General features: G+C 61.5%; 56 protein-coding genes (2 of these 56 only partly in view). 32 read left to right on the top strand and 24 right to left on the bottom strand.

The window, feature by feature from the left end; genetic code table 11:
- The 10 genes from FHT82_RS03880 to FHT82_RS03925 form a co-directional block, all read left to right on the top strand.
- A protein-coding gene (locus tag FHT82_RS03880) for an SDR family NAD(P)-dependent oxidoreductase (protein WP_183726462.1) crosses the window boundary here: on the top strand, positions 1-700 show its 3' portion. The gene continues 119 nt to the left of window position 1, outside the view; the window shows 700 of its 819 coding nt (coding positions 120-819); its start codon lies off the left edge, out of view; its stop codon occupies positions 698-700.
- Between the two features lie 80 nt (positions 701-780).
- Positions 781-2079 carry an ABC transporter substrate-binding protein gene (locus FHT82_RS03885; RefSeq protein ID WP_183726463.1) on the top strand — a complete coding sequence of 433 codons (1299 nt, stop codon included), beginning with the start codon at positions 781-783 and terminating at the stop codon, positions 2077-2079.
- 158 nt (positions 2080-2237) lie between these two features.
- Complete coding sequence (locus tag FHT82_RS03890) at positions 2238-2933, top strand: ABC transporter ATP-binding protein (protein WP_183727283.1); 696 nt, start codon at positions 2238-2240, stop codon at positions 2931-2933.
- On the top strand, positions 2930-3661 hold the full coding sequence (locus tag FHT82_RS03895; RefSeq protein ID WP_183726465.1) for an ABC transporter ATP-binding protein: 732 nt from the start codon (positions 2930-2932) through the stop codon (positions 3659-3661). Before FHT82_RS03890 ends, FHT82_RS03895 begins: the two co-directional genes overlap by 4 nt.
- A complete protein-coding gene (locus tag FHT82_RS03900) occupies positions 3648-4505 on the top strand; it encodes a branched-chain amino acid ABC transporter permease (protein ID WP_183726467.1) in 858 nt (285 codons plus the stop codon). Before FHT82_RS03895 ends, FHT82_RS03900 begins: the two co-directional genes overlap by 14 nt.
- A 4-nt stretch (positions 4506-4509) precedes the next feature.
- Positions 4510-5553: a branched-chain amino acid ABC transporter permease gene (locus FHT82_RS03905; protein WP_183726469.1), complete on the top strand. Its 1044-nt coding sequence runs from the start codon at positions 4510-4512 to the stop codon at positions 5551-5553.
- Positions 5550-6563, top strand: coding sequence for an alcohol dehydrogenase catalytic domain-containing protein (locus tag FHT82_RS03910; protein ID WP_183726471.1), 1014 nt, complete (start codon positions 5550-5552; stop codon positions 6561-6563). The genes FHT82_RS03905 and FHT82_RS03910 overlap by 4 nt, the downstream gene beginning before the upstream one ends.
- A gap of 23 nt (positions 6564-6586) precedes the next feature.
- Positions 6587-7366 (top strand): alpha/beta hydrolase, encoded by a 780-nt coding sequence (locus tag FHT82_RS03915; protein ID WP_183726473.1) that lies wholly within the window; start codon positions 6587-6589, stop codon positions 7364-7366.
- 60 nt (positions 7367-7426) lie between these two features.
- Positions 7427-8653: an acyl-CoA dehydrogenase family protein gene (locus FHT82_RS03920; RefSeq protein ID WP_183726475.1), complete on the top strand. Its 1227-nt coding sequence runs from the start codon at positions 7427-7429 to the stop codon at positions 8651-8653.
- Complete coding sequence (locus FHT82_RS03925; protein ID WP_246698046.1) at positions 8620-9264, top strand: flavin reductase family protein; 645 nt, start codon at positions 8620-8622, stop codon at positions 9262-9264. Before FHT82_RS03920 ends, FHT82_RS03925 begins: the two co-directional genes overlap by 34 nt.
- Before the next feature lie 34 nt (positions 9265-9298).
- On the opposite strand, the gene FHT82_RS03930 is transcribed toward FHT82_RS03925, so the two are convergent.
- Positions 9299-10249: a LysR family transcriptional regulator gene (locus tag FHT82_RS03930; RefSeq protein ID WP_183726477.1), complete on the bottom strand. Its 951-nt coding sequence runs from the start codon at positions 10247-10249 to the stop codon at positions 9299-9301.
- An 80-nt stretch (positions 10250-10329) separates the two neighbouring features.
- Here FHT82_RS03930 and FHT82_RS03935 point away from each other — a divergent pair, with 80 nt between their 5' ends.
- The 9 genes from FHT82_RS03935 (at position 10330) to FHT82_RS03975 (ending at position 19576) form a co-directional block, all read left to right on the top strand.
- Entirely contained in the window at positions 10330-11190 is an 861-nt protein-coding gene (locus FHT82_RS03935) for a dioxygenase (protein ID WP_183726479.1), read from the top strand.
- Positions 11187-12251 carry a maleylacetate reductase gene (locus tag FHT82_RS03940; RefSeq protein WP_183726481.1) on the top strand — a complete coding sequence of 355 codons (1065 nt, stop codon included), beginning with the start codon at positions 11187-11189 and terminating at the stop codon, positions 12249-12251. Before FHT82_RS03935 ends, FHT82_RS03940 begins: the two co-directional genes overlap by 4 nt.
- Before the next feature lie 24 nt (positions 12252-12275).
- Positions 12276-13553, top strand: coding sequence for an ABC transporter substrate-binding protein (locus FHT82_RS03945; RefSeq protein ID WP_183726482.1), 1278 nt, complete (start codon positions 12276-12278; stop codon positions 13551-13553).
- 3 nt (positions 13554-13556) lie between these two features.
- Entirely contained in the window at positions 13557-14276 is a 720-nt protein-coding gene (locus tag FHT82_RS03950; protein WP_183726484.1) for an ABC transporter ATP-binding protein, read from the top strand.
- Complete coding sequence (locus tag FHT82_RS03955; RefSeq protein ID WP_183726486.1) at positions 14276-14986, top strand: ABC transporter ATP-binding protein; 711 nt, start codon at positions 14276-14278, stop codon at positions 14984-14986. The genes FHT82_RS03950 and FHT82_RS03955 overlap by 1 nt, the downstream gene beginning before the upstream one ends.
- The gene (locus tag FHT82_RS03960) at positions 14983-15846 is read left to right on the top strand and encodes a branched-chain amino acid ABC transporter permease (protein ID WP_183726488.1); all 864 of its coding nucleotides are present in this window, start codon (positions 14983-14985) and stop codon (positions 15844-15846) included. Before FHT82_RS03955 ends, FHT82_RS03960 begins: the two co-directional genes overlap by 4 nt.
- A gap of 64 nt (positions 15847-15910) precedes the next feature.
- Positions 15911-16930 carry a branched-chain amino acid ABC transporter permease gene (locus FHT82_RS03965; RefSeq protein ID WP_183727287.1) on the top strand — a complete coding sequence of 340 codons (1020 nt, stop codon included), beginning with the start codon at positions 15911-15913 and terminating at the stop codon, positions 16928-16930.
- Positions 16930-18684, top strand: coding sequence for an FAD-dependent monooxygenase (locus FHT82_RS03970; RefSeq protein ID WP_183726490.1), 1755 nt, complete (start codon positions 16930-16932; stop codon positions 18682-18684). The genes FHT82_RS03965 and FHT82_RS03970 overlap by 1 nt, the downstream gene beginning before the upstream one ends.
- A 7-nt stretch (positions 18685-18691) precedes the next feature.
- The gene (locus FHT82_RS03975) at positions 18692-19576 is read left to right on the top strand and encodes an intradiol ring-cleavage dioxygenase (protein ID WP_183727289.1); all 885 of its coding nucleotides are present in this window, start codon (positions 18692-18694) and stop codon (positions 19574-19576) included.
- A gap of 71 nt (positions 19577-19647) precedes the next feature.
- Here FHT82_RS03975 and FHT82_RS03980 read toward each other — a convergent pair whose 3' ends face one another.
- Positions 19648-20640 carry a LysR family transcriptional regulator gene (locus tag FHT82_RS03980; protein WP_183726491.1) on the bottom strand — a complete coding sequence of 331 codons (993 nt, stop codon included), beginning with the start codon at positions 20638-20640 and terminating at the stop codon, positions 19648-19650.
- Positions 20641-20808: 168 nt separating this feature from the next.
- On the opposite strand from FHT82_RS03980, the gene FHT82_RS03985 reads away from it, so the two are divergent.
- Positions 20809-21765: a VOC family protein gene (locus FHT82_RS03985; RefSeq protein WP_183726493.1), complete on the top strand. Its 957-nt coding sequence runs from the start codon at positions 20809-20811 to the stop codon at positions 21763-21765.
- 10 nt (positions 21766-21775) lie between these two features.
- Complete coding sequence (locus FHT82_RS03990) at positions 21776-22420, top strand: dienelactone hydrolase family protein (protein ID WP_183726495.1); 645 nt, start codon at positions 21776-21778, stop codon at positions 22418-22420.
- A 540-nt stretch (positions 22421-22960) separates the two neighbouring features.
- On the opposite strand, the gene FHT82_RS03995 is transcribed toward FHT82_RS03990, so the two are convergent.
- Genes FHT82_RS03995 through FHT82_RS04040 form a run of 10 tightly spaced genes read right to left on the bottom strand, consistent with a single transcriptional unit; the run spans position 22961 to position 30323 of the window.
- On the bottom strand, positions 22961-23995 hold the full coding sequence (locus tag FHT82_RS03995; RefSeq protein WP_183726497.1) for a Gfo/Idh/MocA family oxidoreductase: 1035 nt from the start codon (positions 23993-23995) through the stop codon (positions 22961-22963).
- Positions 23996-24000: 5 nt separating this feature from the next.
- A complete protein-coding gene (gene aroQ / locus FHT82_RS04000; protein ID WP_183726499.1) occupies positions 24001-24450 on the bottom strand; it encodes a type II 3-dehydroquinate dehydratase in 450 nt (149 codons plus the stop codon).
- Positions 24450-24848, bottom strand: coding sequence for a 5-carboxymethyl-2-hydroxymuconate Delta-isomerase (locus FHT82_RS04005; protein WP_183726501.1), 399 nt, complete (start codon positions 24846-24848; stop codon positions 24450-24452). The genes aroQ and FHT82_RS04005 overlap by 1 nt, the downstream gene beginning before the upstream one ends.
- A 15-nt stretch (positions 24849-24863) precedes the next feature.
- Positions 24864-25724 carry a shikimate dehydrogenase gene (locus FHT82_RS04010; RefSeq protein ID WP_183726502.1) on the bottom strand — a complete coding sequence of 287 codons (861 nt, stop codon included), beginning with the start codon at positions 25722-25724 and terminating at the stop codon, positions 24864-24866.
- A 12-nt stretch (positions 25725-25736) separates the two neighbouring features.
- Positions 25737-26510: an amino acid ABC transporter ATP-binding protein gene (locus FHT82_RS04015; protein ID WP_183726504.1), complete on the bottom strand. Its 774-nt coding sequence runs from the start codon at positions 26508-26510 to the stop codon at positions 25737-25739.
- 7 nt (positions 26511-26517) lie between these two features.
- A complete protein-coding gene (locus FHT82_RS04020) occupies positions 26518-27342 on the bottom strand; it encodes a transporter substrate-binding domain-containing protein (RefSeq protein ID WP_183726506.1) in 825 nt (274 codons plus the stop codon).
- Between the two features lie 44 nt (positions 27343-27386).
- Positions 27387-28037, bottom strand: a complete 651-nt coding sequence (locus tag FHT82_RS04025; protein WP_183726508.1) for an amino acid ABC transporter permease — start codon at positions 28035-28037, stop codon at positions 27387-27389.
- A gap of 9 nt (positions 28038-28046) precedes the next feature.
- Positions 28047-28715: an amino acid ABC transporter permease gene (locus FHT82_RS04030; protein WP_183726511.1), complete on the bottom strand. Its 669-nt coding sequence runs from the start codon at positions 28713-28715 to the stop codon at positions 28047-28049.
- Between the two features lie 49 nt (positions 28716-28764).
- Positions 28765-29586 carry a sugar phosphate isomerase/epimerase gene (locus FHT82_RS04035; protein WP_183726513.1) on the bottom strand — a complete coding sequence of 274 codons (822 nt, stop codon included), beginning with the start codon at positions 29584-29586 and terminating at the stop codon, positions 28765-28767.
- On the bottom strand, positions 29586-30323 hold the full coding sequence (locus FHT82_RS04040; protein WP_183727291.1) for a GntR family transcriptional regulator: 738 nt from the start codon (positions 30321-30323) through the stop codon (positions 29586-29588). The genes FHT82_RS04035 and FHT82_RS04040 overlap by 1 nt, the downstream gene beginning before the upstream one ends.
- Positions 30324-30575: 252 nt before the next feature.
- On the opposite strand from FHT82_RS04040, the gene FHT82_RS04045 reads away from it, so the two are divergent.
- Genes FHT82_RS04045 through FHT82_RS04060 form a run of 4 tightly spaced genes read left to right on the top strand, consistent with a single transcriptional unit; the run spans position 30576 to position 33763 of the window.
- Positions 30576-31469 (top strand): dioxygenase, encoded by an 894-nt coding sequence (locus FHT82_RS04045; RefSeq protein WP_183726515.1) that lies wholly within the window; start codon positions 30576-30578, stop codon positions 31467-31469.
- A gap of 20 nt (positions 31470-31489) precedes the next feature.
- A complete protein-coding gene (gene hpaH, locus FHT82_RS04050; protein ID WP_183726516.1) occupies positions 31490-32272 on the top strand; it encodes a 2-oxo-hept-4-ene-1,7-dioate hydratase in 783 nt (260 codons plus the stop codon).
- Between the two features lie 7 nt (positions 32273-32279).
- Positions 32280-33044 carry a 4-hydroxy-2-oxoheptanedioate aldolase gene (gene hpaI / locus FHT82_RS04055; protein WP_183726518.1) on the top strand — a complete coding sequence of 255 codons (765 nt, stop codon included), beginning with the start codon at positions 32280-32282 and terminating at the stop codon, positions 33042-33044.
- Positions 33045-33055: 11 nt separating this feature from the next.
- Positions 33056-33763: a transporter substrate-binding domain-containing protein gene (locus FHT82_RS04060; protein ID WP_183726520.1), complete on the top strand. Its 708-nt coding sequence runs from the start codon at positions 33056-33058 to the stop codon at positions 33761-33763.
- Between the two features lie 198 nt (positions 33764-33961).
- Here FHT82_RS04060 and FHT82_RS04065 read toward each other — a convergent pair whose 3' ends face one another.
- The 7 genes from FHT82_RS04065 to FHT82_RS04095 all read right to left on the bottom strand — a co-directional run bounded on the left by FHT82_RS04065 (position 33962) and on the right by FHT82_RS04095 (position 41193).
- Positions 33962-34705 (bottom strand): glycerophosphodiester phosphodiesterase family protein, encoded by a 744-nt coding sequence (locus FHT82_RS04065; protein WP_183726522.1) that lies wholly within the window; start codon positions 34703-34705, stop codon positions 33962-33964.
- Between the two features lie 33 nt (positions 34706-34738).
- Positions 34739-35617 carry an ABC transporter permease gene (locus FHT82_RS04070; RefSeq protein ID WP_183726524.1) on the bottom strand — a complete coding sequence of 293 codons (879 nt, stop codon included), beginning with the start codon at positions 35615-35617 and terminating at the stop codon, positions 34739-34741.
- Positions 35618-35628: 11 nt separating this feature from the next.
- Positions 35629-36558, bottom strand: coding sequence for an ABC transporter permease (locus tag FHT82_RS04075; RefSeq protein ID WP_183726526.1), 930 nt, complete (start codon positions 36556-36558; stop codon positions 35629-35631).
- An 11-nt stretch (positions 36559-36569) separates the two neighbouring features.
- Positions 36570-37553 carry an ABC transporter ATP-binding protein gene (locus FHT82_RS04080; RefSeq protein WP_183726528.1) on the bottom strand — a complete coding sequence of 328 codons (984 nt, stop codon included), beginning with the start codon at positions 37551-37553 and terminating at the stop codon, positions 36570-36572.
- Positions 37550-38566, bottom strand: coding sequence for an ABC transporter ATP-binding protein (locus FHT82_RS04085; protein WP_183726530.1), 1017 nt, complete (start codon positions 38564-38566; stop codon positions 37550-37552). The genes FHT82_RS04080 and FHT82_RS04085 overlap by 4 nt, the downstream gene beginning before the upstream one ends.
- 82 nt (positions 38567-38648) lie before the next feature.
- The gene (locus tag FHT82_RS04090; RefSeq protein ID WP_183726532.1) at positions 38649-40283 is read right to left on the bottom strand and encodes an ABC transporter substrate-binding protein; all 1635 of its coding nucleotides are present in this window, start codon (positions 40281-40283) and stop codon (positions 38649-38651) included.
- Positions 40284-40452: 169 nt separating this feature from the next.
- The gene (locus tag FHT82_RS04095) at positions 40453-41193 is read right to left on the bottom strand and encodes an HAD-IA family hydrolase (protein ID WP_183726534.1); all 741 of its coding nucleotides are present in this window, start codon (positions 41191-41193) and stop codon (positions 40453-40455) included.
- Positions 41194-41266: 73 nt separating this feature from the next.
- Between FHT82_RS04095 and FHT82_RS04100 the strand changes: the two genes are divergently transcribed.
- The 7 genes from FHT82_RS04100 to FHT82_RS04130 all read left to right on the top strand — a co-directional run bounded on the left by FHT82_RS04100 (position 41267) and on the right by FHT82_RS04130 (position 49472).
- Positions 41267-42205 (top strand): sugar-binding transcriptional regulator, encoded by a 939-nt coding sequence (locus tag FHT82_RS04100; RefSeq protein WP_183726536.1) that lies wholly within the window; start codon positions 41267-41269, stop codon positions 42203-42205.
- Between the two features lie 534 nt (positions 42206-42739).
- A complete protein-coding gene (locus tag FHT82_RS04105) occupies positions 42740-44464 on the top strand; it encodes an EAL domain-containing protein (protein ID WP_183726539.1) in 1725 nt (574 codons plus the stop codon).
- A gap of 51 nt (positions 44465-44515) precedes the next feature.
- Complete coding sequence (locus FHT82_RS04110) at positions 44516-45034, top strand: ubiquinone biosynthesis methyltransferase UbiE (protein WP_183726541.1); 519 nt, start codon at positions 44516-44518, stop codon at positions 45032-45034.
- Complete coding sequence (locus FHT82_RS04115; RefSeq protein ID WP_183726543.1) at positions 45031-46197, top strand: class I SAM-dependent methyltransferase; 1167 nt, start codon at positions 45031-45033, stop codon at positions 46195-46197. The genes FHT82_RS04110 and FHT82_RS04115 overlap by 4 nt, the downstream gene beginning before the upstream one ends.
- On the top strand, positions 46194-48554 hold the full coding sequence (locus FHT82_RS04120) for a SpoIIE family protein phosphatase (RefSeq protein WP_183726545.1): 2361 nt from the start codon (positions 46194-46196) through the stop codon (positions 48552-48554). The genes FHT82_RS04115 and FHT82_RS04120 overlap by 4 nt, the downstream gene beginning before the upstream one ends.
- A gap of 4 nt (positions 48555-48558) precedes the next feature.
- Positions 48559-49119 (top strand): ATP-binding protein, encoded by a 561-nt coding sequence (locus FHT82_RS04125; RefSeq protein ID WP_183726547.1) that lies wholly within the window; start codon positions 48559-48561, stop codon positions 49117-49119.
- A 14-nt stretch (positions 49120-49133) separates the two neighbouring features.
- Positions 49134-49472 carry a hypothetical protein gene (locus FHT82_RS04130; protein ID WP_132657391.1) on the top strand — a complete coding sequence of 113 codons (339 nt, stop codon included), beginning with the start codon at positions 49134-49136 and terminating at the stop codon, positions 49470-49472.
- Positions 49473-49573: 101 nt separating this feature from the next.
- On the opposite strand, the gene FHT82_RS04135 is transcribed toward FHT82_RS04130, so the two are convergent.
- The 5 genes from FHT82_RS04135 to FHT82_RS04155 all read right to left on the bottom strand — a co-directional run.
- Entirely contained in the window at positions 49574-50749 is a 1176-nt protein-coding gene (locus FHT82_RS04135) for a helix-turn-helix domain-containing protein (protein ID WP_183726549.1), read from the bottom strand.
- A 699-nt stretch (positions 50750-51448) separates the two neighbouring features.
- Complete coding sequence (locus FHT82_RS04140) at positions 51449-51817, bottom strand: hypothetical protein (protein ID WP_183726551.1); 369 nt, start codon at positions 51815-51817, stop codon at positions 51449-51451.
- Positions 51818-51832: 15 nt separating this feature from the next.
- Positions 51833-52051, bottom strand: a complete 219-nt coding sequence (locus FHT82_RS04145; RefSeq protein ID WP_183727345.1) for a hypothetical protein — start codon at positions 52049-52051, stop codon at positions 51833-51835.
- Positions 52051-53859 carry a GMC family oxidoreductase gene (locus FHT82_RS04150; protein ID WP_183726553.1) on the bottom strand — a complete coding sequence of 603 codons (1809 nt, stop codon included), beginning with the start codon at positions 53857-53859 and terminating at the stop codon, positions 52051-52053. Before FHT82_RS04150 ends, FHT82_RS04145 begins: the two co-directional genes overlap by 1 nt.
- A 2-nt stretch (positions 53860-53861) precedes the next feature.
- On the bottom strand, positions 53862-56581 hold the 3' portion of the coding sequence (locus tag FHT82_RS04155; RefSeq protein WP_183726555.1) for a hypothetical protein. Its footprint extends 70 nt past the window's final position; 2720 of the gene's 2790 nt are visible here — the last part of the coding sequence; the start codon falls outside the window, past its right edge; the stop codon is at positions 53862-53864.

Genomic DNA, 56581 nt, shown 5'->3' on the forward strand with positions numbered 1-56581 from the left:
TATTTTCGATCTCAATCCAACGCAGCTCGACAGCGTCGTGGCAGAGCTCAAGGCCAATGGCGGCGATGTGTGGGGACAGGCGGTCGACGTGACCGACCGTCCGCGCATGAAGGAGGCATTCGATGCCGTGGCTGAGCGGCATGGCCGGATCGACGTGGTCTTCGCCAATGCCGGTATCGACGCCGGGCCGGGTTTCCTGTCGACGACCGGCGGACGCATCCCGGAGGGAGCGATCGACGTGCTCGACGACCACCACTGGGACCGGGTCATCGAGGTCAACCTCTCATCGGTCTACACCACCGTGAAGCATTCCGCGCGTCACATGAAGGAGACCGGCGGCGGCAGGATCATCGTCACGTCGTCCATCGCCGCTCAGATCAACGAGGCGATCGTCGGCACGCCCTATATGCCGGCCAAGGCGGGCGTCGATCATTTCGTCCGGCAGATGGCGATGGAACTGGGGATGTTCGGCATCCTCGTCAACTGTATCTCGCCCGGTCCGTTCATGACCAATATTGCCGGCGGCCGGCTGAAGATCCCCGCCGACCGGAAGGCCTTCGAGGAGCAGTCGCTGATCGGCAGGATCGGCGACACGGAGGATATCAAGGGGCTGGCCCTCTATCTGGCCTCACCCTGCTCGTCCTACGTCACCGGCAGCCAGATCGTGATCGATGGAGGTTCGATGAACCGCATTAAGTGAGGCGACCGCCGGGTCTGGGAGGACCGGCCGTCGACGAATGTGCGTGCAGACGACAAGAACACCAGAGGGAGGAGACCAAGGTGGACCTGAAGACGAAATTTGCGCAGCCATCCCGCCGGACCGTGCTCAAGGGCATGGGTGCCGGCCTTGCCACCGCGGCGCTCGGCGCGCCGATGATCGCCAGGGCGCAATCGGCCGGCACGATCAAGCTCGGCTTCGTGACGCCGACGACCGGCCCGCTCGCGCTGTTCGGCGAGACGGATGGCTGGGCGGCCGAAAAGGTCAGGGCCACGCTGAAGGACGGCCTTCAGACTGCGGCCGGCAAATTCGATGTCGAGATTCTGATCCGCGACAGCCAGTCCGACCCGAACCGTGCCGCTGAGGTCGCCGGTGACCTGATCCTGAACGATGGCGTGCATCTGCTGCTGCCGGCCTCTACGACCGACACCGTCAGTCCTTCGGCCGACCAGGCGGAGCTCAACGAATGCCCGTGCCTGTCGACCGGCGCGCCCTGGCAGGCGGTGATCTTTCCGCGCGGCGGCCAGAACAAGCCGTTCGACTGGACGTACCATTTCTTCTGGGGTCTCGACGAGGCCCTCAACACCTTTGTCGGCCTGTGGAACACGCTCGACACAAATCGGAAGGTGGGCATGCTGTTTCCGCAGAACGCCGATGGCGAGACCTGGGGCAACAACGACTACGGCCTGCCCGCGCCGACACAGAAGGCCGGCTTTGAAATCACTGTCCCCGGCTTCTTCCAGCCGCGCACCAATGATTATTCGGCGCAGATCGCCGCGTTCAAGAATGCCGGCTGCGAAATTGTCGGCGGCATCACCTATCCCGACGATCTCAAGACCTTCATCAACCAGTGCGCCCAGCAGGGCTATAGGCCAAAGGCCGTCACCGTCGCCGCAGCGCTGCTCTTCCCCGGTGGCGTGCAGGCGCTCGGGCCGCTCGGCGACGGCATGTCGTCCGAGGTCTGGTGGACGCCCGCCTTCCCGTTCAAGTCGGCGCTGACGGGCCAGGTGAGCCGGGAGATCGCGGACCAGTGGGAGAACGAGACCAAGAAGCAGTGGACGCAGCCGCTCGGCTACAGCCACGCGATCTGGGAAGTGGCCCTCGACATCCTCAAGCGCGCCTCCAACCCGCTCGACCGCACTTCGATCCGCGACGCCATGGTCAAGACCAACATCGAGACCCTGATCGGCAAGGTCGATTTCTCCAGTGGTCCGCACAAGAATGTCTCGACGACGCCGATTTTCGGCGGCCAGTGGGTCAAGGGCGGGACGTGGCCCTACGACCTGAAGATCGTCGACAATACCGTCAATAAGCTGTTCGAACCCGAGCAGAAGATGAAGGTGATCCCCTGGGCAGGTTGAGCCCGGGCGCCTTGAGGGTTACGGCCGGGCGGCAAGCCCGCCCGCAATCAGCAGATCTATCGCGAATGCTTGAAGACCAGGCGGGCGGCGCGTGGACGCGCCTGCCGCTGCCCGGAGCGGAGGATCGATTGAACGGCGTATTGCTAAAGGCGAGGGGATTGAGCAAATCCTTTGGCGCGCTCCGCGTCCTGCATGACATCAGCTTCGATGTCCGGCGCGGCGAGGTGCTGGGAATCCTCGGTCCGAACGGAGCGGGCAAGACCACGCTGTTCAACCTGATCAGTGGCGACTTGCGAAACGATGCCGGCGAACTCGTCTTTGCCGGCGAGCGACTTGTCGGCCAGCCGCCCTATTCGCGCTGCAAGATCGGTATCGGCCGCACCTACCAGATCCCCCGGCCGTATGTCGGCATGTCGACCTTCGAAAACCTGCTCGTGGCCGCTACCTTCGGCGGCGGGCGCACGGAGGCCCAGAGCTATGCGCTCTGCGCGCAGATTCTGCGCGATTGCGAACTGGCCGACAAGGCCAACCGTTCGGCCGGATCGCTCACGCTGCTCGACCGCAAGCGGCTGGAACTGGCTCGCGCGATGGCCTCGAGCCCGAGGCTGCTGCTGCTCGACGAAATTGCCGGCGGACTGACCGACGAGGAAGGCAAGGCGCTCGTGCAACTGATCCACCGCATCCGCGACCGCGGTGTCACCATCGTCTGGATCGAGCATGTCCTGCATGCCCTGCTGGCCGTGGCCGATCGGATCATGGTGCTGAACTTCGGCCAAAAGATCGCCGAGGGGCTGCCGGACGACGTCATCAAGAACCCGGAAGTCCGGCGCGTCTATATGGGGGTTGAGGCATGACGGGAAGGACGCTTCTTTCCACCCACGATCTCAAGGCCCGCTACGGCGACTTTCAGGCGCTTTACGGCATCGATCTCGAAATCGCGGAGGGCGAGGTCGTCGCCCTGATCGGCGCCAACGGTGCCGGCAAATCGACGCTGTTGAAGTCGATCATGGGCCTGATCAAGGTCGCGCCTGACATGGTGCGCCTTGACGGCCGGGCGGTCGGCGGCAGCAGGCCGCACGACATGGTGGCCGAGGGTGTGGCGATCGTACCCGAAGGCCGCCGGCTGTTTGCCGGCATGTCCGTGCTCGACAACCTGCGCGTGGCCGTCGATCATGCCGCGCCCGGCCGCGGCGATGCCTGGACGATCGAGCGAATCTTTGCGCTGTTTCCGATCCTCAAGGAAAAGCAGGCGGCACCGGTCCAGTCCCTCTCCGGCGGCCAGCAGCAGATGGTGGCGATCGGCCGGGCGCTGCTCAACCGGCCGCGCTTGCTGCTCTGCGACGAGATCAGCCTCGGTCTGGCACCGAAGGTGATCAAGGAAATCTACCAATCCATCCCGTCGATTTCAGGAAACGGCACGGCCATCGTGCTGGTCGAACAGGATGTCGGCCTCGCCAAGTCCGCCTCAGACCGGCTCTATTGCATGCTGGAGGGCCGCGTCACGCTGACCGGCCGCTCGGCGGACATGTCCCGCGAGGCGATCGGCGAAGCCTACTTCGGAGCATCCCATGCAGTGGCTTGACGGACTGGTCCAGGGCATTCTTCTCGGTGGCCTCTATGCACAATATGCGCTCGGCATGGCGCTGATGTTCGGAGTCATGCGTGTCGTCAACATCACCCACGGCGATCTGATGATCCTGCTGGCGCTGGTCGGCATCAGCCTCGCCTCGACCTTCGGCCTCGGCCCTTGGTCGGTGCTGGTGGTCCTCGTCGCGCTCGGCGGCATCATCGGTGTCATCCTCCAGCGGCTGATCCTCAACCGTGTCGTAGGCGCCGACCCGTTGCCGTCTCTGATCGCCACCTTCGGCCTATCGATCGCGCTGCAGAACGCGATGCTGCAGGTCTGGTCGGCAGATACGCGTTCGCTGCAGAGCGGCGGCCTTGCCCAGGCCTCCTTCCAGCTCGGACCGCTCTTCGTCGGGGTGCTGCCCGTGATCGTGCTCGTTACGGCCACCGCGCTGACGGCGGCTCTTGCGACCACGATGCAGTATACGCGCTTCGGGCGTTCGCTGCGGGCGGCCTCCGCCGATGTCGAGGCCGCGGCGATGACCGGTATCGATCCGAAAGCCGTCTATGCCGGCGCGACGGCACTCGCCGTCGGCATCCTGGGTTTCGCCGCCGTCTTTCAGTCGATGCGTTCGACGGTGTCGCCGACCGATGGTGCCTTTCAGCTCATCTATGCCTTCGAGGCCGTCATCATCGGCGGCATGGGGTCGATCTGGGGCGCCTTCATCGGCGCCATGGTGCTCGGCATCAGCCAGTCGATCGGGTTCCGTATCGATCCCGGCTTCGGCATTCTCGCTGGCCACCTCGTCTTCCTGCTCATTCTCGCACTGCGGCCGCAGGGCATTCTCGGAAAGGACTGAGACCGTGACCCACGCGCTCGCAACCGCACAAGGCCCGGCCGGCACCACGGATCTTCCGCCGGTCCGCGTTCAGCGCCAGACCGCTTCCGGCGTCATCGCCATGGGGCTGGGCATAATCGCGCTCTTCACCATCGCCTCGATGCCGCTCTGGGCAAGCCAGGGCCTGATCCGCGATGTGGTCGAGCTCTGCTGCTACATCGCCGTTGCCCAGATGTGGAACCTGCTTGCCGGCTATGCCGGACTGGTGTCGGTCGGCCAACAGGTCTTCGTCGGCGTGGCTGCCTACATGATGTTCGTGATGGCGCAGCTCTGGGGCATCAATCCCTTTGTCGCCGTCATGCTGGCGATGATCGCCCCGGCCCTGCTCGCCATTCCCACCTACGGTCTGCTGCATCGGCTCGACGGCCCCTATTTCGCGATCGGCACCTGGGTCGTTGCCGAAGTGCTGCGGCTTGCGACTTCGGTCTTCGGCTATGTCAACGGCGGGGCAGGAATGAGCCTGCGCGTCATGACCAGCTATTCGCCCATGGAACGCGCCGTCGGCGTTTCGCTCCTCTGTGCATTGATGCTGCTCGTTACCGTCGGCGGCCCCTACTGGCTCCTACGCTCGCGCTACGGTCTGGCGTTGATCGCCATGCGTGACAATCCGGTCGCGGCGGCAAGCCAGGGTGTGAATGTCGGGCGGCTGCGCTTCGCAATCTGGGTCGCAGCAGCTGTCGGTACGGGTCTTGCGGGCGCCATCTACTTCATGGCCCAGCTGCGCATCACTCCACCTTCCGCCTATGACCCGAACTGGGCCAGCATCGCCATCTTCATCGTCATGGTCGGCGGCCTTGGATCGCTGGAAGGCGTGCTGATCGGGGCGCTGGTCTACTTCTTCGCCGAACGCTGGTTCGGCCTGTATGGCGCGACCTATCTGGTAGTGCTCGGCCTGCTCACTCTTTGCATGGCGCTTTTCGCGCGCGGCGGCATCTGGGGCCTGATCTGCAAGGTCGTCGACGCCCCGTGGTTCCCGACACGACGAAGGCTGGTGGAGGATCTGACATGAAGGCCGTACTTTTCGACGGCGTCGGAATGCCGCTGAAAGTGGGCGAACGCCCCGTTCCGGAACCGGCTTCCGATGAAGTCATGCTCAGGATCGCCGCTTGTGGCATCTGCGGTTCCGACCTGCACATGACCGAGGACCCGAAGACTTTCGGCCTCAATCGTCACGACGTGCTCGGCCACGAATTTGCTGGCGAAGTGATCCGATGCGGCACCGCCGTCTCCGAGCTCAAGCCGGGTGACCGGGTGGCAGTGGCGCCGATGCGCGGATGCGGCACATGCGATAATTGCAGAAAAGGCGAGCCCGCCTGGTGCGCCGAAATGCGGCTGATCGGCGGCGGATATGCCGAATATACCACGGTCACCGCCCGCCAATGCCGTATCCTGCCCGATGACCTTCCCATCGAGGAAGGCGCGCTGGCCGAACCGGTTGCCGTGGCGCTGCATTGCGTGATGCGATCGGGATTGAAGCCAGGCGAGCGCGTGCTGATTCTCGGCGCTGGGCCGATCGGCCTGCTGGTCGCCTTCTGGGCGCGACGTCAAGGCGCCCGCGACGTCATCGTCGCCGACATCAACCGGCATCAGGAAGACGGTGCGGCCTCGGTCGGCGCGACCGGCTTTGCCATGTCCGGCCCGGGACTGGCGCAAGAATTCCGCGCCAAGACCGGCGGAGCGCCCGACATCGTCTTCGAATGCGTCGGCAAGCGTGGGCTGCTCGATTTCGCCTGCCAGCTCGTCCGCACCCATGGAACGGTGGTCGGCGTCGGTCTCTGCGTCGGCGGCGACGACTGGGATCCCTTCGCGGCCTTGTCCAAGGAAATCCAGCTCATCTTCGCCGTGTTCTTCAACATGGCCGAGTTTGAGACGGCGCTCTCTGCGCTCGGCCCCGGCCGCTACCGCCCCCAGGCGCTGATCACGGGCCGGATCGGCTTCAATGACGTGCCCGATGCCTTCGAGGGACTGAGGCACCGAACGACGCAATGCAAGGTGCTGATCGCCGCTGATGCGGCCTGACCGATTGTCGAGGAGGATAGTCTATGGAGTTCGAGACCCTGACGCAGGACATCGACGGTGTGCATACGGTCGTGAAGGCGATCGGCCGCGGCCCCGCCGTGCTTGCGCTGCATGGCGCGGCGACCATCGAGGGGTACGAGTGGGCGCGCGGTCTTGCCGAGCGCTTCCGTATCTACCTGCCCTTCCATCCCGGCTTCGGCGAGAGTGCCGAGGCGCCGCACATGTCCGGCATGCAGGACATGGTGGTCCACAATCTCCGGCTCATCAAGGCGCTCGGCCTCGAGCGTCCGCATCTGGTCGGCCATTCCATGGGCGGCTGGATGGCGGCCGAGATCGCCGTCGTCGCCGGCGAACGGTTCGGCAAGCTGGTGTTGAATGCGCCGGCCGGCCTCAATCATCCCGATCATCCCGGCGCCGATCTGAGCCAGATCCCGCCGGATCAGTTTCCCGCCTATCTCGCCCACAATGTCGAGGTCGCGGCCCGCTATTTCCCGGGCGGCTCGGAATGTCCCTCGACCGAGGATTTCGTGGCCGCCCGCGAGAAGGAAGGCCCGGCGTTGGGCAACATTCTCAATGTACACGGCATGGGCCATCCGAATCTCGGCCGCTGGCTAAGCCGGATTCCCAACGAAACCCTGATCGTCTGGGGCGACAGGGACCGCATGCTGCCCGCCTCGCAGGCGCCGCTCTGGCAGGCGACCATCCCCAATGCCCGGACGCTGATCATCGAGAATGTCGGCCATTTCGCCATGCAGGAAGATCCGCGCACCGTCACAGCCATTGGCAACTTCCTCGCCACGTGAAACCCGAGCGCAGCGCCCCAGGCGATCTGCGAAGACCAGGACTATCAAGGAGGAATTATCATGAACGCACCTATCAAGCATGCATCTGGCTACTGGGGCACGAAGACGGACTTCGCCTCCCTCATGGCTCATGTCGACAAGATCGGCCCGATCCTCGATAAAAATTCCGAGGCGAACGAGAAGCTCGGCCGCCTCAACGAGGAGACCTTCGAGGCGCTCAAGCCTATCCGCATGAGCCATATCTTCGCTGGCGAGGACATTGGCGGCGCACAGCTCTCGCCGACGCAGGGCCTGCAGCTCATCGAGGCCATCACCTATCACAGCGGCGCGGCCGGCTGGGTATCGATGGTACACGCCTGCATCGGCGCGATGTCGGCGGCCTTCCTGCCCGACACCGCGATCGGCCGCCTGTTCGGCGGCAAGTCCGACAACCGGTTCTCCGGCCAGGGTACGCCGACCGGTATGCTGAAGAAAGTCGATGGCGGCTATCGCCTGAACGGCAAATGGTCCTATGCCAGCGGTATCTACCACGCAACCTTTACCCACACCGCCGCCCTGCTCGACGACGGCAACGGCCAGCCGGCCAAAGACGAGAAGGGCGACGTGATCGTGCTCTGCGCGCATGCGCCGGTCGACGACCACGAACTGCTCGGCAACTGGAATGTCCTTGGCCTGCAAGCCACCGGCAGCATCGACTACGCCGCCAATGACGTCTTCATTCCCGATGACATGGTGTTTCCGATCCTGACTGCCGAGCCGCAGCGCATGCAGGAATTCTTCAGCCTCGGCGTGGTGGGCCTTGCCGCCATTGGCCATTCCGGCTGGGCGATCGGCGCATCGCGCCGCATGCTCGATGAGGCCGCGAAATACGCAAAGACCAAAACCGGCCGCGCCGGCCTGCTCGGCGAGAGCGACAAGTTCTGGTACGATTTCGGCCGGGCAGAGGCTCGTGTCCGGGCCGCCCGCGCCTTCCTGTTCGAGGTCTGGCGCGAAGTCGAAGCCTCGATCGAGGCCGGCAACCGCATGACAACGCGCCAGATCAGCCTGGTGCATCTCGCCAAATCCGAAGTGCATGAGGCGGGCGTCGATGCCTGCCATTTCGTCTATCGCTCGCTCGGTGGGGCTTCGTTGCGCTACGGCGTGATGCAGCGGATCTATCGCGAGATGCTGACAGCCTCGAACCATTTCACGATCAACCCGAACATCGTCGCCGCCGTCGGCCGCGACATTGCCGGCCTGTGGAGCGACCGCACTTGGCAGTTCTACGACCTGATCGAGAAGAAATGAGCGCGCCGGCAAAAGGCATGCCGGATAAAGTGGCGGCGCCCGAAACGGGCACCACCGCCGTCAGCTCCGGCCTCACCGAGGCGTTCCTGGCGGCCTTCCGGCACCATCCGTCCGGTGTCGCCATCATCACGGCGGAGGGCGCCGAAGGCCCGGTGGCGATGACCGTGAGTTCGCTGATCTCGATCAGTGCCGCACCACCCATGGTCGCCTTCTCGCTCTCGGCATCGTCCTCGAGTGGGAAGGTGGTCGAGCGCGCTGCATCCGTCGTCGTGCATTTCGTGCGCCGTGCCGACATGCAACTCGCCCGGCTCTGCGCGACACCAGGCAAGAATCGCTTCGGGCCGGACGTGCGCTGGTCACGGCTCGACAGCGGCGAGCCTTATTATCCGCAGGTCGAACTCTGGTTTCGCGCCGAGCTGCGCGACCGGCTGGAAACGTCGGGGGCCTGCCTAGTGACGGCGGAGCTGACCTCCGTATCATCCGGGGCGCTTGTGACACGACAGGCCGAGGCGCTGGTCTATTCCAACCGAGCCTGGCACGCGCTGGGTCCGGTGGTTGACACGGTCTCGGCGCCGATGCTGCTGTGGCCGGACGATTCCGCCACCTTCTGAAGCCATGCCGGCGGCACGGCCGCCGGTTACCCTATTACATTCCCCAGACCACGGACTGTTCGTGACGCTTGATGAGATGCCTCAGATTCTCGAAACTCTTGCGAAGATGCGCCGAAAACGCCTCGATGGCCGGTGCCCCGAGATCGCCCGAGCGCCTGAGCAGGCCCAGCGCCCGCTCCGGATGGGGGATATTGACCGGCAGCGCGGTGATCGCCTTGTCATTGCGATAGGCGAAGACGACGCTGTGCGGCAGAATCGTCAATGCGTCGCTTTCCTTCATGTAGTTGATCGCGCTGGTCAGCGATCCGCCGGCATAGCGGATCTTGGTCTCGGTGGCGCCGAGCGACAGGACCAGGCTGCGCAGATCGGCGAGCAGCGGACTGCCGGGCGGCGGTGCGATCCAGGGAAAGTCGAGCAGTTCAGGACCCATCAGCTTGCGCTTGAGCAACAGCGGATGCGTGACGCGGCAGGCCACGACATTGCGGCCAGGCAGCAGTTCCTGGAAATGCATGCCCGAACCTTCTTCGAGCATGTCGATCGGGCAGATGGCGAGATCGATGCGGTCAGCGACGATAGCCGCGCGCAACTCGGAAAGATAGCCGTAGCTTTGCTCGACGCGAACGTCTGGGGAGGAATTCTGGAAGCCGGCGATCATGCCGGCAATCAGAGCATCCATGAAGAAGGGCGTGCCGCCGACGCGCACCAGCCCGGTGCGGCCATGACGGAATCCCTCGACAAGGGTCGATGCCTTGCGGGCAGAGGTCAATATGGCCTGGCCGTGATCCGCCAGCGCCCGGCCGAGCGGTGTCGGTTGCAGCGGCCGTCGCCCCTTGAGGAAAAGCGGCTCGCCCAGACGCTTTTCCAACATCGCAAGCGTTCGCGAAACGGCCGGCTGGCTGAGCCCGAGCAGAGCCGCACCCTCGGTCACGCCCCCTGCCTGAACGACCGCAGCAAGCTGCGCGAGATGCCTTTCATCGATCTTCATAACAATAACGAATATAAATCGCCGGAAAAATTATCAAGCACTCTATTCCGGCCTGTTAGGTTCTCGTCATGGGAGGAGTCATGCCAGACATATCGTTCAGTGAGCGCAACTCTACGCAGCGTGTGACCGAGCGGCTCGACAAGCATGCCGAGGGCCCCTTGCATGCCTTCATGGTTCCTTTCATAGAGCATCTGCACAAGCTCATCCGGGAGACGCGTCCGTCGCAAGCGGATTGGCGGCGAGCGATGGAATTCCTGACCGATGTCGGCCATGCCAGCGACGGCCGCCGGCAGGAATGGGTGCTGCTTTCCGATCTGCTCGGCGTCACCGCACTCGTTGAGGAAATCAATACGAATCGGCCGAAGGGCGCGACACCCAATACCGTGCGCGGCCCCTTCTACCGGGCCGATGCGCCCCGGCTCGCGCTCAATGCCAATATCTCCCTCGACGGCGTCGGCCCGGCGCTTGCCGTCAACGGCCATGTGCAGGATCTCGACGGCAAGCCGATCGCCGGCGCCACGGTCGAGACCTGGCAGGCCAATAGCGAAGGCTTCTACGAGAACCAGCAGCCGGACCAGCAGCCGGAATTCAACCTCCGCGGTATTTTCACGACCGACGAGGAGGGTTGCTTCCGCTATAAGACCGTCCGCCCGAGCGGCTATGCCGTGCCGAGCGATGGCCCGGTTGGCCAGATGCTGGGCAGGCTGGGCTTTCCCATGCGCCGTCCCGCACACCTCCACTTCCTGATCAAGACCGATGGCTTCGAGACGATCAGCACGCATGTCTATGACGGCAGTGATCCGCATCTCGGCCGGGACGCCCTGTTCGGCGTGAAGGACGAGCTGATCGGGGAATTCAAGCCGACCGGCAAGGGGGATGCCTCGACGCTCGACTTCACCTTCACCATGGTCAGGGCGAAGAAGGGACGAGGCATGACATGACGCTATCCTTCACCTATCAGGGCAGTGCGGCGCGCATCGTGTTCGGCAATGGAACGAGTGCCGATGTCGGCAAATGGGTTGAGGCCCTGGACTGCCGCCGCGCGCTCGTGCTGTCGACGCCGCATCAGGCATCCGATGCGGAAGCCATGTCGAAACGGCTGGGAAGCCTGTCGGTCGGCACCTTTACCGAAGCGACCATGCATACCCCGGTCGACGTGACGGAGCGCGCCGTCGCACGCGCGGCCGAGTTCGGCGCGGATTGCGTCGTCTCCCTCGGCGGCGGCTCGACGACCGGGCTCGGAAAGGCCATGGCCTATCGCACCGATATCCAGCAGATCGTCGTGCCCACGACCTATGCCGGCTCGGAAGTCACGCCGATCCTCGGCCAGACGGAGAACGGCACCAAAACCACGCTGCGCAGCCCGAAGGTCACGCCCGAAGTCGTGATCTATGATCCGCAACTCACGATCGGCCTGCCGGTCGGCATGAGCGTCACAAGCGGCCTGAATGCGATTGCGCATGCTGCCGAAGGGCTCTATGCGCCCGATCGCAATCCCATCACGACGATGATGAGCTTCGATGGCATACGCGCGCTCAAAGACGCGTTGCCCATCCTTATCGGCAGTCCGCGCGACGGTGCCGCTCGCGGAAAGGCGCTCTACGGCGCATGGCTCTGCGGCACCGTGCTCGGCCAGATCTCGATGTCGCTGCATCACAAGATCTGCCATACTCTGGGGGGCAGCTTCGACACGCCGCATGCCGAGACCCATTCCATCATGCTGCCGCATACAATCGGTTTCAACGCGTCGGCCGTGCCGGACCTGATGACGCCGATCTCCGACATTTTCGGTGGCACGACGCCCGGGCAGGCCCTTTACGACTTCGCGAAATCGATCGGCGCGCCGATGGCGCTCAGGGATTTCGGCCTCACTGAGGCCGATCTCGACCGGGCAGCCGACATCGCGACCAAGAACCCCTATTCCAATCCGCGACCGATCGACCGCACATCGATCCGCGCCTTGTTGCAGGACGCCTGGAAGGGAACACGACCGCCATATTGAATTCTTTTGGGAGGAAGAAGGCATATGATTACGAGACGTGAATTGCTGAAGTCCGCAGCCGCCACGGGAGCCTTGGCGGCAACGTCCGGCCTCGCCATGCCGGCGATCGCCCAGGGCGCACCGATCAAATTCGGCTATGTCAGCCCCCAGACCGGTCCGCTGGCCGCGTTCGCCGAGGCCGACAAGTTCATCATCGACGGATTCATGGCCGCCACCAAGGCGGCCGGCCTGAATTACCACGTCGTGGTGAAGGACAGTCAGTCCAATCCGAACCGCGCCGCCGAAGTCGCCAAGGAACTGATCGTCAGCGACGAGGTCAATCTCGTCCTCGTGGCATCGACACCGGAGACGACCAATCCTGTGGCCACTGTCTGCGAGGCGGAGGAGGTGCCCTGCATCTCGACGGCCGCCCCCTGGCAGCCCTGGTTCATCGGCCAGCAAGCAAATCCTGGCGATCCCGCATCCTGGAAACCGTTCAACAGCACCTTCCATTTCTTCTGGGGACTGGAAGACGTCATCGCGGTCTATACCAATATGTGGGGCCAACTCGGGACCAACAAGAAGGTCGGCGGCCTGTTTCCCAATGACGGCGACGGCAATGCCTGGGGCGACAAGGCTCTAGGCTTTCCGCCGGTTCTGGAGAAGCTCGGTTATACGCTCAAGGATCCCGGCCGATATCAGAACCTGACCGACGATTTTTCCGCACAGATCAACGCCTTCAAGTCCGATGGCAGCGACCTCATCACCGGCGTGATGATCCCACCGGATTTCACCACTTTCTGGAATCAGGCGCAGCAACAGGGCTTCAAGCCCAAGGTCGCATCCATCGGCAAGGCGATCCTGTTCCCACAGGCGGTCGAGGCGCTCGGCAAGACCGGACACAACCTTTCCTGCGAAGTCTGGTGGTCGGCGAGCCATCCGTTCAAGTCGTCGCTGACCGGCCAGAGCGCCGGTGAACTCGCTGAAGGCTTCACTGCGGTTACCGGCCGGCCCTGGACCCAGCCCATCGGCTTCGTTCATGCGCTGTTTGAGGTCGGCGTCGACGTCATGAAACGTGCCGACCCGACCGACAGCCAAGCAGTCATCGCCGCCATCGCCGCCTCGAACGTCGAGACGATCGTCGGCAAGGTGGCCTGGGACGGTGCGAATGTGCCGCCCTTTGCCGCCAAGAACATCGCCAAGACGCCGCTGGTCGGCGGTCAGTGGCGTCTCAAGGACGGCGGCGGCTACGACCTCGTCATCGTCGACAACCAGACCGCGCCGAACATTCCGACCGGCGGCAGGATGGAAGCGATCGGCTGAGTCATGCCCATACTCGCCCTCGACCGTGTCTTTAAAAGCTTCGGCGCCCTGAAGGTCGCCGACCAGATTTCGTTTGCACTGGAAACGGGCGAGGCGCTCGGCGTAATCGGGCCGAACGGCGCCGGCAAGTCGACGCTATTCAACCTCATCACCGGCAATATCCGCGTCGATGCCGGGACCATCCAGTTCGACGGCAGGGACGTGACGCGACAGCCGCCGATGGCGCGCTGCCTCGCCGGTATCGGCCGGACGTTCCAGATCCCGCAGCCCTTCGAAAAGCTGACGGTGTTCGAGAACCTGCTGGTCGCCGGTGCCTTCGGGTCGCGCAAGAGCGAGCGAGAGGTCGGCGACCGCTGCGCCGATATTCTCGTCGAGACAGGGCTTTATCTCAAGGCGAACCAACTGGCGGGAAGCCTGGGGCTCCTGCAGCGCAAGCGCCTGGAGCTCGCCCGCGCGCTCGCGACCGATCCGAAGATCCTTCTGCTCGACGAAATTGCCGGTGGATTGACGGAGGGAGAATGCCGGGAACTGGTGGAAACGATCCGCGCCATCCATCGGCGCGGCGTTTCCATCATCTGGGTCGAGCACGTGCTGCATGCTCTCAATTCAGTCGTCAGCCGGCTCATCGTTCTGCATTTCGGCCGGGTAATCGGAGACGGTGATCCCGACACGATCATGGCCTCCAAGGAGGTGCGTGAAATCTATCTCGGGATCGATGTCTGATGGCGCTGCTCGAGACACATGGCCTGACGGCCTTCTATGGCGATTTCCAGGCGTTGTTCGGCGTCGATATCGCCTTGAATGAAGGTGAGACGATCGCCGTAATCGGCGCCAACGGCGCCGGCAAGTCGACCCTCCTGCGGTCGATCGCCGGCCTGATCCGCAATGTCCCCACACATATCCGGTTTAATGCACGGGACATCGGTGCCCTGGCCGCTCCGGATGTCCTGCAACTCGGCATCGCCATGGTGCCGGAAGGCCGTCGGCTCTTTCCTTCCCTTTCCGTCGAGGAGAACCTGCTGATCGGCAAATATGGCCGGGTCGGCAACGGTGCGTGGTCGCTCGACACCATCTACGATCTCTTTCCCGTGCTGAAGGAGCGGCGCCACCATCCCGGCACCACACTCTCGGGCGGACAGCAGCAGATGGTCGCGATCGGCCGCGGACTGATGTCCAATCCGCGCGTGCTGCTCTGCGACGAGGTGAGCCTCGGGCTCGCACCCGTGGTGGTCAGGGACATCTACGCGGCCTTTCCGAAAATCCGCGCGACGGGCGCTTCGATCGTCATCATCGAGCAGGATATCGGCCAGGCGCTGAAAGTGGCCGACCGGGTCTACTGCATGATGGAGGGACGGGTGACGCTGACGGGCACGCCGGAGACGCTGAGCCGCGAGAATATCCATGCTGCCTATTTTGGAGCGCATGCGCGATGAACTGGCTAGATACGATCATTCAGGGCATTTTGCTCGGCGGCCTTTACGCACTTTTCGCGGCGGGGCTCAGCCTCGTCTTCGGCATTATGCGGCTGGTCAATCTCGCCCATGGCGATCTGATCGTGCTCGCCGCCTTCCTGATCCTGCTGCTGGTTTCGGCACTCGGCCTCAATCCCTTCGTCGCTGCCGCGGTCGCGCTGCCCGTGATGTTCGCTCTCGGCTGGGCACTGCAATTCCTCGTGCTCAACCGGACACTCGGCAACGATATACTCCCTCCCCTGCTCGTGACCTTCGGCCTTTCGGTCGTGATCCAGAACGGTCTGCTCGAGGGCTTCTCGGCCGACAGCCGCAGGATTTCGGCGAGCGCCCTGGAAACGGCCTCGCTCAAGATCGGTCCCGTCAACATCGGCACCATGCCGCTCCTCACCTTCTTGTCCGCGGTGGGCGTCATCATCGCGCTCAACCTCGTCTTCTACCGCACCTCGCTCGGCCGGGCCTTCCGCGCCACATCGGACGACAGTGCGACGGCGGGCCTGATGGGCATCCGCGCCGAGCGCATATTCGCCACCGCCACCGGGCTTGCCATGATGGTGGTGACGATCGCGGCACTCTATCTCGGTACACGCGCCAATTTCGATCCGACCATGGGACCTGCACGGCTGATCTATGCCTTCGAGGCCGTGATCCTCGGCGGGCTCGGCTCCTTCTGGGGGACGCTGGCCGGCGGTATCATCATCGGCGTGGCGCAGACCGTGGGCGCCGCGATCAATCCGGAATGGCAGATTCTTGCGGGCCATATCGCTTTCCTGCTGGTGCTGGTCGTCAGGCCGCGTGGCCTTTTCCCACGGGCGGTGGATTGATATGAGCGATCACCTTTCCTCCTCCTGGACCGTCTCGGCCCACACGCGCGGTTCCTCAGCATCCATGCTGGTGATCCTCGCCCTTGTGGCGCTCGCCGTCGCTGCGCCGCTCTTCGTCTCGCGCTCGGTGGTCCAGGATCTGTTCTTCATCCTGACCATGCTGGTGCTGGCACAGTGCTGGAACCTGCTCGCCGGCTATGCGGGCCTGGTCTCCGTCGGCCAGCAGGCCTTTGTCGGTTTCGGCGCCTATGCGATGTTTGCAGGCGTCAGCCTGCTCGAAATGGATCCGATGGCAGCCATTATGCTCGGCGGGCTGGCGGCGCTGGCGCTGTCTGTGCCCACGGCCTTGTTCGTCTTCCGCCTGCAGGGTGCCTATTTCGCCATCGGCACCTGGGTCATCGCCGAGATCGTGCGACTGTCGCTCGCGCAGTGGAAGGCGCTGGGCGGCGGAACCGGCACCTCGCTGCCGCCAGGCGCGACCCGCGACATGTTCGGCGTGCGCTTCGTCGCGGACCTGCTCGGCATGCGCGGGCCGCAGGCCACCGATATCGTCTGCTACTGGCTGGCGCTGCTTTTGGCCGTCGTGACGATCGGTTCGATCTACAAGCTGCTGCGCTCGAAGCAGGGCCTGGGACTCGCCGCAGTGCGCGACAACCGCGAGGCTGCGCGCTCGGTCGGCGTCGATCCGCTCTGGACAAAATCCTTCGTCTATCTCGTCGCGGCGCTGGCGACAGGCCTCACCGGCGCGCTGATTTATGTGCAGAAGGCGCGCATCTCGCCGGATGCGGCCTTCTCCGTTCCGGACTGGACGGCCTATGTGATCTTCATCGCGGTCATCGGCGGTATCGGCACGATCGAGGGGCCGATTATCGGGGTGATCGTGTTCTACATCCTGCAGAGCCTGCTGGCCGACTACGGTTCCTGGTACCTGCTGATTCTCGGTCTGATCGGCATCCTGATCATGCTGTTTGCGCCGCGCGGCCTCTGGGGCCTGTTCGCCGACCGCACCGGAATCCAGCTCTTTCCCGTCCGCCGCATCCTGGCGGGCCAGCCCAAAACCAAAGACATCAAAGGGAGTGATTGATGGCCGATATCGAAACCGACGTCCTGATCGTTGGAACCGGCCCGGCGGGGTCGGCAACCGCAGCCCTGCTTGCCACATACGGCATCGAAAACATGGCGATCAACCGTTATCGTTGGCTCGCCAACACGCCGCGCGCCCACATCACCAACCAGCGCACGATGGAAGTACTGCGCGATCTGGGCCAGGAGGTCGAAGCGGAAGCCTATCTCCATTGCAGCCCGCAGGACATCATGGGCGAGAACGTGTTCTGCACCTCGCTCGCCGGTGAGGAACTCGGCCGTCTCAAGACCTGGGGCACCCACCCGAAGTCCAAGGCCGAGCATCTCATCTCCTCGCCCACCGAAATGAATGACCTGCCGCAAACCTTCATGGAGCCGCTGCTGTTCAAGACCGCCTGCGCACGCGGGACGCAGGCGCGGATGTCCACGGAATATGTCAGCCATGTGCAGGATGCCGAGGGCGTGACGACGATCTGCCGGGACCGCCTGACCGGCAAGGATTTCGCCATCCGCTCGAAATACCTGATCGGTGCCGATGGCGGCAATTCGCTGGTGGCGCAGCATCTCGGCTTGCCATTCGAGGGCAAGATGGGCGTGGCCGGTTCGATGAACATCCTGTTCAAGGCCGACCTCACCCGCTACGTCGCCCACCGCCCCTCGGTTCTCTACTGGGTGCTGCAGCCGGGCTCCAATGTCGGCGGCATCGGCATGGGCCTGGTGCGCATGATCCGGCCATGGAACGAGTGGCTGATCAATTGGGGCTATGACATCAGCCAGGGCGTGCCTGAGGTCGACAACGCTTTTGCCGAAGGCGTGGCCCGCGACCTGATCGGCGATCCCGATATCGACATCGAGGTCACCTCCGTCTCGACCTGGACGGTCAACAACTGCTACGCCACCCGCGCCCAAAAGGGCCGGGTCTTCTGCATGGGTGACGCGATCCACCGCCATCCGCCGTCGAACGGGCTCGGCTCCAACACCTCAATCCAGGACGGCTTCAACCTCGCCTGGAAGCTCGCCATGGTCATCAAGGGCCAGGCCGGCGCCGGCCTGCTCGAAACCTATACAGAGGAGCGCGCGCCGATCGCCAAGCAGATCGTCACCCGCGCCAACCAGTCGATCGAGGAATTCGGCCCAATCTTCGGAGCACTTGGCCTGCTCGATTCCATCGACCCGGTAAAGATGCAGGAAAACATGGATCGCCGCTGCGACGACAGTACGGCCGCCGAGATCCAGCGTGCGGCGCTGCGCGAGGCGATCGCCTTCAAGGTTTATGAATTCGACGCCCATGGCGTGGAGATGAACCACCGCTATAAATCCTCGGCAGTTGCTACCGATGCGCAGCCCGAGCCCGCATTCACCCAGAACCCGGAACTGCATTTCGAGCAGACGACTTGGCCTGGCGCACGCCTGCCGCATGCCTGGCTGTTCGGGAAAGGCAACCGGAAGACCTCCACGCTCGACCTCTGCGGTCACGGCAAGTTCACCCTCCTGACCGGTATCGGCGGGCGGGCTTGGGTCGATGCGGTCGAGACCTTGTCGGCGGAACTCGGCCTTCCGCTCGCAACCCATGTCATCGGGCCACGGCAGACATGGCAGGATCACTACGGCGACTGGGCGCGTGCCTGCGAAGTGGGCGATGCAGGGGCCATCCTGGTGCGGCCAGACCACCACGTTGCATGGCGCTCCGAGAGGCTGGCGGCTGACCCCGTAGCTGAATTGCGCCGCGTGTTGACAGCAATTCTGGATCGGTGAGGCGATGATGGAAGCACATGAGAAGGGCTATTTCACCGAGGAAAACTCGGTCGAGGTCGTGACCGGCCGCAATGCCGGCGCCAAGGACGAGCGGCTGAAGCAGGTGATGGAAGTCATCACCCGCAAGCTGCATGAGGCAGTGAAGGAACTGGAGCCGACGCAGGAGGAATGGATGCAGGCCATCCTCTTCCTCACCCGCACCGGCCAGATGTGCAACGAATGGCGTCAGGAGTTCATCCTGCTGTCCGACGTGCTCGGCGTGTCGATGCTGGTCGATGCGATCAATAACCGCAAGCCCTCGGGCGCATCCGAAAGCACGGTGCTCGGCCCCTTCCACGTCGCCGACGCCCCGGAGCTGCCGATGGGCAGCAATATCTGCCTCGACAGCAAGGGCGAGGACATGGTCATCGAGGGCCGCATCCTCGACACCGAGGGCAAGCCGATTGTCAATGCCGTCATCGACGTCTGGCAGGCCAATGACGAAGGCTTCTACGACGTGCAGCAGAAGGGCATCCAGCCCGACTTCAATCTGCGCGGCATCTTTAGGACCGGCCCGGATGGACATTATTGGTTCCGCGCCGTGAAACCGAAATATTACCCTATCCCGGACGATGGCCCCGTCGGGCAGTTGCTCGGCCATCTCGGTCGCCACCCCTACCGCCCGGCGCATCTGCACTACATCATTAGCGCCGACGGTTTCGAGACGCTGACGACGCATATTTTCGACCCCAACGATCCCTATATCCACTCTGACGCGGTTTTCGGTGTCAAGGAAAGCCTGCTGGCGAAGTTCAACCGGGTGAATGATCCGGTGCGCGCGAAAGCTTACGAATTCGACGGCGATTTCTGGGATGTGACGCACGACTTCGTGCTGGCGCGAAGCCGCGCCTGACATAGGCTCTATTGTGAACATAGAAGAGGATGCGGGCATGGCATCCTCTTCCGGGCGATTTCATCGCAGTATCAGTCGGCGGATGAGATACGCTCGCGTTCACCCATGAACGGTCCCTGCACCCACTGGATCGTCTTTTCGTGTTTCTCGACCGCGCGCCGGAGTTCCGCAAACTCCCGGCGCATATGGCCGAGAAACTTGCGGCCGGCCGGGTTCGAATAGGGCTTCTTGCGTGTCATGACGCCGAGCACGCGCTCGGGCTGGGGAATATCGAGCGGGATGATGCTGATCTTGTTCTCACCGCGGAAAGCATGAACGACGGAATGCGGCAGAATGGCCAGCGCATCGGTGCCCGCGAGGTAATTTACGACGCTCAACAGCGACCCGCCCGCATAGCGCAGCGACACTTCCGCCAGCCCCAGCGTCAGCAGAATATTGTGCAGGTCGAGCACCAGCGGAGAACCCGGCAGCGGCGCGATCCAGGGGTAATTGACGATGTCCTCGGTCACGAGATTGCGCTTGCGGACCAGCGGATGGCCGGCGCCACACGTGAGCACGTTGCGCGCCGTCAGAATCGGCTCGAAATGCAGATCGGCGCGCAGATCCACCGACCCGGTCGGGGTCACCGCGAGGTCGATCTGGCCGGAATCCAGTTCGGCGACGAGGTCGGGATAGTTGCCATAGGACTGGTGCACCATAATGCCCGGTTCGCCGCGCTGGAACGAGGCGATCATCGGCGACACCACCGCATCCATGAAGAAGGGCACCCCGCCGATCCGCACGCGTCCCGATGAACCAGACTTGAAGCTGCGGATGATCTCCATCGCCTTACGCGACGATGCCAAGATAACCTTGCCCTGCTGGCCGAGCTGTTCGCCGAGCGGCGTGGGCTGCATCGGCCGCCGGCCGGAGACGAAGAGTGGCTCGCCGATGCGCTTTTCCAGGATCGAGATGGTGCGCGACACCGCCGACTGGGTCATGCCCAGCATGGCGGCCGCTTCGGTAACACCACCGGTCTCGATCACGGCGGCGAGTTGGACAAGGTGAGCTTCCACGATCTTCATAGCAAATTGCTATAGCTTGCATGAACAATGTCAATCAACAGGGGAATAGATGGGCTATAGTCAGGACTATCACGGGATGTCTGCGACATGCAGACCGCGCCGTGGTTTCGGATGACAACGGCCGAGGAACCGTATCCGGAATTGGCAATGTCTTTGGAGGAGGACGACATGGCTCTTGTCAGCGGCTATCATCATCTGACGCTCTGCACCGATGGCGTGCAGGAGGACTACGACTTCTACACCAAGGTGCTCGGGCTCTATTCGGTCAAGCGCACGGTCCTGTTCGACGGCACGATCCCCGTCTATCATCTCTATTATGGCTCGCGAAACGGCGATGCCTCGACCATCATAACCACCTTCCCCTTCCGCAAGCCGGCCGTCTTCGGCAAACGCGGCACCAATCAATCGAAGATCATCCAGCAGGCCATTCCCGTCGGTTCGGCCGACTATTGGATCGACCGGCTGAACGGCAAGGGTGTCGAGGCCGCCAAGATTTCGCGCTTCGGCATCACCCGTGTCGCTTTCAAACACCCCTGCGGCATTCCGCATGAACTGGTCGAAAGCCCGGCCGACAATCGTCCGTCGATCGTCAACGAGGCGCAGGGCGTGAGTGCCGCGCACGGCATCAAGGGCATCTATGGCGCGGCCATCGCCGTCTTCGACCGTACCGCGATGGACGACTTCCTCAGCGTCGGCATGTCGATGAAAAAGGAAGCCGACAGCGACGACGGCCTGATGTTCTCCGTGCCGAATGCCGGCGGACCGAGCAGCATGGTCGAGGTACTGCACGAGCCGACCGGCCCGCAAGGCACCTGGACACTGGCCGGCGGCACGATCCATCACCTCGCCCTCAACACCGGCAACGAGGAAAACCAGCTCAAGCTCAAGGCACATATCGAGGGCCTCGGTTTCACCGACGTCTCGGATCAGAAGGACCGCAACTACTTCAAGTCCTGCTATGTCCGCTCGCCCGGCGGCGCCTTGTTCGAGATCGCCTGGTCGGTCGAAGGCGGCTGGGCGCTCGACGAACCGGCGGACCAGATCGGCACGACCCTGGTCTTCCCGCCGTGGTTCGAAGATCGCCGGCAGGAGCTGATCGCAGGTCTCGAACCCGCAACATTCTGAGCTCGGTATCATGTCGACCCACGACACGCCGCTCTTCCTCGGTGCGAACCCCGAGGAGGCGCTTGCCCACTGCATCTTCATCCACGGGCGTACCCAATCGCCCGAGGATATGCAGGAGCAGGTGATCTCGAAGCTCAAGGTGCCTGGCATCGCCTTCTTGCTGCCACGGGCGCGCGGCAACAGCTGGTATGACGCGCGCGCAACCGACGCGCTGACGGATCGCACCCGGCAACAGCTTGAGCAGGCGATCGCTCATGTCAGGCAATTGATCGGCGATCTTTCCGGCGCGAACAATCACCCAAAGCCGCTCGTCATCGGCGGCTTCAGCCAGGGCGCGTGCCTTGCAGTCGAATATGCGATGCGGCACGGCCCGTGGAACGGCGCTCTGGCAAGCCTGACCGGTTGCCGCGTAGGAACGCCCGATTGCGACCGCCCCTTCGCCGACCTCGACCGGTTGCCGGTCTATCTGACCGGCTCCGACAAGGACCCTTGGATCCCTGTCGATGCCTTCGCCCAGACTGCAGCAGCGCTGGCCCGAGCGCGGGCGCGGCTCCATTGTGACATTCTGCCGGACAGGTCACACATGGTTTCCTCGACCGAAATTGCGCAGCTTGAGAAGGTCCTGTTCGGGCTTTCGAACCGGAGCTGGTGGTAGCGCAAGCAAACCGGGATCGTGGACAACGCCGAAATCTCGATCTTGACCTCCGCGCCAAGCCGGGCGCGTATGCGGGTGGCGCCGCCGCCAGCGATGCGGCGGGCATCGAGCCTCGGAATGCCAGCGTTTGCGGCGGCGGTTATTCAGTCCAGTGCCTACACGCTTGCTGCAATCAACACCGGCGGCACTACGCGGACGCTACCGTTTTGGTTTCCTATTGCTGGCGATGACATCGAAGAATTGCATGGTGGCGCTCTGAACCTCCAGAATATCCCCGCGCTGCAAGAGATCTCCCTGACAGTTCCGTCGCACTACGGCCGCATCTGGACTACTACTGAGCGCCGTAGCGAGCGGCTGGCGACCGCCCTGCCCGACGGCAACATGCGTTGCGTACGATCTGCCCGAGCCGAGCAGTTGAACGGAATCGAACCCACCCCTCTTTCGCTCCGGGTAATGTTACAAAGATTTAGACGCCTGTTGCGGCCTAGGAGCTATTATGGAACAGCTATGCGTTTTCTTACTGCTTGCCTTGACTCCTGGTTAGAGGACGACGCGTCCTCCTATCGCGGCCGACCGCTTGACGGCCTCAATGACTTTCAATGTCTCCAAGCCTTCCCGAGCGCTAACTAGAGGAGCTTCCTCGCCCCGAATGACGCTGCAGAACTGACGGATCTGCGTGACAAGCGGGTCCTTGCTTTCGAATAGGGCTCTGTCGCGCTCAAATGCCTCGGTCCAGCTTCGCTTTTCGGCATTGCTCCATATTTCCAGCGACGGCACGGCCAGAGACCCGTGTGTTCCGCCGATCATGTAGCAAGTCTCTTCGGTTTTCGGGTAAGCGGGATTTTCTCCCGTGGTCATCTCCCAACTCCACGGCGCGACAACGGAATCGGACACGGAAGCAGTACCGAGAACACCACTTTTGAACTCGATGAGGATGACCGCGGTTTCCTCGACGGCGTTGCTTCGCACTGCGTTGGATTCACGGGCCTGTACGGCGTTTATATCGCCGCAAAGGAAACGGAGGTTGTCGATGTCGTGAATTAGATTGAGGAAGACCGGCCCCGCTCCAAGCTCTCGCCGCCAGGGGATGTCAAAGTACTCGTCCGGCTTGAACAGCCAGAACATCGCATTCACGATCAGGATCCGACCGAGCGTCCCGCTGTCGATGATCTCCTTCGCTTTCTGCATCATCGGATTATGCCGGCGGTGATGTCCCGTCAGCAGCGCCACGCCTTTGGCCTCAGCCATTTGCACAAGCTTCTCGCCGGCAGCGATGTCGTCCGCGATCGGTTTTTCGATCAGCGCTGGTACGCCCGCCTCCACGGCTTCCAACCCATTTTGGACATGCAACTGGTTAGGCGTCGCGATGATCACTCCATCGGGGCGCTCGGAAATCATCATGTCGGCAAGACTGGGGAACCATCTGACACCAGCCTCACTAGCGATCGCTTGGCCGACTGGCGTGGGATCCACAACTGCCGTCAGCTCTGCGGCCGGCTCTTCCATCACGTGCTTGATATGACGCTTGCCGATTAGCCCCGCCCCAAGGACCGCTAGCTTGACCCGGTTCGCCATCACTATCAGTCCTTCCTCTCAACCTTGAGCATGGTCGCAACTCTGCGGATGCCGAGTTGATAGCCTTCGGTGCCGAGACCTGCGATGACGCCGTCGGCCCGGTGGGACACGAAGGAGTGGTGGCGAAAACTCTCGCGCTTGTGGACGTTGGAGATATGGATCTCGATGACGGGGCCTTCAAAGGTATTCAGTGCGTCGAGGATAGCGAGCGACGTGTGAGTGAACGCAGCCGGGTTGATGACGATGCCAGCGCCGTCCTCGCGCGCTTCGTGGATCCAGTCGATGATCTCGTATTCGCGGTTGCTTTGATGGAAACGGATCTCGTGCCCCAGCTCCGACGCCAACTTGCGGCAGTCCGCCTCGACGTCAACCAATGTCTCGTGCCCATAGATATGTGGCTGGCGCTTGCCGAGGAGATTTAGGTTTGGTCCGTTGAGAACGTAGATGAGGCTCATTACATTTGTCCTTGTTCGGCGCTGCCGGGATCGGCGAACGCTATTTCCTGAAATGCGAAGTCTGGGTCGGATTCGTAGAGATCTGCGCGAAGCCCGAGCCGACCGGTTTCCAGTGCGGAAGCCGCGACGTCACGCGCAGCTTCGAGCACCGATTTCAGCAGCTCTCGTTTGACCTCCGGAGGACGGCCTGGGGCCATGCGTACAATTATCTGCACAAAGTGATTGTCGGGATGCTCGTCGCCGACGCAGGAGACGGTGGCTTCTCTAGCGAACGTGCGGACCACGGTTGGCTTAACCATCCCTCCGTCGCGGACTCGGCGATGAACCGCGCGGGTCAACTCGTCGATGGCGATGCGTTGCGCGGCGCCTCGGCTGTAGTCGATGATAATATGCGGCATGGCGTAGTCTCCTGATCAGGCTGCCACTCGGCACAGCTCGTCGAAATGGCGCGACATTCGTTCCGTATCAGGCGACCGGCCTGTGAAAAGCTCGAAGGCTGCGGCCGCTTGAAATACGGTCATTCCTCCGCCTGGGAGCGTTCGGCAGCCCTTCTGCTTTGCCAACGCAAGGAGCTCGGTCACCAAAGGCATATAGACGATATCCGCCACCCAATGATGATGCTGTATCCAATCGGGATCTATCGGAAGCCCCGGATGGCTTCGCATACCAGTCGGCGTGGCGTGGATCAGGCCATCTGCGGTGGCGAGCGCAGCACCGACGTCTCTGACCGGCCTCGCGACCTCTCCTGAAAATCTCTCGTTGAGCTGATCGGCGAGAGTGGAGGCGCGGCGCTCGTCCTGATCAAAGATCGAGAGCTTTTCTATGCCGACTTTCACGGCAGCGTGCGCGACGGCCACCCCAGCACCACCAGCGCCAAGCAGAACGGCATGAGCCTTCGCGACGCCGGGCAAGCCGCGCTGGAAATTCTTGTAGAAGCCATACCAATCGGTGTTGTGTCCGATCCGCTCGCCGTTCTGAAGCACGACCGTGTTTACGGCTCCAAGCATCTCAGCATCTTCGGACAGGCGCGTCAGGTGAGCTAACACGGTCTGTTTGCATGGGTGGGTGACGTTGGTTCCCGCAAAGCCGCGGCTTTCCAGTTCGTTCAGAAGATCTGGCAGCGCGGAAGGAGGCAATCCGCGCGCTGCCAGGTCCACCAGCTCGTACTCGTAATCAAGTCCCAGGTGGCGCCCTTCCGTTTCATGGAGCGCCGGCGACTTTGACATCTGGATGTCGGCGCCGATCAGGCCGACCAGGAATTTGTTGTTGTCCATGTCTCTGCCCGATCAGTGATGCGCAAGGATATCGCCGAGAAATGCCTTCGTCCGGTCATGCTTGGGGTTCTTGAAGAAGGTTTCGGGCTCCGCCTCCTCGACGATCTCTCCGGAAGCCATGAAGATGACCCTGTCGGCGACTTGCCGGGCGAAGCCCATCTCATGGGTCACGCAGATCATCGTCATGCCGTCTCTTGCGAGGCCGATCATGGTGTCGAGAACCTCTTTGACCATTTCGGGATCCAAGGCGGATGTGGGCTCGTCGAAAAGCATCGCTTTCGGCTCCATGCACAGGGCGCGCGCGATGGCGACGCGCTGCTGCTGTCCGCCACTGAGTTGTGCTGGATACTTTTCCGCCTGATCGAGGATGCGAACGCGCTCGAGATACTTTCGCGCCAACTTCTCTGCGTCGGCACGGCTTGCGCCCCGCACTCTCATGGGTGCAAGCGCGCAGTTTTGCAGGACGGTCATGTGCGGGAACAGATTGAAGTTCTGGAAAACCATTCCGACTTCACGCCTGATGGCGTCGACCGCCTTGTTGGTGCCGTCTAGCAGCTGACCTTCCACCACGATCTTGCCGTCCTGAATCAATTCAAGAGCGTTGATGCAACGAATCAAGGTAGACTTGCCGGAACCGGACGGTCCGCAAAGGACGATCTTTTCTCCTTTGCGAACCGATAGATTGATGTTCTTCAGGGCGTGGAAGGAACCGTACCATTTCTCCACTTTATCAAGGGATATCAAGGTCGAATGATCGTTGGGGGAATTGAGCACGGCGCCCTCCATTTATGCTTTACTTGACCGTAAACGGGATGTTGGGGATGGATTCAGGGAACGTGGGAAGATCGATTGCCATCCACTTCTTGGTGATGGCCGCGAGTTCGCCGTTGCCCTTGATCTTGTCGAGGAACGCGTTGACGGTCTCGTTCCAGTCCTTTTCGCCCAGTCGCGTTCCCACGCCGTTGTAAGTCGTCAGGAAGTCGATCTTTCGTTCATAGGTGCCGGCGCTGGCTGCATCCAGCCTCTGCCCGTAGAACTGATTGCCACCCACTGCCTTTGCCTGTCCGGAGATCAGGGCCTGGATAGTGGCCGCGTCATCGTCGAAGCGGCGAATGGTGGCCGTCGATCCGACCGCGTCGGTTACGGCCTTGTCCTGCGAACTGGACTTCGGCACGCCGATTTCCCAACCAGCCACGTCGGCCGGCGATTTCACGGCGTCGGCTTTGGCGGCATAAAGCGAAATCGTGTTGGCCGCATAAGGTTTGCTGTACTGGATCGACTTGGCGCGCTCTTCCGTCATCGCCATCGTGGCGAAGAGGATATCGACCTTGCCGGTCGTCAGCGCGGGAATACGGTTCGCTACCGCGAGCGGTTGGAACTGGATTTTCACGCCGAGTTCCTTGGCGAATAGCGTCGCCACGTCGGCGTCAAAGCCGTCTTGTTTGCCGCTCGAGTTCACAAAGCCCCAAGGCGCGTTGTCGCCTTGGATACCCACGACGAGCGTTCCTTTCGACTTGATCTCCTCGACAGATGCCGCGGTGGCTGCCGCAGCGCCAACGGTGGCGAAGGTAGCGGTCGCCAGGGCTAGACCGAGAAATTTCCTGCGATTGGTATTCATTGCACTTTCCTCCTCTTGTGCTGTTTGCTTCTCCCGAAGCAGGCTTAGCGGGCGGCTTTTGCCATCCGTTTCTCGAGGCCGCTCCCGACATGGGAGAGAGGCCAACAAATCATGAAGTAGATTATTCCGACGATCCCGAAGACGAGCAGCGGGCGGTAGGTCTGGTTCGATATGATCTGGCCAGCGCGGGTCAGCTCGATGAAGCCCACGATCGCCGCAAGCGACGTCCCCTTAATGAGCTGCACAAGAAAGCCGATGGTCGCAGGCATTGAGATCTTCAAAGCCTGTGGCAGAACCACGTCCCTCATTCGGGAGACGTAATGCAGGCCAAGAGCGTTCGCGGCTTCGGTCTGCCCTTTGGGAACGGCTTCAATCGAGCCTCGCCATATCTCGCCGAGGAAGGCGCTCGCATGGAGAGTGAAGGCGATCGCGACTGCGACCCAGGCGTTGACGTCGATGCCAAGCAAGGCAACGCCGTAGTAGACGACAAAGAGCTGCATCAGGAGCGGCGTGCCTTGGAAGAGCGCGATATAGCCAGATGATGCAAGCCGGGCGAACTGATGCTTCGACGTGCGCACAAGCGCGATCAAAATGCCGAACACGCCTCCGCCAATGAAACCGATGATCGCCAGCAATACGGTCCATTTCAGACCCTGCAGGAGGAAGAACAGCTCGTTTTCGCCGATGGGACCCATGAGCGCCTCCTATCGAGTCGGATAGTTGAAGTAGGAACGGGATATCAGAGCGAAGATTCCCATCATTAAGCTTGAGATGACCAGGTAGATTGCGGTCACCGTGAAGTAGACTTCGAAGCTTCGGAACGTATCTGACTCGATGCGTTGCGCCGCGGATGTCAGCTCATATGCGGCGATCGACGTGCACACCGACGTGGTCAAGGTCAGCATCACGAATTGGCTCGTCAAAGACGGGTAGATCGCTCGCAGTGCCGGCTTGAGAACGATGAGGCGGAAGACGTCAGCCTTGTGCAGCCCGAGCGCAAACCCAGCTTCGATCTGTCCCCTGCTGATGCTCTCAACGCCCCCGCGGATGATCTCGATGGCGTAGGCGCCTCCGTTGATCCCCAGCGCGATGATTGCGGTGATCGTCGGGTTCAGGCGGATGCCCATAAGCGGAAGGGCGAAGTAGATAAAGAAGATCTGCACCAGGAACGGCGTGTTGCGGACGACTTCGACGAACGCGATGACCGGAGCGCGAACCCACGCAATCTTCGACGTTCTCACTGCAACGCCCAGGATTCCAATCACGAGAGCGAGCAGCATCCCAGCGAAGGCGAGACCCAACGTTCCAAGCGAACCCCAAAACAATTCCGGGGCGCGGTCGAAGACCGCACCAAAATCAAACGTGTAACCCATGTGTTGGCTTCCTCCACTCGGCGCGGCTTTCGCCTCGCCGGCGCCGGGATCATTGATCCGGCTTAAATATTCGTACGGCCCCTTCGAACAGGCGCTTCAAATGCTCCTCCGCGTCTGCCGAGCCTGAAAGAGGTACTTCGACTGAGACCGATGCGGCCCCGTCGGCGATGGCGACCAAATCGCCTAAGGGCAATTCCCCCTCGCCGGGAGCAAGACGTTTGCCTCGGGCCTCCGCAATCATGGCCTCGGCCGTGCTCGGAGCTGGGCCGGCGACGTCACACAACTGAACGTGCTTGACCCTGCCGATCTCGCCGCGCAGCGACGTCAACGTTCCGCCGTTCCTGAAGAAATGCACTCCGTCGACGAGTGCGCCGGCATTGGGCGCACCGCTCGATTTCACGAGATTGACGCTGTCAGCGAACGTTCTGACCGTCCGCCAACCCATGTTCTCGATATCGACCGCCAGTCCGTAGCCGCTTGCAAGGCCGCAGAATTCGGTGAAGTTCGACTGCAGCCTGTTCTGCTCCGGATCGTCGCCGCACACGCTTAGACGCTTGGCCCCGATGTTGGCGGCCGCAGCCATTATGGGTTCCAGAGACGAGGCGTTGAACGAGGGGTCAATGACAAAGAACTCGATATCGAAGACCTCGAGCGCTTCGCCGCTCAGTACGGCTTTCAATTCGTCCGCTGCGTGGCCGCCTACAGGCAGCTCGTAGTACGGCGCTCCAGGAAAAGCCGGATTCAGCCGCAGTCCAATTCTGGAAAAGCCTGCCCGCGCTGCGGCCTTCGCAAAATCGCTCGGCGTCAGGGAGATGGCGGAGAAGTGCGCTACGCCAATCTGTTGCTCTGATTTTGATCCAGGCGCCGCCATCACACGATCCCTTTCGTCGCGAGATGATTTCGAAGGTTCGTCCCAGTGCGGTGGATGTGCTGTCGCAGTTTCTCGCTGGCGTATTCGATATCCCGCGCAACCGCTCCTTGCGCAATCTCGCTGTGCTCCTGCCCGACGTTCCGGTCGCCGGAAGTCCTGATGAGGAAAACCCGGCGGTATCGATCATTCAGGTTCAGCAAGAGGCCGCAGAAATGCAACAGAAGCGGTTTGCCACAACCGGAAATGAGTGTGAGATGGAATTCCCGGTGAAGAGCCTCCCATTGCTCGAGCGTCTCAGGCCGTGAGGCATCTCGATCCGTGCGGTTCAGGCGATGGAGCGAGCGCATTATATTGCTCTCCCACTCGACATCACCGAGACGCATGGATTCCCGCAGCGCGAAGACTTCGAGCTCTTCGCGGAGCGTCGTGATTTCTTCCAGATTCGCCAGCGAGATCGGAGCCACGCGATAGCCGCGGTTGTCCTGAAACTCCACCAAGCCGTCGGAGATGAGGCGGGCAAGTCCCTCCCTCAGAGGGCTTAAGCTGACGTTGAACGTGCGGCGCGCCTTGTCGAGATTGATCTTGCTGCCCGCCTCCAGCTCGCCAGAGATGATCGCCTCGCGCAGACGCGACGCCAACTGGCTTCCGATGGTGTTCTTGCCATCATCGGAAAAGCCCGCGGACGCTGTCTCCTCGTCTGTCATTGGCGCAGAGGCGCTGTCGTCGGTCGAGCTCATCCCTACTCCCCTGGCGATTTTGATCAACTGTCGATGATCGATATGATAAACGATTATTTGTGTCAACGAAAAATGCAGATAAACCCGTTTTCGTTAGCTGTTCCCGTTGTTTCTCGTATTTAATCCAGTAAATTCAATATATTAATCTGATATTAGACTGATTTCCTCCGCGCTGACGGAAAAAGTCGTCGTAACATTCATTGACAGATAATCGATTATTTTTAATAGTCGGCATCATTGGGAGGTAGCCCTATGGCCATAAAAACCGAAGGCGAGCTGACGCCTGCTGTCCTCGCGGCGATGAACAAAACCGAGGATCCACGTCTGCGAGAGATCCTCGTCGCGATGGTGAAGCATCTCCATGCATTCGTGCGGGAGGTGAGATTATCCGAAGTCGAGTTCCGCGAAGCTACGGCGATACTAAACGAGATCGGACAACTGCAGACGGACAGCCACAACGAGTTTGTTCTCATGGCCGGATCTCTCGGCGTATCTTCGCTGGTTTGCCTTTTGAACAACGGCGACGGCGGCCAGACAGAGACGTCGCAGTCTCTTCTCGGCCCGTTCTGGCGCCTGAACTCTCCCTGTGTCGAAAACGGCGGCACGATCATCCGCTCCGACACGCCAGGCACGCCACTCTATGTCCGCGCCAAGGTGGTAGACCGGGACGGCAGGCCGATCGCGGGTGCCGAGGTCGACGTCTGGCATGCTTCTCCTGTTGGGCTCTATGAAAATCAGGATCCCGATCAGGCTGAGATGAACCTTCGGGGCAAGTTCACCACGGACGCCGACGGCGGCTTCTGGTTCAATACCGTGAAGATGGTCGGATACCCGATCCCGGTCGAGGGCGTCGCCGGCCGACTGCTAAAGGCGCAGGGACGTCACCCGTACCGACCAGCGCATCTTCACGCCCTGATCTTCAAGCAGGGATACAAGACGCTGATCTCCCAGGTCTTCGATCCAAGCGATCCGAACATCGATTCCGACGTCCAATTTGGAGTGACCGCAGCCCTGACCGGCGACTTCGTCCGCCATGACGAACCGCATCCGTCCGAGCCGGGCGTCGACGGCCCCTGGTTCTCGCTCGACTACACCTACGTCATGGAGCCCGGCGAAGCCGTGCTGCCGCGTCCACCAATTAAATAACCAACGACAGAGCCGAACCCATGATCACAGAACAGGAACGCCGAGAGGCGGCCAACGCCCTTCTGAAGGCAGAAACCGACCGCAAGCCAATCGTTCAACCGAGCAAGACCTACCCCGGTCTGGAGCTTGAAGATGCCTACAACATTCAAGCGCTGTGGGCGGAAGCTCGGACTGCGAAGGGTGCTCGGGTCGTAGGCCATAAGATCGGCCTTACGTCGCGCGCGATGCAGATGGCATCCAAGATGACCGAGCCCGACTATGGTGTCATCCTCGATGACGCCCTTTACAACGACGGAGCACAGATCAAGGCGAACCTTTTTATCAAGCCCCGCCTCGAAGTCGAGCTCGCCTTTGTGATGGGCGAGGATCTCGAGGGACCCGGTACGCGGATCTACGACGTGATGAGGGCAACTGAATTCGTCGTCCCGGCTCTGGAGATCATCGACTATCGCACCGAGGTTCCGAGGGCAATCACCGATACGATCGCTGATAATGCCGCTTTTGGGGCGATCGTTGTAGGGGGCCGCATCATTCGTCCAATGGACATCGACATCCGCTGGGTGGGCGCGACGCTCTCGAAGAACGGCATTATCGAGGAATCCGGTGTTTCTGCAGCGATCATGGGCCATCCTGCAGCCGGGATCGCGTGGTTGGTAAACAAGCTCCATAGGGTGGGCGGCGGTTTGAAAAAGGGGCAGATCGTGCTGGCCGGCTCTTTCACCCGCCCTGTGGACATCGCCCAGGGCGACGTGATCCAGGCCGACTACGGCCCCGTCGGCTCGATCGGCGTCTCATTCGTGTGAGGACCTAATGGAACTCCCCGTCAACAGGTTCAAGCGGAAACTCCGGGCCGGTCAAAGTCAGATTGGATTGTGGTGCGGCCTTCCGGGCAGCTACGCAGCGGAAATCGTCGCACCGTCCGGTTTCGACTGGCTGCTTTTCGATACCGAGCATTCTCCCAGCGACGTCCTCACTGTACTTCCACAGTTGCAGGCGGTCGCGCCGTACGACGTCGCCCCCGTGGTACGCCCGGCTTCCAACGACCCTGTGTTGATCAAGCGCTTTCTGGATATCGGCGTCCAGACGCTTCTCATTCCATATGTGCAGAATGAACAGGAGGCGAAGGCGGCCGTGGCCGCCGCGCGTTACGCACCGCGCGGTGTCCGCGGCGTATCCGCCCTCACCCGCGCCACCCGTTTCGGGCGCGTGCCGAACTACGCACAGACCGCCGAACAGGAAATCTGCCTCTTGCTGCAGATCGAGACACGAGAGGCGCTCGATCAGCTTGACGCCATCGCGGGGGTCGACGGAGTCGACGGGATCTTCATCGGTCCGGCGGACCTCGCAGCCAGCCTCGGTTATCCCGGCCAACCGGGACATCCCGAGGTAGTTTCGGCAATCGAGAATGCGATCGAGCGCTTGAAGGCGGTCGATAAGCCTTCCGGTATATTGACGGCTGACGAGAAATTTGCGGCTCGCTGCATCGCACAGGGAACACTATTCACGGCAGTTGGCGTCGACGTTGCCCTCCTTGCCAGAGGATCGGAAGCACTTGCGTCCAGATTTTCGCGCTAGGGAGACACAGCATGTTCACCTTGGATGAGGTCCGGTCGGAGATAGCGCCGGCTGGAACTATTAGGGCCGCCGTCAACATGTCGAACGCAGCGTTGATTCGCTGGGACGAAAACGCCGGCGCCTTGGTAGGCCCGAGCGCGGAAATTGCGGATAGGATCGCCCATGAACTTAATCGGGGGCTTTCCCTGATACGATACGGATCGGCCGCGGATATTCTTTCCGCTGCTGACGGCGGCGAGTGGGACATCGCCTTCATCGCGTCTGACCCATCAAGAACCGATCGCTTCAGCTTCTCGCCTCCCTACATCTCGGTCGAGGCCACCTACCTGGTTCCAGCGGCCTCACCCTACCGGACGGCGGATGAGTTGGATTCCAACGGAATTCGCATCGCTTCCGCGCGTAGCGCCGCCTATACGAAGCAGCTTGAGCGAACCCTCAAGCGAGCGACGGTGCTCCATGTCGACAGCCCTGCGGCGGCCCTCGACTTTCTCGCCGACCGAGAATGCGACGCGGCGGCTGGACTGACCGAATTCCTCTTCAACGCCTCGGAGCGGATGGAAGGCTTCCGGGTGGTGGATGGAGTGTTTTCGCGAATTCCTCAGACGATCGCGGTGCCCAAACGGGCCACGAACGCCTCGCTCTTCTTCGCGGACTTCGTGCGGCGGCTCGGTGGGGAGCAGAATCCGAAACCCGCGCATTCAGCATCTACTTGCAGTTGAAGGGATACGAACCGCCGACACCGTTATTTACTTCGTCAGCGCAAATCGATTTGTCTCGCTCCATAGCCCGACGATGGTGACCAAACCGCTCATTTGCCCAGCCTCGCAGCGGCAATAGCGTGCGGCATCAGGAACGTGGCAATCTCCGCGATGCCGTTCCGTTCGGTGATCCTGCCGGACGCTCGGCGAGGTGAAAGTTCAGGCGCCGATGGCGGCGCGCAGTTTCAGCGCCAGATCCGGGCTGTCCGAGGTCAGGCTGCCGATTCCGCGCTCCAGCCAGTGGCGGATACCGGGCTCGTCGTTGAGGGTCCAGACGCAGAGGCGCTCCAGCGGCAGCCGGGCGCGGATCAGGTCCCATTCGGCTTCCATCAGCTCGTGGTGGATGGCAACGATCTCCACCAGCTCGTCTACGTGATCGATGAAGACGGCAAGTCCGCCCTGCTTCTCTGCCCAGGCGGCATTGACGGAGACGAGACGCGACACCTCAGGCGCATGATGGCGGCAATCCTCCAACACCGACGTGTCGAAGGAGGTCAGATAGGAGCGTTCGCCGACACCGAAGCGAGCAAGCTCGGCTGCGACGCGCGCGGCGATCTCGGGATAAGGCGTGCCGGTTTCGTCGATCTTGATTTCGACATGCAGGTCGATACCCTCCATGGGGCTAAGGATTTCAAGCACCTCGCCGAGCGTCGGAATGGCCTCGTCGGTACCTTTCAGCAACGTGGCCTTGCGGGCCTCGACCGACAGGTCCTGCACCGGGCCGATGCCTTCGGCGGTGCGCTCCAGCGTGGCGTCGTGGATGACGACCAGTTCGCCCGAGCGCGTCAGGTGCACGTCGAATTCGATGGCGTCGACGCCGAGCGTGATCGCATTGTGGAAGCCGGTGAGCGAGTTTTCGGGCCAGAGGTTGCGGGCACCGCGATGACCGGTGATAAGCGTCATGAAATATCCTTCAACCTGTTGATTTCATAAGCATTAGCGGATGGTCGGGTCGAGCTTGTCGCGCAGCCAGTCGCCGACCAGCGAGATCGACAGCGTCGTCAGCATGATGACGACGGCAGGCGCCAGCATGATCCAGGGCGCGCGCGTCAGATATTCGCGTCCGAAGCCCACCATGTTGCCAAGGCTGGTTTCCGGCGGCTGCACGCCGAGGCCGAGGAAGGAGAGACCGCTTTCCATCAGGATGATCTCAGGAAACGTCAGCGTCATGGAGACGATCAGCGTCGAGGCGACGTTCGGCAGGATATGATGCAGGTAGACGCGCGCCGGCGTCGCGCCGAGCTGCACCACGGCCGCCGCATAACCCTGCGCGCCGGCGGAAATCGCAAGGCCGCGGGCGATGCGCGCATAACGTTCCCAGCCATAGAAACCCATGAGGCAGACGAGCAGCAGCATGGAGGAACCGAAGAAGGCCAGCACCGCGAGCGACATGATGAGGAAAGGAAGTGCGGCCTGAAAATCGGCGAGCATCAGCACCAGATGCTCCACGAAGCCGCGGAACCGCGCCGCCAGGAACCCGAGCAGCGTGCCGAAGACGGCCGAGAGGATCGTGGCACCAAAGGCGATGACGAGCGACACGCGGATCGACTGGATGAGGCGCGAAAGCACATCGCGGCCGAGTTCGTCCGTGCCGAGCAGATGCTTGAGCCCGCCCGGCGCCGAAAGCCGGCTACTGAGATCCATGGCCGTGATATTGAACGGGCGGATCGTGTCAGCGAAAACGGCGGTCAGGACCATGGCCGCAAGCCACAGCAGGCCGAAAGCCACCGACAGCGGCAGGTTACGGCGCAGGAACGAGACGAGCCGGTTGGGCTTTCCGGAAGCCGGCGTAGCGGCGAGATCGACAGGTGCCATCGGGTTTCTCCTCAATGTCCGGCAGCATGCGAGCGAAGGCGCGGATCGAGCCAGCCGTAGAGCAGATCGACGACGAGGTTCGATACGACCATGGCGACGGCGATGATCAGCAGGATGCATTGCACGACCGCGAGATCGCGATTGGTGACCGAGACCACCAGCAGGCCACCGATGCCGGGCCAGGAAAAGATCGATTCCACCACGACGGCGCCCGCAATCAGCGAGCCGACCATGAAGCCGACGATGGTGACGATCGGCACCGCCGCATTGGGCAATGCATGGTTCCAGACCACGTCGCGCCATGTCAGCCCCTTGGCCGAGGCCGTGCGGATATAGGGCTGGCCCATCACCTCGATCATCGCGCTGCGCGAAAAGCGGGCGAGAATGCCGATGCCGCCGATGCTCATGGTCAGCGTCGGCAATATGCCGTGCACCCAGGTATCCTGGCCGCCCGAGGGCAGCCAGCCGAGGATGACCGAGAAGACCAGCACGAGCAGCAGACCCATGACGAAGGAGGGAATGGTGAAGCCGAGGACGGCGAGCAGGATGACGCCGCGGTCGGAAAAGCTCTGCCGGTGCAGCGCCGCGTAGACGCCGGAGGGAATGCCGAAGACGAGCTTGAGGATGAGCGCCGGGATGGTCAATTGCAGCGTCGCCGGCACGCGTTCCAGCACCAGGTCGAGGGCGGACGCCTTGTCGCGCATCGAGACGCCGAAGTCGCCCGTGAAGATCGACTTGAGATAGGCGAGATATTGAATCCAGAGCGGCTGGTCGAGGCCCCATGCCCTACGGAAGGCGTCGACCGCCTCCTTCGGCACGTCAGGCCCGAGCATGACAGTCGCGGGATCGCCCGACATGCGCAACACGACGAAGGCGAAGGTGACGACCGCCATGATGGTCAGCATTGCACGGAACAGGCGCACGAGAACGAAACGGATCATGGAACCCTCCCCTATGCCGCGACCGGCGTGGTTTCGCCCGCCACGACATGGCAGGCGGCGGTACGGCCCTCGCCGATATCTTTGAGTTCCGGCACGACGGAACGGCAGATGTCCCGCGCCAGCGGACAGCGGGGGTGGAAGGCGCAGCCGGAGGGGCGGCTCGCCGGGTTCGGCGGCTCGCCCTGCAGGATGACGCGGCCTTCGAGCGGCTTGCCGGGAATGGGCACGCTGGAGACCAGCGCCTTTGTGTACGGGTGCTGCGGCGTGCGGAAAATGGCGTCGGAAGAAGCCTCCTCGACGATGCGGCCGAGATACATGACCGCGACACGGTCGGCGATGTTGCGCACCACCTTCAGGTCGTGGCTGATGAAGAGCATGGCGATGCCGCTTTTCTCCTGCAGGTCGCGCATCATGTTGACCACCTGCGCCTGGATGGAGACATCGAGCGCCGAGACCGGCTCGTCGCAGACGAGCAGTTTTGGCCGCGAAGCCAACGCCCGGGCGATCACCGCGCGCTGCCGCTGGCCGCCCGAAAGTTCGTGGGGATAGCGGTCGGCCTGGTCTTCACGTAGGCCGACGGCCCGCATCAGTTCCGTCACGCGCGGCGCCTGGTGCTCTTTCGGAATGAGCTTGTGGATCTCCAGTGGCTCGGCGATCTGGCTGGCAATCGTCACGCGGCGGTCGAGCGCGGCAAGCGGGTCCTGGAAGACGAACTGCATCTTTGCGCGGAGCGCCCGCCACTCCGCGGTATTGCGCGCCGGTATGGCCCGCCCCTGGAAGCGCACGCTGCCTTCCTGCGCGTCATCGATGCCGAGCAGCATGCGCCCGAGCGTCGATTTGCCGGAGCCGGATTCGCCGACGATCCCGAGTGTTTCGCCCGGCATGACCGAGAGCGAAACGCCGTCTACGGCGCGCACCGGCGTCGGGCGGCCGAAAAGGCCGCGGCGGATCTGATAGATGCGGACGAGATCACGGGCTTCGATAAGCGGCGTCATTGCAGCAGGCCTTCGGCGATACGTGACTTCAGGGTCTCGGCAGCAGCTGCGACCGGCACCGGCCGCGTGCAGGCGAGCTTGCGGCCGCCATCGAGGGAAAGGAGCGGCGGGCGCTCGCTGCGGCAGGCCTCGACGGCGCGCGAACAGCGCGGCGAGAAGGAACAGCCTTCCGGCAGATGTTTCGGATTGGGAACGGTGCCGGGAATGGGGATCAGCCGTTCGCGGCCGCCGTCGAGGCGCGGAATGGCGTCGAACAAGCCGCGCGTATAGGGGTGGCGCGGCTCGGAGAACAGCTGTTCGACACTGCCCTCCTCCACGATGCGCCCGGCATACATGACGCAGACGCGCTCGCAGACCTGGCTGACGGCGCCGAGATCGTGGCTGATGAAAACCGTCGCCATGCCGGTTTCGGCGCGAAGGCGGATCAGGAGATCGAGGATCTGCTCCTGGATCGTCGCATCGAGCGCGGTGGTCGGTTCGTCGGCGATCAGAAGATCGGGCTCACCGGCAAGCGCCATGGCGATCATCAGGCGCTGGCACTGGCCGCCGGAAAACTCATGCGGATAGAGATCGAAGCGGCGGCGCGCATCGGGAATGCCGACCATGTCGATCAGCCTGAGGGCCTCGGCCTTTGCTGCCTCACCGCGCAGCCCCCGATGAACCGAGAGCGCTTCCGATATCTGCCGGCCGATGCGCAGCACCGGATTGAGCGAGCTGGACGGATCCTGAAAGATCATGGCGATGCGGCTGCCGCGCACGCTTTCGAGCACCGTGCGCGATCCCCCGACGAGCTCGTTGCCCTCCAGCTGCACCGAGCCTAAAACACTGGCCTTGCCCGGCAGCAGGCCGAGCGCCGCAAGCCAGGTGACCGACTTGCCGCAGCCGGATTCGCCGACGAGGCCGAGCGCCTCGCCCCTGGCGACGTCGAGATCGATGCCGTGGAGAACCTGCACGCCGTCGAAGGCGACCGTCAGGTCACGCAGTTCCACGAGATTGGAGCCGGTCGTGCCCATCTTTCATCCCCGCTCTTTGCTTGCACCAAAAAGAGGATCTCCGGCGGCCCTTCAGCCGCCGGAGATCGGAGTGACGAGCCGATCAGATCGACCAGTTGGTGGCGCGGAAGTCCATGGCGAAGGCCGGAGCGGCCTTCCACTTCAGCGACGACTTCATGCCGGTGAAGACAGCATTCTGGTGCAGGACCTGATAGACCGGGTCTTCGCGCTCGGCGATTTCCAGCATGCGGGCGATCGCCTTCTTGCGCAGCGCGCGGTCGGTGGAGGTTTCCATGACGACGGCGAGCTTGTTCATCTCCGCGTTCGTCCAGTCCTTCTTCTGCTGCACTTCGCCGTTCGGGCCAAACTGCACGACCATCGGCGTGATCGGGTCGTTGATCGAGTTGCCGGCCGACCAGTCGCGCACGCCCTTGATGCCCTGGGGATCGTGGATCTGCGCCCAGTTTTCCTTCATCTCGATCTCGACGTTGAGGCCGACCTGTTTCCACATCTCGACCATGATCTGGCCGTTGGCCGTCTGGTTCGTGTAGTAGTTGTTGAGCAGGCGGTAGGGGATCGCATCGCCCTTGTAATTGGCCTGCTTCAAGAGGTCCCTGGCGAGCGCCGGATCGAATGCCGGGGGCGCCCAGCCATCGATGAACATGTCGCTGTTGCGGAAGGATTCGAATTGCAGGCCGGCCGGGATCACCGTCTTGCCGGCCCACAGCGCATCGACGATCGCCTGGCGGTCGATGGCATGCGTCATGGCGCGGCGCACGAGCGGGTTGGCAAGGATCGGGTTCTGCGTGTTGAAGACCGAAACGCGGTGGTTCCAGATCGTCGAGTTCTGGACCTCATAGCCGGGAGCGGCCTGCACGGCGGCGATCTGATCCGGCGGCAGGTCGCAGGCGAAGTCGTATTCGCCAGACAAAAGGCCGTTGACGCGCGAGGCGACTTCCGGGACTTCGACGAAGCGGATCTGCTCCAGCGGCGGGCGGCCTCCCCAATATTCGTCGAAGGCAACGAGGGTCAGCGACACGTCCGGCTTGTATTCGCCGACCATGTAGGGGCCGGTTGTGATCGGCTTGCGCGACCATTCGGTGAAGCTGGCAGCCTCATCCCAGGCGCGGCGGTTGGCGATCTGGCTACCGCCGGAATAGAGACGGCCTTCGAGCGTGACGTCAGGCGTCGTGTTGTGCAGGCGCACGGTGTACTTGTCGACGATCTCGATACCGGCGAGCGCCGGCCACAGACGACGACCGACGCCGGGCACGGTTGCCGGCAGTTCCTTGGCGGTGGCCGGCTTGTGGTCGGCTTCGAAAATGGTCTTGCCGCCGACCGGCTCCGTATTACCGAACACGCGCTCCTTGGAGAAGGAGAAGGCGACATCCTCGGCGGTCAGTTCGTCGCCGTTGTGGAACTTGACGCCCTGGCGCAGCTTCAGTTCCAGCGTCTTGTCGTCGATGCGCTTCCATTCGGTCGCAAGACCCGGAACCGGACCCTGATTGCCCATCCAGTCGCGCAGGATCAGACCTTCCCAGAGGTTGGGATAGAAGATGCGCTCGCCGACGTTGGACTGCTCGTGATAGACGTCGAGCGAATTGTTGTTGGTGATCTTCTGCACCGCAATGGTGATGGAAGGACGCTTGGCCTGGCTGAAGGCCATGCGCGGCAGAATGAGCGTGCCGGCGGTGGCGCCGAGAAGGCCGAGCGCGCCGCGTCGATTGATCGAAAGCATCGGAAACTCCTTGTGTCTTGACCGACGGGCTCCCCGGCTCGCGGCCCTGGTTCTTAGGATCGGCTCCATGTCGCCTGAACGACGGCTTCATGAAGTTTCGGTTACAGCCGCCCGTCGCGGATGCCGCGAAGAGCGATTCCAGCGCGCGAAAGCAGCCGCCCTCGCGAGATCAGCCAGCGGTCTCCACCGCCGGATTCCCTTCAGAAGAGGCCTGTTCTTTTTCAGAAGACGTCCGTTCCTCTTCAGAAGACGAAAGCGCCGCAAGAGCGAGCGCCAGTTCCCCCGCCCCCTCGACCGTTCGCAAGGCCCCCGCCGCCTTCAGCGCCTCGTGCCGTCCGCTGCGCGGATCGGCCGGATCGACAAAGCCGATCGCCGCCATGCCGGCCGCCACAGCACCCGTAATCCCGAGCGTGCTGTCGTCGATGACAAGGCAGCGGTGCGGTACCACGCCGAGATTTTCAGAGCAGAGAAGGAAAAGGTCAGGCGCAGGCTTGGGCTTCGCCACCATCTCAGCGCTGTAGATATGCGGCGCAAATTCCGTCCACAGATCCAGAAGACCGAGGCTGCGGCGCAGCCGCTCCATGTCGCTGTTGGACGCGACGCATTTGCGCTGCTTCACATCCCGCACCAGCTTTTCCATGCCGGCCATCGGCTGCAGCGAACGGGAAAATTCCTCGTAGAGCGCGCGACCGGCATCGGCAAAGACCTGGTCCGGATCGGCAAGGCCGAGCTCTTCCCTGCAGAGGCGGCGGGCCGCCTCGCCCGAAAGACCGGTGAAGCGGCGGTGAACCTCAGCGCTGCTCAAGGGAACGCCGGCGCGCTGCAGAGCCTGCGCCAGTGTGCCGCTTGCCACCGGCTCGCTGTCGATCAATACGCCGTCGCAATCGAAGATCAGAAGTTCTATCGTCATGCTAAGGGCATTACGTTACATTTGTTACACCTATGTGATATTTGTAACGACAGCGAATTCAGGATAAAGATTTATGGATTTTAGTGAGCTGAAAATCCGGGCGGCCTGGCTCTACCACGTGGAGGGATTGACCCAGGCGCAGATCGCCGAGCGGATGAACCTCACCCGTCGCAGGGTGAACGAGTTTCTGGCCGCAGCCCTCGAGGAAGGCATCGTCAGGGTGAGCTTCGCCTCGCCGCTTGCCGCCGGAATGGAGCTCGAATCGCGCCTACAGGAACGTTTCGGCCTGGAGGCAGCGATCGTCGTGCCCACCCCGGCCGATCCGCAGCTTTTGCACCAGGCGGTCGGCCGTGGTGCCGCCGCCTATCTCGACCGGCTGATCCAGGCCCGCAAGCCCCGCTCCATCGGCGTCGGCTGGGGGGCGACACTCAGGGAAACCGTCATTCACATGACGCCGGCAAACGAGCCCGAGATCGAGGTACGCTCGATGATGGGCGGGCTGACGCGCGGTTCGGAGATCAACACGTTCGAGATCGTGCGCGCCTTCGCGCAGGGCCTGAAGGCGCAATGCCATTATTTCGCAGCACCTATCTATGCAGAGAGCCCGCATTCGCGCGAGGCGATCATTTCGCAATCCGTCTTCCAGCGGATCTTCTGGCAGACCTGCGAGGTCGATATTTCGTTTCTAAGCGTCGGAGACATGACACGGCAATCCCTGCAGGTGCGCTACGGCCTGCCGCCCGGAACCGATGTCAGCGACCTCATCGCCGTCGGCGCCGTCGGCGACTTGCTCGGCCGCTATATCGACGCCGAGGGACGCCCCGTCGCCCATCCGCTGAACGCCCAGGTACTCGCCCCCGATCTTGCCGACTACCGCAAGATCCCCTGCCGCATCGTCGCCTCCGGCGGATCCCACAAACACGCCATTCTCACCGCCACCATGCACGCCGGACTCGCAACCGCGCTGATCACGGATGAGGAGAGCGCAAGGGCGTTGCTGGCGGGCGGATGAGGTGAGGTGCGTGCCTGCGTCTATGGGAGGCGACCGAGATTGATACGGCCTGCCTTGATATGGCGGATGATCTCATCGGTGGTGCCGCTTTCAATATGCAGGCGGATATCGGGATAGTTGCGGCCAATGCGCGCAAGGAACGCCGGTTAGGAGCTTGAGCTGCTGGAGATCCACGTTGAATGCTCCAACTTTTGATGTGCGATACGTAGAGGCCCGCAGGTCGATGCTGCTTCTCTCCGCCATACGTGACAATGCCGATAGAGACGACGCCGCAGCGCCCGAATGTATGTGAAAAGCGTCAAGAGGATCGACATGTGGACTTCAGGCAGTACATCCTGAGGTCTCCTCCACAAGACCGGCGCAATCTGAAAAACCACTATCTCGTCAGTGGAGTGGCATTGACCGCGACACGTTCTGCGATAATTATTCGGCAATCCCTAAATTAGAGATGCCATTTGAATCACATCAAAATCAAGCGGGTGCAGTTGGACTAGCAGTCGTCTCTCAGAGGACTTTACAGAAGGGGAGGAAAGGATGCCGGACGGCGACGCGACACAGTTTGCTTCTGTCGAAACCTATCTCCTTGCCAATACCGACGAGCTCGTCTCTCTTTATGACGAGAGCTTTCATCTTACCGAATGCTCAGCAAGGCATCGGCAAACGCATGCCGTCGATTCCCTGGTCGATGCCACCTTGTGGCATGTTTATCCGGAGCTTTTAGCCCCTTCGACGAAATCTGCGGTCGAACTCGTACTTTCGAGTGGATTGCCGCGAAACGTCGAGATCGCAAACGCAAAGACTGGAGATCAGCGTACACTCACAGTTTTCCGCAGCCCTCGCGGCTTGGGTGTTGTCGAGGCGGACGGCGATTCGAACTTGCGCGGGACTTATAGCCAGGCTGAAAATGACCGTGCGCTTCTTTTTCATCAGGCTACCCACGATGTTTTGACCGGACTGCCAAACCGACGGCAATTCAGCGATCAATTGCGGAGCGCTTTGCCGGTATCAAAGGGGGTAAAGTTCGCCCTCATGCAGATCGACCTCGATGATTTTAAACCGGTCAATGACACATTGGGCCACGGTGCGGGCGATACCGTCCTGAAGATGGCGGCCGAACGGATAAGGAACGTGCTTGGGGAGCAGGAATTCGCTTATCGGTTGGCCGGTGACGAGTTCGCGGTCATCCAGCGGAGAGCCAATCAGCCTCGGGAGGCGGAGCGCCTGGCAGAAGCGCTCGTCGGTGCGTTCAGGGAACCGTTCACGGTCGAGGGCATTAATGTCTTTGTCGGCGCAAGCGTCGGGATTGCCGTTGCCCCGGCGGATGGAAACGAATTCGAACAGCTCATGAAAGCGGCAGACATTGCGCTCTATGCGGCCAAAAAGGACGGCAGGCACAGGGCAAGGAAGTTTAACCGCTCCATGCTCATGGTTCTGGAACAGCGGGAAACGCTGCGTCGCAGTTTGCGGACCGCCCTTAAAGAGGGCCAGTTCTTCATCGAATATCAGCCACTCGTACAACCTCCTTTTTCGATCGTCGGCTTCGAAGCACTGCTACGATGGCATCATCCTGTCGTTGGCATCATCCCGCCCAGTATCTTCATCCCCATGGCTGAGACGGACGGTTTGATGAGCGAAATCGGTCAATGGGTCCTTGAACAGGCTTGTCGGGAAGCAATGTCGTGGCCAGCCCATTTCACAGTTGCTGTCAATCTTTCACCGGCGGAGTTTCTGCACGCAGGCCTTACCGATCGCATTGCTCAAACCTTGGACCTCGTTGGCATCCGCGCCGACCGGCTTGAACTCGAGATCACCGAGTCTGTGCTGTTGGAGCGTACAATCAACAATCTCGACACCCTCAATACGTTAAAAGTGCTGGGAGTGCAGATTTCGCTCGACGATTTCGGGACCTACTATTCGTCGCTCAGCTACCTGAAAAACTTCCCCTTCGATACGATCAAAATCGACCAGTATTTCATCAATGATCTTGAGGTCGACGACAAGAGCCAGACGATCGTCCAATCCATTATCGCACTCGCCCATGGACTTGGCATGAGCGTCACTGCCGAGGGTGTGGAAACAGCAGAGCAAGCCGCTTGGCTTAACAAAGCAGAATGTGATCGGCTGCAGGGGCATTTCCTGAACAAGCCGATGTCCGCCGAAGAAATCGGCGCGTTCCTCGGCAAGCTTATGCCACCCGCCTCCCTTGGGAGCTTCTCGATCTCCGGCCGAACGCCACCTTTGGATCCTAGGAGAATGTGAATATCATTTTTTTGAACTCCCTCGGAGCGGATATGGGGAGGAGGAAACGGTATGCATGCAGCCAGCGACAAGTCAGCGGAAGTGGCGTTCAAGCCACTCCTCCAGTTCGAGATGGACATGGCGGCCTTTCTTTCCGACTGGCAGCATTGCGATCAACTGTCGACCTTCATGGCACGGATGATCAGTCACAATCGCACCGATCCCATTCGGCATTCGAATTTCTTCTCGTTTGCCCTCAATGAACTGCTGGAAGTATCGTTCCGCGGTGGTTCTCCGCAGGGTTTGATAGACTGCACAGTCTATCGACGCGATGCGACGGAACGTGTGAGGCTCAGTTTCGCCTGCCCTGCCGGACAGCGAGAATTCTATCGCGAGGCAGTGTCGAAGACTCATCAGAAAGATGCAATCGCGCGTTATCTCAGTGCCATTTCAATGGATCAGACGCCAAACAAGGAAGTCATTCTTCTCGATCTGGCAATCAATTTCGATGCCCGCCTGCATCTGGAGGAACCCGCTCCGGCATCCATAACATTGGTGGTCGACCTGCCGCTTGAAGGAAGCATACGTTGAGCACAACACCCTTCCATGCAGAATTCGACTCCAACAGCCAGGAATTCGTCCTGTCTGGCGTGATCCGACCGCATTCCGTCGATGAGATCGCCGCCAGCATTTTCATGCTCAAGGAGGCTGTCGATGATGTTCGAGGGGTTCTCTACATCAATGTAAGGCGCCTCGTTCAGATGAATAACACAGCCTTTCAGGCCTTTACTCGCGTTGTGCTGGACACCTGCCGAACAAGATCCGATCTTCGTGTCGTGGTCGTGACGTCAAGCGTCGTCGGCTGGACCGAACGCATGTTCAAGCACTTGAGCAGCATCGAGCCGCGGGTAACGGTGGAGGTCTATGATTCCGGATTTTACCCCGGCCAGAGCTTCGTTGAGGATACGAGCTTCATTCCGATATTGCGCACGCAAACCAAGATGACCTGGCGCCACGAGCGCACGATCCTCCCCCGTCACGGCATGCGGCCAGGGATTGTGATGGCCGATATCTGCTGTGGCATCGGCGATTTCGCCTCGCTGGTCAAAAAAGAGTTCCAGCCAACGCGGATCGTGGCGCTCGACCACTCCAGGGCAAGTCTTGCCTATGCACGCGAGATGGCCGCCAGCTTCGATGTTGCCGATATCGAATATACTTACGGCGACGCCTGCGAAATGCTGCTCGAAGACAACCAGTTCGACCTGGTGACCTGCCGCCATTCGCTTCAGATATTCAACCGGCCGGATGTGCTTCTGAAAGAGCTCTTCCGGATCTGCAAACCGGGCGGGCGGGTATACATAACCAACGAGAAAAATTCGCACTGCCTAGGAGAACCCCGCTCGCAAAGCATCCAATGGACGTATCATGAAGTCGCAAAGCTGTTCAGCCACTTCGAAATGGACGTGGAACTCGGCCCGAAAAGTCGCAGATATCTCGCCGACGCCGGCTTTGACGATATTCTCGTCGAGTCCTTCATGGTCACCAATCTCGATGGAGACCCGCAGGATTTTGCCGACGTCATCGCGGCCTGGGAAACTGTTTATGCCGGAGAAATGGCTGTCAAGCGGGGAGATTCTTCCGAATTCATTGAACGTTTCCGCCAGGGATTCAGGGACCACATCTTTGCAGCCCTTCATCCGAAGGGCTATGCCGGCTGGCCAATCTGGGCGGCGTCCGGACGCAAACCGTCATGAGCACAGCCGCTCGACAGATCGCGCGTTTTGGCTTGAACTCGTTTCGCGCAAAGTTCGTCCTCGTCGTCGGCAGCGCCGTGCTCTTCGACCTGCTGGTGACCGGAGGCCTGGCGCTTTGGAACGTGCAAAGGCTCTCTCGTGATGCCGCCGCGGAAGTCGGCCAAGGTTTGGAGGAAGCCAATCAGGGCTACATCCGCTCCTACGCGGAAACAACGGCCGAACACGTCAACCTGCTCCTGAGCCAAGTCCATTCCGACGTCAGCACATTGGCCGGCGTTCTTCAGGCGCAGATCGATCTCCCCTTGAGAGAAGCGCAGATCGGCCAGGCGATGGCTCTTGGTTCTCCAGGAACCACCCAGGTCGTTTACGATGCGAAAGGAGGATGGGCTCAGAACCTGCCCGGTTCGCCTTCCGTCGTCAGCGTCTGGGGATATCTCCTGGGATCTGATTACCTCCCATTGCCGGAGGTCCAGAGGGACATCGAAAACAGTGCAGTCCTCGACCTGGTTGCGCCAAGTCTCCTGTCGGACGGTCTGTCGAAGCTTCAGATGTATTATATCGGCCCGAGGGAGCGTCCAATCTTCAGGACAGCGCCCTACACGGCCCAGGCCCAGACCTTCGACAAGCTCTATCCCGGCCATAACAACGCGGAATTCTGGACCTTCTTTTTTCCCGGGCTTTACGAGTCCTGGGAGGAATGGGGCAAGGACAGAGGACAGCGGCCAGTCAATAGTGACATCACTCAGACGGCTCCTTACACAGATGCAATCACGGGAAAGCTCATTGTCAGCTTTTTTCAACCACTCTGGTCCCCTGATCGGACGAAAGTCGCAGGCGCTGCCGGAACGGATATCACGCTCGACCAGCTGGCTGGAATCGTGGAGAGCGTCAAAGTTGCCAACAGCGGCTTCGGATTTCTGGCCATGTCGGACGGCAACGTGGTTGCCATCAATCCGACGGGCGAGAAAATTATTGGCCTGCGGGCATCGAACAATCAAGGCGGTGAAGGTGTCACGGGTCTCAACCGTTCACTGAAAGGGAGTGCGCAGCCAGAAGTCGCGCAATTACCGTTGGGGGAGGACGGGCTATTGCGGCATATTCGCCTTGATGAAAATGGCGAAAAGGTTCCCTATCTCGTCGTCTTGAAGCAGTTGCGGCCGACGAACCTTTGGGTTTCCGGCCCTGTCAGACGCGAAGCCATGCTGCTCGGCATCGTCGTGCCAGAGCGCGAGATTTATGCCTCGCTGTTTGCTGCCCAGGCCGGAATTTCACAGGCGACAAACCGGATTCTGATCTACCAGGTCCTGGCACTCCTCGTATCGCTGTGCTTTGTCATCGCCGCCGTTTTCGCCATATCGAAGCGCATCACCAAAGGCATCAGCTCGCTCGCCGAAGCCGCCAAACGCATTCAGGCCAAGGATTATTCCGTTCGGGTGGACATACCGACACGTGATGAGGTTGGAGAAGCTGGAGTGGCCTTCAACCGCATGGCGGAACAGATCAGTTTTCATACCGAAAATCTCGAGCAGCTCGTCGAGGACAGAACGAAGGAGATCGAAGAAGCGAACCAGCAGATCTCAAGCTTGAATACACAATTGCGCAGCGAAAACCTGCGCCTGGGGGCGGAGCTTGCGGTTGCGCGCCGCATCCAGATGATGGTTCTCCCCAAGGCCGGAGAATTGGAAGAAATTTCGGATCTGGAGATCGCGGCCTACATGCGGCCGGCCGACGAGGTCGGGGGCGACTACTACGATGTCTTGAGGGACGGAACGCGGCTGAAAATCGGTATCGGCGACGTTACCGGACACGGCCTGGAAAGCGGCGTACTGATGCTGATGGTTCAGTCGATTGCGCGGGCATTGCAGGAGGCCGGCGACATGGATCCCTCGCAATTTCTGAACAGAGTGAATCGGGCCATTTATAAAAATCTCGTCAGGACCAGCACGAACAAGCACCTTTCCCTCGCCTTCCTGGACTACGACGAAGGACGCCTGACACTTTCGGGCCAGCACGAGGAACTGATCGTCGTTCGCAAGTTCGGAAAGGTGGAGCGGATCGATACGCTTGACCTGGGCCTACCGATCGGCCTGGAACCCGATATATCGTCCTTCGTGGCGACACGCGAGGTGTCCTTTGACCGCGACGATCTAATCGTTCTGCATACGGATGGCGTCACGGAAGCCGAGGACCGCAACGGCGAACTCTTCGGCATCGAGCGGCTTTGCGAAAGCGCCGGTCGGCGATACGGCTTGAGCGCCGAGGACGTCAAGGCCGGGATCATCGAGGATTTGATGGCCCATATCGGCACGCAGAAGATCCATGATGACATCACACTCGTGGTTATGAGACACAGGTGAACGAATGACGACCCTGTATGGACTGGAAGATGTGGCGACTGGAACAGGCGAAAATGTCACGAGGTTGCGCCTTTTTGAGGGGCCTCTCGATCTTGGCTGGAAACATTGCGCGATCACGTCGGATTTCGTCGCCGAGGTCGTGGCCTTGCGCTACCGCACATCGCGTGGCCTCTACAGGGAGGTCCGGCACAATGTCAGTTATCTGACGAACGAGCTTGTCGAGAACGCGGTAAAATTCCGTGCAGCCGGCGAAATTGTCGTAGAGGCTTCGGTTGAGAATAATGTCTTCCGAGCCAAAGTCTCCAATCTTGTCGACGAGAAAACGTCCGAGCAGTTCCAGCATTTGCTTTCGGAAATCACGATAGGCGATCCGGGCGAGCTTCTCATCAAGCGAATTGAGGCGAATGCAATTGGCGCAAATGTAACGGGCTCAGGTCTCGGACTTCTGACCCTCATGAGCGATTATGGGGCTCACTTTGCATGGGTTTTTGGAGCCGAGGAGCCGGACGGCAGAATTCCGCTGGAGACCTATGCATCCATCACAGTTCCAGATGCAGCGAATTGACGGGAGAGGTCGATATGGAAATTAAGGAAGAAGAATATCGCGTCTGGTCGGAAGGTACGGAAATCTACTTCGATGGAATTATGCGCCTGCCCAGCACGGAGGCTTATGCGCCCATTTTTTCCCTTGTCGTGAATATTCTGGACGCCAAGCCGGACCGCGTCACCATCGACCTCACAGGGCTACAATTTCTCAATTCCTCCGGGATCAACCTGCTCGCGAAGCTCACGATTGAAGTCCGCAACAAGCCGAATGTTCAATTCACGGTGCGCGGAAGCTCAGAATATCCCTGGCAGTCGAAGTCCCTTCCGAACTTGAAGAAGTTGCACCCGGGAGTGGATCTCAGGCTTAGCTGAGGCAAGGCCTCTGCCACGACATCGGATCACCCTGCAAGCATTAGAGCGCCGTGCGTCCATTCGGACGCGCAAAGGACGCTCTAACTCTTTGAATCTACGCGTCAGGCTTCCGAAAATCGATTCCGATTTTCGGGCCGATGCTGTAGCCAATCGCCGATCGTTGTCCCATGACGCCGCGTGGAACGCGTAGCCGGGACAACCGGGCGCTCAGTTGCTACGGTTTTTCGGATTTCACGTGGGCTGAGCCCGAATTCGTGGCTGAAGGCGCGCGTAAAATTGGCTGCGGCGTCGAAACCGGCGGCCTCTGCAATCTCCGAGATCTGCCTGTTGTCGGCCGGATTACTGAGATCCGCATATGCCTGCAGCAATCGGCGTTTGCGAATGTAGTTAAAGACGCCCCCGCTCGCTTCGAACAATTGGTAGAGCCGCGTACGCGAGATGCCCAGCGCACGGCACAGGACGTCGGGCGTCAAATTGTCTGAATGGAGGTTGAGGTGAATGTAGCGGTGCGCCCGCTCCATCATTCCCATGTTGGTCTGGATCTGGCCCATATCCGGCCTTGTGGACGACGCGGCGCATGCGACGAGCATATCGGAAATCGTTTGTACGATCCGCGGCACTTCCCCCGCCGTCAGATTGCTCAGGTTCGTTTCCAGACCGGTAATATAGTTCCTGAGCAGTTCAGCCAGGCTACCGGACAGGAGCGTGTTGTTGGCACCCTGGAGAAGGCCCGCATTCGCAGCCAACAATTCATAGGGCAAGAAGATAAGTACAGCGACTGAATCAATGATCCGCCCGCGACAGGGACAACCGAGAGAGCTGAAAAACACCTCGCCGGGACCGGCCTCCGTTACGTGACGGCTGACCTCGGCCCAGACCCGGCCGCTGTGAAGCAGGCCGATGTTCCAGTGGTCGATCGGGCTCGATCGCAGCATGGCTTGATCGCGAACAAAGCTGTATGCCTGCGCGCGCTGCTGGATGATGAGTATGTCGCCGAGATGCCAGCCGATCTGTTCGGCAAGAAAGCCGTCGTCCGGGGATTTTTCGTCCGGTAGATGGACATCCACGAGCGGCGCCATGTGCGTGCGCCAGGCTTGAAATTGTTCTTTCGGCGGCAGATCCCGCGTCGAGAAACGCAAGGGCACCAGCGCAGGCGGAACACCCAAGCGGTGCTCTTTCTGTGCGGCCGGTTCACGCGGCCAGCGCCGCCGCTCCATGTGGGCCGGCCATTCCTGCCTCACGGGGAGGTCATCTCCAGATCCAGACTCCGTATCCATCCAATCCCTCCAGCGCTTAAGCCGATCCGGGCTGTTGAAATTGAGAGCAAACAATCGTTCTCGCGGCTGAAACCTCCGCACAGCCCCCTGAAAAGGAAGCGGCTGAACGTCACGTGTATAAGATACTTATCATATTCTTTTCCGAGCAGAAATGTACGGAACGATAATTTTCGGGATGCGAGGATAACGACAATTGCGTCCTTTTCCCGTATCTAAATAGGCAATGATTGACATCCGAAGATAGTTCGGAAATTCCAAAATATTCACGTACAGACGCAACGCAACTTCAGAGCGCCGTCACCGCGAAACGATAGTTATTCAAAAGAAAACACGTGAATATCGGAGGATAGTCGTGACTATCTGGAGAATATTCATGCACGCTCTGCACATGCTTCAGTCTGCGACAGAAATTCACGCTAAACAACCTTCAGTCATCAAGAGGAATTCTTGTCGCTAGTGATGCAGATTCCTCGGATCACATTTGTGCAAGACGCTCCTGACGCCGGATAGAGGGACATTGGTGGTTCGAGGGTTGTGCGCAGCAGAGGCGCCATCTGTGTCAAGGCGTAATGAGCCAACGCTTTGCACGCAACCCTTACCTATTCGACCCATTGGCGAATTTTCATACGAACCTGCCCTTTCATGTGGCAGAACGGAGGAGAAGATGACCACCACCGGCGACGATAAACACATCGCCGCTCAGGAAATCCGCGCGGTGCACAATGCGGCCCAGAGATCGTGCTTCCAGTCACGCCCCGATGGCACGGACACGTCCACGGGATAATCGACGGCGCCGATCCGCACCATTGCCGGCGGTGTACAGCGCACGCTTGCTTCGTGCCGTTCCCTGTCGCGATAGAGAACGGCTCCTCCGTGGTCGGTTTCGGAGAGCGTGATGATGGCGTCGAAATCGAAAGCCGGGTCGCGGGAAGGTCTTCCTTCCGCGAGACTGAGGTTTACGTGCCTGCCGTCGCCGAACGAGGCGGTGTGAAACACGGCATGGCCGGAGGCGGAAGATACCGACGCCGGCAGCGCACACAGGACCACAGACACGAGAATTCGGCGCATTTCCGCCTCCCACGGTCAATGCAGCGGAATAATCCTAGCACATCCATGCGCGTGTCGCGATAACGCAGCTACGCCACCGTCAGGGGCGAGCCATCGCCAGGCGAGGCGCCGCCCCTTCGGCAGCGGCCGGTTGAGCCGGGCATCGAACCTTCGCCACAGGCGAACGAAACTTCGGACATGTTCGCCGAGCCAGTTGTAGACGCTCGCTTCCGGATAGGGGCTGGGTTCCTTCATCAGCGTGTTTCCAGTTGGCTATCGGCGAGAATGACGTCGGCCGCCTTCTCGGCGATCATGTAGACGGCCGTGGCGAGGAAGTAGCCAGGTATGCGGGGAAAGACGGAGGCATCGACGACGCGCAGGCCCTCGATGCCGTGCACCCTGAAACGGCTGTCGAGCACGCCCCCACCCTCGCGGGGACCGATGGCGCAGGTGCCGCAGGCATGATGCCCCCAGGCGTTTTCCGCGACATAACAGCGAAGCGCCTCGTCGCTCTCGTTCTGCCGGCCTGGCTCTTCTTCGCTTGCGATGAGATCGTCCATCGCATCGTTGACCTTCCTGACGAAGCGGATGGCATGGACGACGGCATCGAGGTCGAGGTCGTAATTGCCGGTTCCCTCGAAGAAGGAATGAAACATGACGGCCGGCAGGACAGCGGGATCGGCACTTCTCAGCCGCACCGTTCCGCCCTGGTTTTCGGTATAGGCCTTGAGGATCGCCCAGGTCATGTAGTCCGGCTTGCGGATACGCTCGGAATAACCGGGATAATAGCCGCGGAAATCGGCAAGCAACGAAAAGCAGTGCAGGTCCGGCTCGCTCAGCGTGTCGCGGGATTTCAGCGTCAGGGAAAACATGACGCCGTTGCTGGTATAATTACCGATGCGGAACCTGCGCCACCGCCGGTAATGGGCGTCGCGGGTCGTGTAGGTGACGCCCTTCAGCGCCGACCAGGGTTCGTTCACCCGGCTGACGACGCCGACTTCGTAGCGGTCCTGCAGGTTCCGCCCGACGCCTGGCAGCGCCTCGACGACGGTAATCTTGTGCTCACCGAGATGGCCGGGATCGCCGATGCCTGAGAGCATTAGAAGCTGGGGCGAGGCGAAGGCGCCGCCGGCCAGGATGATCTCGCGGCCGGCCCGAATGACCTCCTCGCGCCCCTCCCCGTCGATGCAGCGAACCGCCACCGCCCGCTTGCCGTCAAATTCGATCCGCGTAACCGTGGTGTTCAGGCGAAGCGTCAGGCGGTCGGGATGCCGCTTCATCACGTCGAGCAGCCGTTCGCGCGGCCCGTGCCTGACGTGGCGGCGTGTTGCGAGCGGGGTGACGCGCACGCCGCAGGCGCCGACGTTCCAGTTGCGGTTATCGTTCGGGTCGATCTCGGTTGTCTCCCAATCGGAGCCCCGCTTGCCGAAGGCATCGGCCGCAGCACCGACGCAGCGCAGGAGCGCCCGCCACAGCGGCCAGTCGCGCAAAGCGCGCAACGGCAGCGCCCGCTCCGTCGTCATCCACCCCCACCATCCGTGGCCGGTCGGATTGAGGCCCGTTGCGGCGGCAAGCCAGCGCCACAGGAAGAAGCGGTAACGGCAGCGCTCGATACGCTCGAAATAGCCCTGCATATGCGAGGCCTTCCAGCTTTCGTCGCCGGTGATCGCAAAGATGTGATTCCAGTCGCAATGATTGGGCCGGACGATGATCATCGCATGATGCGCGGTGCAGCCGCCGAGCCCGCGCACACGCGGATAAAGCACGCCGTCCTTTTGCCTGGAGTAGCGCCAGTCGCGCTCCTGCATCTCCTGATTTTCGTAGTGGCGCACCCAATGGTTCTCGGCCATGCCGGGATGTTCCGAGGCGAAGGCGTGAAAGGCGGGCACGCGACAGGCATCGGCAAGCGGCATGTCGGAGCTGTCGTCCGTCTTCGCCAGCGGATCGCCGCCGGCTTCGATGACGAGCACCGTCCGCCCCTCTTCGGCTAGCCGCGCGGCGACGACAGCGCCGCCTGCCCCGCTGCCGATGACGATATAATCGTGTGTCGGCGCGCCGGACATCGTCAGAACTGCTTCAAATAGGAAATCAGAGCATTCTTGTCCGATTGCGGCAGATCGGCGCCGAACGTGTGCCCGCCATTGACCACATAGTCGGGGCATTTGCTCAAGCCCACCAGACGGTCGATGAGCTTGGTGTCGCGCACCACCTTGTCGGCCTTGGCGAGCACGGCGGGATCGGCAAGCTCCTCCGGCGTGCATTGCCCGCCGAGTTCGGCAAAGGCTCCGATCAGCGCCGGACCGCTGGCGATCAGGCGCTTGTAATTGGCAAACTTGTCCTCCTCGTCATTGTCGGGCAGCAGCTCGGTATTGGTCAGCGCATTGACCGGAAAGCCGGCCGGGAACGGGCCGATGGTGATCGAGCCGTCCTTCTTGAAGGCCCAGCCGGCGAGCTTGTTCAGCACGCCGGTAAAGGGCCTGATCTTGTCGGGCACGAAGCCCGCCGGCACGATGAGGCAAGAGGGAGCGCTGGTGCGGTAGATATAGCCCGGCACCGGCGCCTTGGTCATTTTATCCATACGGCGGGTCTGTGGCGACAGCATCTGGCGGATCGACCGGTCGAAGACCGCAAGCCTGTTTTCGACGCAGGGCAGATAAGGATCGTTGGCGTTCGCCGCCGGGCAGGCGGTGCCGCGACCGGCGCCGTAGCTGCGGGCATAGTCCTGATTGTAGTAATCGGTGCCGTAATAGCTACCCTCGTGGCCGACGGAATTGTTGAGCAGAAAGGGCGCGGTCGACCAGAGGCTGATGAGCGATGGCGGCCTCAGATACCCGCGCCCGTTGCCGGCCGCCTGCAGCGGCGCTGCCGCCCCCGAAACCGGATGATTGACCATCACCTCATGCGGCGGCGGCAGCGACTTGTAGGTGGAAGAGGTGAAATTGTCCCAGATATCGCCCGACAGCCCGTTGGTGGCAATCGCGCTGCAGGCATTGGTGCGCACGACATCCATCGGCACGCGCCGTTCGGTCGAGAGGTAATTGCCGTCGAGGAAATCCTTTCCGTCCGCGTCCCTTTCGGTGACGAGCTTGACCATGCCGGCCTTGAAGGCATCTGACTGCGCCCAGGCCCAATAGCGGTCCCAGCATTCGCGATAATGCGGGCCGGAGCCGCCGCCTTCGCAGATGCCCTGATCGACGCCGAGATCCGGCGCCGGCACCGGCTGCTTGCTCGAATGGCAGGCGGCGCAGTTTTCGGCAAAGACGATCTTGCCGCGGTCGACCTCGGCGGGATTGCGCTGCTCAAGCACCTTTTTGCCAAAGGCCGTGTCCTTCAGGTGATCGGCGCGGGCGGCGACCAGGAAGAAGATTGCCATATCAGGCGTCATCGCTTCGGTCGCCTGCCAGTAGACCGAATTCTTCTGGGCGTCGGCGATGCGGATCGGCGAGATCTTCTGCCCGCCGAGGAAGGGGCGGAAATGCAGCAGCCATTCTTCGCTGAAGAGGCCGATATTGAGATAGACGCGATTGAGCGCGCCGAGCGTGCCGACGGAATCGGCGCCGTCCTTCAGGACACGCATCGAGGCGACCGTGCCGGTCGCCTTGTCATAAAGCGAACCGAAGGCCGCGGTCTGCGGGTAGTCCTGCGCCTGCTTGTTGTCCTTCTCGTCTCCCTTGATGATTTCCTTGCCGGTCTTCGCCCCGATGCGCAGTCGCTCCAGGACGTCGTAGACGGCATTCATCGTGCGGGGATTGTTCATGTAATCCGACGAGACGAGCGAGGTATCGAGGGAGCCCGGCGGGTTCGTATGGAACAGCTGGAAGAGAAAATTCCTCTCGTTCTCGGCCGGTTGCCCCGCCGCCGCGCGCGGTTTGGTGTTCCAGAAGAAAATGCGGTCGACCCAGAAATACTGGGCGCCGGGGTTGGAGGAGATTTCGGGGAATGCCGGGCTCTCGACATTCTCAGGCGGATTGATCGGATTGGGACCGACATGGCAGAAGGCGCAGGACATGCCGACGCGATAGGGACGCACGAGGTCCTTGTCGTTGTAATAGGAAGGATCGGTGTAGTAACGCACCGCATCCCAACGTTCGGCGGCCTTGCTGTCGAAATCGGGATTGGGAAAGAGGCGAAGGCCCATCACGCCCGTCGGCTCGCCGTAATAGGAGCCGACCGGGATCTTCTTCTCTTCACCCTTCACCTTGACCGTGGTGCCGCGCGAGCCGATCTGCACGCCGGGATAACGCGCATCCGCCTCGGCATTGCCGCCGAAACTGTCGGCCGGGCAATCCTTCTTGCGCTGATCGAGCCACAGTCCCCAATGATCGGGGTCGGCACTCTCAGGGGTGTCGAAGCAGGGCTCGTTGACGAGCCCGAGATAACGGAAGCGGTTGTCGCGGCCATAGGCCATCGTCGGATGAGAAGAGATGGTCTTCAGGAGATCGAAGGAACCGATCGTCGAGCGGGCGGCAAAATCCCAGAAACGGTCGTTGCCGCCGGTCCAGACGATCCAGGCATTCTGTCCGCGGATCGCCGCCTCGCGGACGGCCTCCGGATCGAGCCCGGTGGCCGTGGCGACCTCCTTGATCTCGGCGGGGTAGTCGGCGCCGGGCGCCGGCGGTAAAAGCAGGCCCTTGTCCATCGCCGCGAAATAAGGTTCGCCCGCCCCGGGAAACTGCTCGACCGTGCGCTGCGCCTTCTTCGCCTCATCCTCGACATGGCCGAACTGGCTCGCATCCGGCTCGATCAGCCACCAGACGATGAGCGCAACCGCAGCAATGGCGATGA

This window comes from Rhizobium sp. BK275, from assembly GCF_014193555.1.
Classification (GTDB): Bacteria; Pseudomonadota; Alphaproteobacteria; order Rhizobiales; family Rhizobiaceae; genus Rhizobium.

Coding starts and splice junctions, on each gene's coding strand:
- FHT82_RS03940 (WP_183726481.1), top strand. CDS start 11,187: ATGACGCTATCCTTCACCTATCAGGGCAGTGCGGCGCGCATCGTGTTC.
- FHT82_RS04105 (WP_183726539.1), top strand. CDS start 42,740: ATGCCGGACGGCGACGCGACACAGTTTGCTTCTGTCGAAACCTATCTC.
- FHT82_RS03955 (WP_183726486.1), top strand. CDS start 14,276: ATGGCGCTGCTCGAGACACATGGCCTGACGGCCTTCTATGGCGATTTC.
- FHT82_RS03895 (WP_183726465.1), top strand. CDS start 2,930: ATGACGGGAAGGACGCTTCTTTCCACCCACGATCTCAAGGCCCGCTAC.
- FHT82_RS04085 (WP_183726530.1), bottom strand. CDS start 38,566: ATGGGCACGACCGGCTCCAATCTCGTGGAACTGCGTGACCTGACGGTC.
- FHT82_RS04150 (WP_183726553.1), bottom strand. CDS start 53,859: ATGTCCGGCGCGCCGACACACGATTATATCGTCATCGGCAGCGGGGCA.
- FHT82_RS04130 (WP_132657391.1), top strand. CDS start 49,134: ATGGAAATTAAGGAAGAAGAATATCGCGTCTGGTCGGAAGGTACGGAA.
- FHT82_RS04120 (WP_183726545.1), top strand. CDS start 46,194: ATGAGCACAGCCGCTCGACAGATCGCGCGTTTTGGCTTGAACTCGTTT.
- FHT82_RS03980 (WP_183726491.1), bottom strand. CDS start 20,640: ATGAAGATCGTGGAAGCTCACCTTGTCCAACTCGCCGCCGTGATCGAG.
- hpaI (WP_183726518.1), top strand. CDS start 32,280: ATGGAACTCCCCGTCAACAGGTTCAAGCGGAAACTCCGGGCCGGTCAA.
- FHT82_RS03920 (WP_183726475.1), top strand. CDS start 7,427: ATGAACGCACCTATCAAGCATGCATCTGGCTACTGGGGCACGAAGACG.
- FHT82_RS04140 (WP_183726551.1), bottom strand. CDS start 51,817: ATGCGCCGAATTCTCGTGTCTGTGGTCCTGTGTGCGCTGCCGGCGTCG.
- FHT82_RS03900 (WP_183726467.1), top strand. CDS start 3,648: ATGCAGTGGCTTGACGGACTGGTCCAGGGCATTCTTCTCGGTGGCCTC.
- hpaH (WP_183726516.1), top strand. CDS start 31,490: ATGATCACAGAACAGGAACGCCGAGAGGCGGCCAACGCCCTTCTGAAG.
- FHT82_RS03910 (WP_183726471.1), top strand. CDS start 5,550: ATGAAGGCCGTACTTTTCGACGGCGTCGGAATGCCGCTGAAAGTGGGC.
- FHT82_RS04020 (WP_183726506.1), bottom strand. CDS start 27,342: ATGAATACCAATCGCAGGAAATTTCTCGGTCTAGCCCTGGCGACCGCT.
- FHT82_RS03960 (WP_183726488.1), top strand. CDS start 14,983: ATGAACTGGCTAGATACGATCATTCAGGGCATTTTGCTCGGCGGCCTT.
- FHT82_RS03945 (WP_183726482.1), top strand. CDS start 12,276: ATGATTACGAGACGTGAATTGCTGAAGTCCGCAGCCGCCACGGGAGCC.
- aroQ (WP_183726499.1), bottom strand. CDS start 24,450: ATGAGCCTCATCTACGTTCTCAACGGACCAAACCTAAATCTCCTCGGC.
- FHT82_RS03995 (WP_183726497.1), bottom strand. CDS start 23,995: ATGGCGAACCGGGTCAAGCTAGCGGTCCTTGGGGCGGGGCTAATCGGC.
- FHT82_RS04040 (WP_183727291.1), bottom strand. CDS start 30,323: ATGAGCTCGACCGACGACAGCGCCTCTGCGCCAATGACAGACGAGGAG.
- FHT82_RS04100 (WP_183726536.1), top strand. CDS start 41,267: ATGGATTTTAGTGAGCTGAAAATCCGGGCGGCCTGGCTCTACCACGTG.
- FHT82_RS03985 (WP_183726493.1), top strand. CDS start 20,809: ATGGCTCTTGTCAGCGGCTATCATCATCTGACGCTCTGCACCGATGGC.
- FHT82_RS03915 (WP_183726473.1), top strand. CDS start 6,587: ATGGAGTTCGAGACCCTGACGCAGGACATCGACGGTGTGCATACGGTC.
- FHT82_RS03965 (WP_183727287.1), top strand. CDS start 15,911: ATGCTGGTGATCCTCGCCCTTGTGGCGCTCGCCGTCGCTGCGCCGCTC.
- FHT82_RS04030 (WP_183726511.1), bottom strand. CDS start 28,715: ATGGGTTACACGTTTGATTTTGGTGCGGTCTTCGACCGCGCCCCGGAA.
- FHT82_RS04005 (WP_183726501.1), bottom strand. CDS start 24,848: ATGCCGCATATTATCATCGACTACAGCCGAGGCGCCGCGCAACGCATC.
- FHT82_RS04010 (WP_183726502.1), bottom strand. CDS start 25,724: ATGGACAACAACAAATTCCTGGTCGGCCTGATCGGCGCCGACATCCAG.
- FHT82_RS04045 (WP_183726515.1), top strand. CDS start 30,576: ATGGCCATAAAAACCGAAGGCGAGCTGACGCCTGCTGTCCTCGCGGCG.
- FHT82_RS04125 (WP_183726547.1), top strand. CDS start 48,559: ATGACGACCCTGTATGGACTGGAAGATGTGGCGACTGGAACAGGCGAA.
- FHT82_RS03950 (WP_183726484.1), top strand. CDS start 13,557: ATGCCCATACTCGCCCTCGACCGTGTCTTTAAAAGCTTCGGCGCCCTG.
- FHT82_RS03990 (WP_183726495.1), top strand. CDS start 21,776: ATGTCGACCCACGACACGCCGCTCTTCCTCGGTGCGAACCCCGAGGAG.
- FHT82_RS04070 (WP_183726524.1), bottom strand. CDS start 35,617: ATGGCACCTGTCGATCTCGCCGCTACGCCGGCTTCCGGAAAGCCCAAC.
- FHT82_RS04025 (WP_183726508.1), bottom strand. CDS start 28,037: ATGGGTCCCATCGGCGAAAACGAGCTGTTCTTCCTCCTGCAGGGTCTG.
- FHT82_RS04080 (WP_183726528.1), bottom strand. CDS start 37,553: ATGACGCCGCTTATCGAAGCCCGTGATCTCGTCCGCATCTATCAGATC.
- FHT82_RS04060 (WP_183726520.1), top strand. CDS start 33,056: ATGTTCACCTTGGATGAGGTCCGGTCGGAGATAGCGCCGGCTGGAACT.
- FHT82_RS04135 (WP_183726549.1), bottom strand. CDS start 50,749: ATGGATACGGAGTCTGGATCTGGAGATGACCTCCCCGTGAGGCAGGAA.
- FHT82_RS04090 (WP_183726532.1), bottom strand. CDS start 40,283: ATGCTTTCGATCAATCGACGCGGCGCGCTCGGCCTTCTCGGCGCCACC.
- FHT82_RS04015 (WP_183726504.1), bottom strand. CDS start 26,510: ATGGAGGGCGCCGTGCTCAATTCCCCCAACGATCATTCGACCTTGATA.
- FHT82_RS04065 (WP_183726522.1), bottom strand. CDS start 34,705: ATGACGCTTATCACCGGTCATCGCGGTGCCCGCAACCTCTGGCCCGAA.
- FHT82_RS03970 (WP_183726490.1), top strand. CDS start 16,930: ATGGCCGATATCGAAACCGACGTCCTGATCGTTGGAACCGGCCCGGCG.
- FHT82_RS04035 (WP_183726513.1), bottom strand. CDS start 29,586: ATGGCGGCGCCTGGATCAAAATCAGAGCAACAGATTGGCGTAGCGCAC.
- FHT82_RS03975 (WP_183727289.1), top strand. CDS start 18,692: ATGGAAGCACATGAGAAGGGCTATTTCACCGAGGAAAACTCGGTCGAG.
- FHT82_RS03935 (WP_183726479.1), top strand. CDS start 10,330: ATGCCAGACATATCGTTCAGTGAGCGCAACTCTACGCAGCGTGTGACC.
- FHT82_RS04145 (WP_183727345.1), bottom strand. CDS start 52,051: ATGAAGGAACCCAGCCCCTATCCGGAAGCGAGCGTCTACAACTGGCTC.
- FHT82_RS03930 (WP_183726477.1), bottom strand. CDS start 10,249: ATGAAGATCGATGAAAGGCATCTCGCGCAGCTTGCTGCGGTCGTTCAG.
- FHT82_RS04095 (WP_183726534.1), bottom strand. CDS start 41,193: ATGACGATAGAACTTCTGATCTTCGATTGCGACGGCGTATTGATCGAC.
- FHT82_RS04075 (WP_183726526.1), bottom strand. CDS start 36,558: ATGATCCGTTTCGTTCTCGTGCGCCTGTTCCGTGCAATGCTGACCATC.
- FHT82_RS04110 (WP_183726541.1), top strand. CDS start 44,516: ATGCATGCAGCCAGCGACAAGTCAGCGGAAGTGGCGTTCAAGCCACTC.